Annotated in this window: 57 protein-coding genes, 2 tRNA genes and 1 pseudogene (2 of these 60 cut by a window edge); 35 read left to right on the forward strand and 25 right to left on the reverse strand. The window is 61.5% G+C overall.

The genetic code is table 11. The features are described 5' to 3' along the window. The 3 genes from IEX16_RS13225 to IEX16_RS13235 all read right to left on the reverse strand — a co-directional run. Positions 1–105, reverse strand: the start of a protein-coding gene (locus tag IEX16_RS13225; protein ID WP_188708952.1) for a glycine zipper 2TM domain-containing protein. 528 nt of this gene lie to the left of the window's left edge; 105 of the gene's 633 nt are visible here — the first part of the coding sequence; the start codon lies at positions 103–105; its stop codon lies off the left edge, out of view. A 235-nt stretch (positions 106–340) separates the two neighbouring features. Continuing rightward, on the reverse strand, positions 341–751 hold the full coding sequence (locus IEX16_RS13230) for a type II toxin-antitoxin system VapC family toxin (RefSeq protein WP_188709021.1): 411 nt from the start codon (positions 749–751) through the stop codon (positions 341–343). A 19-nt stretch (positions 752–770) separates the two neighbouring features. Then, positions 771–1028 carry a type II toxin-antitoxin system Phd/YefM family antitoxin gene (locus tag IEX16_RS13235; RefSeq protein ID WP_188708953.1) on the reverse strand — a complete coding sequence of 86 codons (258 nt, stop codon included), beginning with the start codon at positions 1026–1028 and terminating at the stop codon, positions 771–773. A 130-nt stretch (positions 1029–1158) separates the two neighbouring features. Between IEX16_RS13235 and IEX16_RS13240 the strand changes: the two genes are divergently transcribed. The 6 genes and pseudogenes from IEX16_RS13240 to IEX16_RS13265 all read left to right on the forward strand — a co-directional run bounded on the left by IEX16_RS13240 (position 1159) and on the right by IEX16_RS13265 (position 5599). After that, positions 1159–1482: a HigA family addiction module antitoxin gene (locus tag IEX16_RS13240; RefSeq protein ID WP_188708954.1), complete on the forward strand. Its 324-nt coding sequence runs from the start codon at positions 1159–1161 to the stop codon at positions 1480–1482. Next, a pseudogene (locus IEX16_RS13245) lies at positions 1479–1958 on the forward strand (amidohydrolase family protein); the annotation flags it as partial. The gene IEX16_RS13240 and the pseudogene IEX16_RS13245, both read left to right, overlap by 4 nt. A 28-nt stretch (positions 1959–1986) precedes the next feature. Beyond that, a complete protein-coding gene (locus IEX16_RS13250; protein ID WP_188708955.1) occupies positions 1987–2760 on the forward strand; it encodes a hypothetical protein in 774 nt (257 codons plus the stop codon). Between the two features lie 174 nt (positions 2761–2934). Continuing rightward, entirely contained in the window at positions 2935–4410 is a 1476-nt protein-coding gene (locus IEX16_RS13255; protein ID WP_188708956.1) for an RNB domain-containing ribonuclease, read from the forward strand. 214 nt (positions 4411–4624) lie between these two features. Beyond that, complete coding sequence (locus IEX16_RS13260) at positions 4625–4900, forward strand: YkvA family protein (RefSeq protein ID WP_188708957.1); 276 nt, start codon at positions 4625–4627, stop codon at positions 4898–4900. 24 nt (positions 4901–4924) lie between these two features. After that, a complete protein-coding gene (locus IEX16_RS13265; protein WP_188708958.1) occupies positions 4925–5599 on the forward strand; it encodes an alpha/beta hydrolase family protein in 675 nt (224 codons plus the stop codon). Between the two features lie 38 nt (positions 5600–5637). Here IEX16_RS13265 and IEX16_RS13270 read toward each other — a convergent pair whose 3' ends face one another. Then, entirely contained in the window at positions 5638–6651 is a 1014-nt protein-coding gene (locus IEX16_RS13270) for a serine hydrolase domain-containing protein (protein ID WP_188708959.1), read from the reverse strand. Positions 6652–6749: 98 nt separating this feature from the next. On the opposite strand from IEX16_RS13270, the gene IEX16_RS13275 reads away from it, so the two are divergent. The 5 genes from IEX16_RS13275 to IEX16_RS13295 all read left to right on the forward strand — a co-directional run bounded on the left by IEX16_RS13275 (position 6750) and on the right by IEX16_RS13295 (position 10575). Beyond that, entirely contained in the window at positions 6750–7343 is a 594-nt protein-coding gene (locus IEX16_RS13275; RefSeq protein ID WP_188708960.1) for a carboxymuconolactone decarboxylase family protein, read from the forward strand. 24 nt (positions 7344–7367) lie between these two features. Beyond that, positions 7368–8132 (forward strand): TSUP family transporter, encoded by a 765-nt coding sequence (locus tag IEX16_RS13280; RefSeq protein ID WP_188708961.1) that lies wholly within the window; start codon positions 7368–7370, stop codon positions 8130–8132. An 18-nt stretch (positions 8133–8150) separates the two neighbouring features. Further along, positions 8151–8606 carry an EVE domain-containing protein gene (locus tag IEX16_RS13285; protein WP_188708962.1) on the forward strand — a complete coding sequence of 152 codons (456 nt, stop codon included), beginning with the start codon at positions 8151–8153 and terminating at the stop codon, positions 8604–8606. A gap of 191 nt (positions 8607–8797) precedes the next feature. Further along, positions 8798–9844, forward strand: coding sequence for a L,D-transpeptidase family protein (locus IEX16_RS13290; RefSeq protein ID WP_229676334.1), 1047 nt, complete (start codon positions 8798–8800; stop codon positions 9842–9844). Then, entirely contained in the window at positions 9841–10575 is a 735-nt protein-coding gene (locus IEX16_RS13295) for a M23 family metallopeptidase (protein WP_229676335.1), read from the forward strand. Before IEX16_RS13290 ends, IEX16_RS13295 begins: the two co-directional genes overlap by 4 nt. A gap of 110 nt (positions 10576–10685) precedes the next feature. On the opposite strand, the gene IEX16_RS13300 is transcribed toward IEX16_RS13295, so the two are convergent. Genes IEX16_RS13300 through IEX16_RS13310 form a run of 3 tightly spaced genes read right to left on the reverse strand, consistent with a single transcriptional unit; the run spans position 10686 to position 13187 of the window. Beyond that, positions 10686–11084 carry a DUF4440 domain-containing protein gene (locus IEX16_RS13300; protein WP_188708963.1) on the reverse strand — a complete coding sequence of 133 codons (399 nt, stop codon included), beginning with the start codon at positions 11082–11084 and terminating at the stop codon, positions 10686–10688. A 34-nt stretch (positions 11085–11118) separates the two neighbouring features. Then, the gene (locus IEX16_RS13305) at positions 11119–12033 is read right to left on the reverse strand and encodes a ketopantoate reductase family protein (protein WP_188708964.1); all 915 of its coding nucleotides are present in this window, start codon (positions 12031–12033) and stop codon (positions 11119–11121) included. Continuing rightward, positions 12030–13187 carry an extracellular catalytic domain type 1 short-chain-length polyhydroxyalkanoate depolymerase gene (locus tag IEX16_RS13310; protein WP_229676336.1) on the reverse strand — a complete coding sequence of 386 codons (1158 nt, stop codon included), beginning with the start codon at positions 13185–13187 and terminating at the stop codon, positions 12030–12032. Before IEX16_RS13310 ends, IEX16_RS13305 begins: the two co-directional genes overlap by 4 nt. A 244-nt stretch (positions 13188–13431) precedes the next feature. On the opposite strand from IEX16_RS13310, the gene trhO reads away from it, so the two are divergent. Both trhO and IEX16_RS13320 read left to right on the forward strand, forming a co-directional pair. Next, on the forward strand, positions 13432–14412 hold the full coding sequence (trhO, locus tag IEX16_RS13315; protein ID WP_188708966.1) for an oxygen-dependent tRNA uridine(34) hydroxylase TrhO: 981 nt from the start codon (positions 13432–13434) through the stop codon (positions 14410–14412). Beyond that, positions 14412–15080, forward strand: coding sequence for a glutathione S-transferase (locus tag IEX16_RS13320; RefSeq protein ID WP_188708967.1), 669 nt, complete (start codon positions 14412–14414; stop codon positions 15078–15080). The genes trhO and IEX16_RS13320 overlap by 1 nt, the downstream gene beginning before the upstream one ends. Positions 15081–15305: 225 nt before the next feature. Here the strand turns inward: IEX16_RS13320 and sbcB are convergent, their stop codons facing one another. The 4 genes from sbcB to icd all read right to left on the reverse strand — a co-directional run bounded on the left by sbcB (position 15306) and on the right by icd (position 21118). Beyond that, entirely contained in the window at positions 15306–16775 is a 1470-nt protein-coding gene (sbcB, locus tag IEX16_RS13325; protein WP_188708968.1) for an exodeoxyribonuclease I, read from the reverse strand. Positions 16776–16917: 142 nt separating this feature from the next. Beyond that, positions 16918–19254, reverse strand: coding sequence for an ATP-dependent Clp protease ATP-binding subunit ClpA (gene clpA / locus IEX16_RS13330; protein ID WP_188708969.1), 2337 nt, complete (start codon positions 19252–19254; stop codon positions 16918–16920). A gap of 85 nt (positions 19255–19339) precedes the next feature. Further along, positions 19340–19708 (reverse strand): ATP-dependent Clp protease adapter ClpS, encoded by a 369-nt coding sequence (gene clpS / locus IEX16_RS13335; RefSeq protein ID WP_188708970.1) that lies wholly within the window; start codon positions 19706–19708, stop codon positions 19340–19342. Between the two features lie 156 nt (positions 19709–19864). Then, the gene (gene icd, locus IEX16_RS13340; RefSeq protein ID WP_188708971.1) at positions 19865–21118 is read right to left on the reverse strand and encodes an NADP-dependent isocitrate dehydrogenase; all 1254 of its coding nucleotides are present in this window, start codon (positions 21116–21118) and stop codon (positions 19865–19867) included. Between the two features lie 124 nt (positions 21119–21242). On the opposite strand from icd, the gene IEX16_RS13345 reads away from it, so the two are divergent. Both IEX16_RS13345 and IEX16_RS13350 read left to right on the forward strand, forming a co-directional pair. Then, positions 21243–21671 (forward strand): cell envelope biogenesis protein TolA, encoded by a 429-nt coding sequence (locus tag IEX16_RS13345; protein WP_229676337.1) that lies wholly within the window; start codon positions 21243–21245, stop codon positions 21669–21671. Between the two features lie 130 nt (positions 21672–21801). Continuing rightward, on the forward strand, positions 21802–22242 hold the full coding sequence (locus IEX16_RS13350; protein WP_229676338.1) for a DUF192 domain-containing protein: 441 nt from the start codon (positions 21802–21804) through the stop codon (positions 22240–22242). 122 nt (positions 22243–22364) lie between these two features. Here IEX16_RS13350 and IEX16_RS13355 read toward each other — a convergent pair whose 3' ends face one another. From IEX16_RS13355 to xseA, 3 genes are all read right to left on the reverse strand, one after another. Further along, complete coding sequence (locus IEX16_RS13355) at positions 22365–24602, reverse strand: NADP-dependent isocitrate dehydrogenase (RefSeq protein WP_188708973.1); 2238 nt, start codon at positions 24600–24602, stop codon at positions 22365–22367. A gap of 246 nt (positions 24603–24848) precedes the next feature. Further along, entirely contained in the window at positions 24849–25430 is a 582-nt protein-coding gene (locus IEX16_RS13360) for a superoxide dismutase (protein ID WP_188708974.1), read from the reverse strand. Positions 25431–25500: 70 nt separating this feature from the next. After that, positions 25501–26826 (reverse strand): exodeoxyribonuclease VII large subunit, encoded by a 1326-nt coding sequence (gene xseA, locus IEX16_RS13365; RefSeq protein WP_188708975.1) that lies wholly within the window; start codon positions 26824–26826, stop codon positions 25501–25503. Positions 26827–27146: 320 nt separating this feature from the next. On the opposite strand from xseA, the gene IEX16_RS13370 reads away from it, so the two are divergent. The 6 genes from IEX16_RS13370 to adk all read left to right on the forward strand — a co-directional run bounded on the left by IEX16_RS13370 (position 27147) and on the right by adk (position 31061). Further along, the gene (locus IEX16_RS13370) at positions 27147–27785 is read left to right on the forward strand and encodes a MotA/TolQ/ExbB proton channel family protein (RefSeq protein WP_188708976.1); all 639 of its coding nucleotides are present in this window, start codon (positions 27147–27149) and stop codon (positions 27783–27785) included. A 106-nt stretch (positions 27786–27891) separates the two neighbouring features. Further along, positions 27892–28320 carry an ExbD/TolR family protein gene (locus IEX16_RS13375; protein ID WP_188708977.1) on the forward strand — a complete coding sequence of 143 codons (429 nt, stop codon included), beginning with the start codon at positions 27892–27894 and terminating at the stop codon, positions 28318–28320. 2 nt (positions 28321–28322) lie between these two features. Further along, positions 28323–29363 carry a tetraacyldisaccharide 4'-kinase gene (gene lpxK / locus IEX16_RS13380; RefSeq protein ID WP_188708978.1) on the forward strand — a complete coding sequence of 347 codons (1041 nt, stop codon included), beginning with the start codon at positions 28323–28325 and terminating at the stop codon, positions 29361–29363. After that, on the forward strand, positions 29344–29526 hold the full coding sequence (locus IEX16_RS13385) for a Trm112 family protein (protein ID WP_188708979.1): 183 nt from the start codon (positions 29344–29346) through the stop codon (positions 29524–29526). Before lpxK ends, IEX16_RS13385 begins: the two co-directional genes overlap by 20 nt. Before the next feature lie 10 nt (positions 29527–29536). Further along, a complete protein-coding gene (gene kdsB, locus IEX16_RS13390) occupies positions 29537–30295 on the forward strand; it encodes a 3-deoxy-manno-octulosonate cytidylyltransferase (RefSeq protein ID WP_188708980.1) in 759 nt (252 codons plus the stop codon). A 109-nt stretch (positions 30296–30404) separates the two neighbouring features. After that, entirely contained in the window at positions 30405–31061 is a 657-nt protein-coding gene (adk, locus tag IEX16_RS13395; RefSeq protein ID WP_188708981.1) for an adenylate kinase, read from the forward strand. A 68-nt stretch (positions 31062–31129) separates the two neighbouring features. Here adk and IEX16_RS13400 read toward each other — a convergent pair whose 3' ends face one another. From IEX16_RS13400 to IEX16_RS13410, 3 genes are read right to left on the reverse strand one after another with little or no spacing between them, the layout of a single operon-like run. After that, entirely contained in the window at positions 31130–31609 is a 480-nt protein-coding gene (locus tag IEX16_RS13400; protein WP_188708982.1) for a DUF6152 family protein, read from the reverse strand. 24 nt (positions 31610–31633) lie between these two features. After that, on the reverse strand, positions 31634–32053 hold the full coding sequence (locus IEX16_RS13405; protein ID WP_188708983.1) for a hypothetical protein: 420 nt from the start codon (positions 32051–32053) through the stop codon (positions 31634–31636). Position 32054: 1 nt separating this feature from the next. Then, positions 32055–33023 (reverse strand): asparaginase, encoded by a 969-nt coding sequence (locus IEX16_RS13410; RefSeq protein WP_373288342.1) that lies wholly within the window; start codon positions 33021–33023, stop codon positions 32055–32057. A 99-nt stretch (positions 33024–33122) separates the two neighbouring features. Here IEX16_RS13410 and lexA point away from each other — a divergent pair, with 99 nt between their 5' ends. The 3 genes from lexA to IEX16_RS13425 all read left to right on the forward strand — a co-directional run bounded on the left by lexA (position 33123) and on the right by IEX16_RS13425 (position 35560). Continuing rightward, complete coding sequence (lexA, locus tag IEX16_RS13415; protein WP_188708985.1) at positions 33123–33812, forward strand: transcriptional repressor LexA; 690 nt, start codon at positions 33123–33125, stop codon at positions 33810–33812. Between the two features lie 153 nt (positions 33813–33965). Then, complete coding sequence (locus IEX16_RS13420) at positions 33966–34358, forward strand: hypothetical protein (protein WP_188708986.1); 393 nt, start codon at positions 33966–33968, stop codon at positions 34356–34358. Positions 34359–34552: 194 nt separating this feature from the next. Beyond that, positions 34553–35560 carry a D-2-hydroxyacid dehydrogenase family protein gene (locus tag IEX16_RS13425; protein ID WP_188708987.1) on the forward strand — a complete coding sequence of 336 codons (1008 nt, stop codon included), beginning with the start codon at positions 34553–34555 and terminating at the stop codon, positions 35558–35560. 40 nt (positions 35561–35600) lie between these two features. On the opposite strand, the gene IEX16_RS13430 is transcribed toward IEX16_RS13425, so the two are convergent. Both IEX16_RS13430 and IEX16_RS13435 read right to left on the reverse strand, forming a co-directional pair. Continuing rightward, complete coding sequence (locus tag IEX16_RS13430; RefSeq protein WP_188708988.1) at positions 35601–37619, reverse strand: type IV pilus assembly protein FimV; 2019 nt, start codon at positions 37617–37619, stop codon at positions 35601–35603. A 142-nt stretch (positions 37620–37761) separates the two neighbouring features. Next, complete coding sequence (locus IEX16_RS13435; RefSeq protein ID WP_188708989.1) at positions 37762–39357, reverse strand: hypothetical protein; 1596 nt, start codon at positions 39355–39357, stop codon at positions 37762–37764. A 254-nt stretch (positions 39358–39611) separates the two neighbouring features. Between IEX16_RS13435 and IEX16_RS13440 the strand changes: the two genes are divergently transcribed. From IEX16_RS13440 to IEX16_RS13460, 5 genes are all read left to right on the forward strand, one after another. Continuing rightward, positions 39612–41132 carry a 3-hydroxyacyl-CoA dehydrogenase gene (locus tag IEX16_RS13440; protein ID WP_188708990.1) on the forward strand — a complete coding sequence of 507 codons (1521 nt, stop codon included), beginning with the start codon at positions 39612–39614 and terminating at the stop codon, positions 41130–41132. A gap of 162 nt (positions 41133–41294) precedes the next feature. Continuing rightward, positions 41295–42074: an oxepin-CoA hydrolase, alternative type gene (locus IEX16_RS13445; RefSeq protein WP_188708991.1), complete on the forward strand. Its 780-nt coding sequence runs from the start codon at positions 41295–41297 to the stop codon at positions 42072–42074. Between the two features lie 105 nt (positions 42075–42179). Continuing rightward, positions 42180–42905, forward strand: coding sequence for a Crp/Fnr family transcriptional regulator (locus IEX16_RS13450; RefSeq protein ID WP_188708992.1), 726 nt, complete (start codon positions 42180–42182; stop codon positions 42903–42905). 3 nt (positions 42906–42908) lie between these two features. Next, complete coding sequence (locus IEX16_RS13455; RefSeq protein ID WP_188708993.1) at positions 42909–44018, forward strand: phosphotransferase family protein; 1110 nt, start codon at positions 42909–42911, stop codon at positions 44016–44018. A 23-nt stretch (positions 44019–44041) separates the two neighbouring features. After that, a complete protein-coding gene (locus IEX16_RS13460) occupies positions 44042–45301 on the forward strand; it encodes an acyl-CoA dehydrogenase family protein (RefSeq protein ID WP_188708994.1) in 1260 nt (419 codons plus the stop codon). 99 nt (positions 45302–45400) lie between these two features. On the opposite strand, the gene IEX16_RS13465 is transcribed toward IEX16_RS13460, so the two are convergent. Then, positions 45401–46102 (reverse strand): hypothetical protein, encoded by a 702-nt coding sequence (locus IEX16_RS13465; protein WP_188708995.1) that lies wholly within the window; start codon positions 46100–46102, stop codon positions 45401–45403. A 132-nt stretch (positions 46103–46234) separates the two neighbouring features. Between IEX16_RS13465 and IEX16_RS13470 the strand changes: the two genes are divergently transcribed. From IEX16_RS13470 to IEX16_RS20045, 3 genes are read left to right on the forward strand one after another with little or no spacing between them, the layout of a single operon-like run. Continuing rightward, a complete protein-coding gene (locus IEX16_RS13470) occupies positions 46235–46471 on the forward strand; it encodes a hypothetical protein (protein ID WP_188708996.1) in 237 nt (78 codons plus the stop codon). 8 nt (positions 46472–46479) lie between these two features. Then, the gene (locus IEX16_RS13475) at positions 46480–47361 is read left to right on the forward strand and encodes a sensor histidine kinase (protein WP_229676339.1); all 882 of its coding nucleotides are present in this window, start codon (positions 46480–46482) and stop codon (positions 47359–47361) included. 35 nt (positions 47362–47396) lie between these two features. Beyond that, positions 47397–47600, forward strand: a complete 204-nt coding sequence (locus IEX16_RS20045) for an ATP-binding protein (RefSeq protein ID WP_229676344.1) — start codon at positions 47397–47399, stop codon at positions 47598–47600. 23 nt (positions 47601–47623) lie between these two features. Here the strand turns inward: IEX16_RS20045 and IEX16_RS13480 are convergent. The 5 genes from IEX16_RS13480 to IEX16_RS13500 all read right to left on the reverse strand — a co-directional run bounded on the left by IEX16_RS13480 (position 47624) and on the right by IEX16_RS13500 (position 52060). Beyond that, a tRNA-Arg gene (locus IEX16_RS13480) sits at positions 47624–47700 on the reverse strand. 43 nt (positions 47701–47743) lie between these two features. Beyond that, positions 47744–47820 (reverse strand) — tRNA-Pro (locus IEX16_RS13485). A gap of 88 nt (positions 47821–47908) precedes the next feature. Further along, positions 47909–49333, reverse strand: coding sequence for a benzoyl-CoA 2,3-epoxidase subunit BoxB (gene boxB / locus IEX16_RS13490; protein WP_188708997.1), 1425 nt, complete (start codon positions 49331–49333; stop codon positions 47909–47911). Positions 49334–49451: 118 nt separating this feature from the next. Beyond that, positions 49452–51146, reverse strand: a complete 1695-nt coding sequence (boxC, locus tag IEX16_RS13495) for a 2,3-epoxybenzoyl-CoA dihydrolase (protein ID WP_373288344.1) — start codon at positions 51144–51146, stop codon at positions 49452–49454. Between the two features lie 26 nt (positions 51147–51172). Continuing rightward, positions 51173–52060, reverse strand: coding sequence for a helix-turn-helix transcriptional regulator (locus tag IEX16_RS13500; RefSeq protein ID WP_229676340.1), 888 nt, complete (start codon positions 52058–52060; stop codon positions 51173–51175). Positions 52061–52166: 106 nt separating this feature from the next. Here IEX16_RS13500 and IEX16_RS13505 point away from each other — a divergent pair, with 106 nt between their 5' ends. The 3 genes from IEX16_RS13505 to IEX16_RS13515 all read left to right on the forward strand — a co-directional run. Then, positions 52167–52649, forward strand: coding sequence for a flavodoxin domain-containing protein (locus tag IEX16_RS13505; RefSeq protein ID WP_188708999.1), 483 nt, complete (start codon positions 52167–52169; stop codon positions 52647–52649). Positions 52650–52727: 78 nt separating this feature from the next. Then, the gene (locus tag IEX16_RS13510; RefSeq protein ID WP_188709000.1) at positions 52728–54305 is read left to right on the forward strand and encodes a benzoate-CoA ligase family protein; all 1578 of its coding nucleotides are present in this window, start codon (positions 52728–52730) and stop codon (positions 54303–54305) included. 158 nt (positions 54306–54463) lie between these two features. Then, positions 54464–55351 carry the 5' portion of an ABC transporter substrate-binding protein gene (locus IEX16_RS13515; protein WP_188709001.1) on the forward strand. The gene runs 312 nt beyond the window's last position, so the window shows 888 of its 1200 coding nt (coding positions 1–888); it begins with the start codon at positions 54464–54466; its stop codon lies beyond the right edge, outside the window.

Raw genomic sequence — 55351 nt, forward strand, 5'->3', positions numbered from 1 at the left:
GTACTGTGGGGCGACGTTGCGCACGCGAGCCGTGTCGTTAAAGGTTTGGGCCTGGGCGCCCGCTGCCAGCAGCGTGGTCAGGCAAAGAATGGCAGAACGTTTCATGGAGAGCTCCTTGGTTGATGTGAGACAGAGCTTATGAAGGAAGGGGTGAACGAAAGCTGAACGAAATCGATAAAAAGGTTCGCCCCGATCCGTACCCCACGCTCCGCGGGCATGACCCGCGTGCCCGAGTTGATGGCCGCAGGCGTCAACATCGCCTTCACTCACAACTGCGTGTGGACCCTTGGTGCGTTTGCCAAGTCCGATTCAGACTCTACAGAAGTCAGCTACGGCAGATTCAAACGGGCGACTCAAATGGGTTGAGCAGCTGAACGCCAAAAGTAGAAAAATCTGCGACGTTGCGCGTGACCACCGTCAACTGATGTCGAACTGCGGTCGCTGCGATCATTGCGTCCTCATACAAGGTGTCAGAGCGGCGGTGCATGAGCTTTGCCCAGATGCGGAAGGCCTCTGCGTCCATGGGCAATACGTTGTACGACGCCGCCATCAGATCGGCCCATTGCTCGATCTCAAGCGCCTTGGCCTCGTTCTGATCCCGCGTGATCTCAATCCCGGCCTGGATTTCGCCCAGACTCACCGCTGAAACGTGCAAATCAATGTCAGCAACCGACTCGATCCAGGCGATCACCGCCCCATGTGGCCGGGGTCGGCGCAACTCAGAGATGACATTGGTGTCCAAAAGGTACATGGCGCTTTGGTTCAATGCTTTACTTGAAAGCTTCAGTGCGTCGCCGGCGAGCAGCACCGCGCTTTGGCACCAAGAACTCCGTACGCGCGGCTTCAGACAGCAACAGCTCTTTGAGCGAGGGCTTGGCCGCAGACTGCAGCCGCTTCCACTCCGCAGCCGGAACAAGCACCGCCGCCTCAGCCCCTCGCCGCGTCACCATCTGCGGCCCGGTTGTCAGGCACGCATCGAGAAATTCACTAAAACGCGCCTTCGCGTCTTGCACGGGCCAGACTTTCATACAACACTCCTTTTGACCGGTCATCTGACTAGTTTATCAGGTAAAGTAAAGGTGAGTGATTTACCAAGGCTGTTTGAAATCGTTGACTATCACTGAGCGCCTTGCTCATGACTTTTGAAAGGCACTACTTATGATCAAGAACGGAATGCGCCCCATCCACCCCGGAGAAATCCTCCGGGAAGAATACCTGGTGCCCCTGAACATGACCGCCAACGCGCTGTCCAAAAAGCTTGGGGTAACAGCCTCACGCATCAATGAGATCGTGAAAGAAGAACGAGGCATAACGCCTGAGACGGCTTTGCGCTTGGAGCGTTGCTTTGGCGGTGACGCCCAGTCATGGATGAACCTGCAGACGATGTATGACCTCAAGATTGCCGAGAAAGCAAAAGCCAAAGCCATCATGAAAGAAGTGGAAGTGATGCCCAATGCCGAAGGATTTTCACTCGGCGCTTGATTGCAGCCCGCCCTATTAACATTACCCTCAAGGCAGTCCTGACACCTAACCCACACGCACGCGGCATGACCCGCGTACCCGAACTGATGGCCGCCGGCGTGAACGTCGCCTTCGGCCACGACTGCGTGATGGACCCCTGGTACGGCATGGGTAGCGGCGACATGCTCGAAGTGGCACATATGGGCCTGCACGTGGCGCAGATGACCAGCCAGAAAGGCATTCGTGACTGTTTTGACGCGGTGACGGTGAATGCCGCGAAGGTCATGCACCTCGACAACTACGGCATCGCGCCGGGGTGTGACGCGAGTTTTGTGCTGCTGCAGGCGCGGGATGCGGTGGAGGCGATTCGGTTGCGGGCGAATCGGTTGAAAGTTTGGAGGAAGGGTACGCTTGTGGCGGAGACTACGGAGGTGGTGGCTAAGCTACGGATGGCGAGGCGGCCGTCTACGACTGACTACTTTATTAAACTCAAGTGAACCTTCGCTCGCATAGTCAAACATCAATATGGAGTTACTGTTTTTCTTATTCTTCTATTCGGTCGCTACCGGCTACATCTGGCTCGTTGCACTTGTCCCTATTTTTGTATTCAGTCTCTTCGTCGAGAAAGGGGAAGCAAGAGGAATTCTCGGTATCCTTGCATTGGGCTGCGTTCTCACGTCGATACTGACGCAGATTGCTCGTTGGCATTCCGGCAACACGCTGCGCGAAGAACACGCACAACGATCCGCCACATTCGAACAGTTCTGCGCAGACTCACCGGCATTGCCGCTTGTTCATCAGGTGATACCTGTAGAGATTCCGGCAGTGCTTGTTTATGCGAACTCAGTGGAGCAAAACAAAGGAACGTCAAGAATTCATGATGCTCACAGCGTCGCGGCGCTAATGCGTGGCGATTTTCTCCTGTGCAAAACGAGATCCAACCTCAAGATACGCGACGTTGCGATGGCATCCAGCACGCCTTCGCTGGACCTGTGCATCACTACGAACCCCGCACCATTGGTGTTCGGCCACCATGTTGAGTATCAACTGGTGCTCAGCACCATGAGCGAGCAGATTTATCCAGCTACCGGGGGATCATTCGGGCCGACTCATTTCACCAAGGCTTCGCTTCAACTGCGCAAAGGATCGACCATCCTGGGAGAGGACGTCGTTCACTTCTCCGACCAGCAGGCCCTTGGACTGAGAGAACGATGCCCTTACCCAGAGCAGCGCCTTTCACAACTACTAACCAACGTCTTTCAGCTTGTCGAAATCAGCGAACCGCCATCGAATAAATGAAAGGGGCGAGCTGTGCAATCGCTCTTGAGTTTGACGTGCCGACAGCACAAAGAGACTGCACCCCTGTACCAACTTGCTGACAATGAAATTAACCCCCAGATCGTCCGCAGTTAAAAAGGCTCCCATATTTGAAGGAGTCAACAGGTACATGGGATCAAATACAACGCGCTTCATATGAACCCCACCCACCTCCACCAAATCGCCGTAGAAGCCATGCGCTCCCGCGGCCTGCTGCCGGTCTTTTCTCCGCAAGCATTGCACGAAGCCGAAGCCGCACGCCACGCCGACCCCGAGCGCAGCGGAGACATCCGCGACCTGCGGCACCTGACCTGGTTCTCGATTGACAACGACGACACGCGCGACCTGGACCAACTGAGCGTGGCCGAGCCGCTGGCTGCGGGTGCCGCGCGCCTGCTGGTGGCGGTGGCCGATGTCGATTGGCTGGTGCGGCCTGGCGGTGCGGTGGATAAGCATGCGGCCGCCAACACGACCTCGGTGTACACAGCGGCGGGCATTTTCCCCATGCTGCCGGAGGTGCTGTCCACCGACCTCACTTCGCTGCACGAAGGCCAGGAGCGGCTGGCCGTGGTTGTGGACATGCTGGTAGCCGCTGACGGCACAGTGTCCGAGTCAAGCATCTACCGCGCGCTGGTGTTGAACCACGCCAAGCTGACTTATGACGCTGTTTCAGCTTGGCTGGACGGCAACGGGCCAGCACCATCACAAATGGCCAGCGTGCCGGGGCTGGAAGCGCAGGTGCGCCTGCACGATGTGCTGGCCAGTAAGCTGAGGCAGTGGCGTCAGTCGCGCGGTGCGCTCAATGTCAACACCATCGCTGCCCGGCCGGTATTCAAAGACGGCCAGTTGGTGGACTTGCGTCCCGACGAGAAAAACCGCGCCAAGGATTTGATTGCCGACCTGATGATTGCGACCAATGGCGCAACAGCGCGTTTTCTGGTGGATCAGGGCTTTCCGTCCATACGCCGGTTCCTGCAGGCACCGCGCCGCTGGGATCGCATTGTGGCCTTGGCCTTAAACCACGGCGTGCAGTTGCCAGCCTTGCCTGACGCACTGGCGCTTGACCATTTTTTGAGCGCGCGACGTTTGGCCGACCCGACTGGCTTTGCTGACCTGTCGCTGGCGGTGGTGAAGCTGCTGGGCTCGGGCGAGTACGCTGCTGCGCCGGCTCTACCCCCCGGCGCAGCAAAAGCGGGCGCAAATGGACTCGGCCACTTCGGCCTGGCCATCAACGACTATGCCCATTCGACCGCACCGAATCGCCGCTTTCCCGATCTGGTGACGCAGCGCCTGCTAAAGGCGGCGCTGGCCAGTGAGGCGCCGCCCTATTCCGCCGACCAGCTGACTGCGATCGCCCAGCATTGCACGCTGCAGGAAGACAACGCCAGCAAGGTCGAGCGCCAGGTGCTCAAGGCCGCCGCGGCTTATCTGCTGGACGGGCGTTTGGGCGATGTGTTCGACGCCATCGTCACCGGCGCCGCAGCCAAGGGGACGTTTGTGCGCATCAGCAGCCCCTTGCTGGAGGGCCGGATGGTGCGGGGGTTTGAGGGGCTGGACGTGGGCGACACCCTGCAGGTGCGTCTGGTGGCGGTGGATGCCGAGAAAAGTTTTATCGACTTCGAACGGGCTTGAGCAGGGAATGTAACGCCCTGTGAAAGCCTCTTGCAGCGGGGATTAACAGCGCTATCTGGAGTCATGGCTGTTGGTTGAATTGTCATTGCGGGCTTGACCCGCAATCCATGCCTGCGCGTCATGGATGCCGGATCAGGTCCGGCATGACGACAGACGAGCAGTTTTGCGTCCCGAATCGAATCGGCCCTTCCCCGCCCTCTACGAAAGAGCTTTCATGTTCAAACGCCTGACCCTGCTTTGGGTATTGCTGCGCGGCGACGCCCGGCAACTGTGGTTCGCCTTGCGTCACCCGCAAGCGCCAAGCTGGCTCAAGTGGGGCACGGCGGCGATTGCGCTTTACCTGTTCTCGCCCATCGACTTCATCCCCGATATGCTGCCCTTCTTTGGAATCGCCGATGACCTGATCCTGGTGCCGCTGGCGATTCGCTGGCTGCTCAAGCGCCTGCCTCCGGAAATCGCCGCAAGCACGGCAAAACGCGACGCCAGCTAGGCGCTGCCGGGACAGCCGATCAAGATGCCCGCTCGGCCAGAAGCACTGACCATCGCTCTGCCCTCTGGCGGCAACACCTCCGGCCTGCTCCAGGCGCCGGCCAGGGCCGAGGCGTGTTTTGTCTTCGCCCATGGCGCCGGCGCGGGCATGGACCACGCCTTCATGGCAGCGATGGCGCAAGGGCTGGCAGAGCGCGGCATCGCGACCTTGCGCTTCAACTTTCCGTTCATGGAGCAAGGCTCAAAGCGCCCGGACTCGCCGGCCGTGGCGCATGCGGCGATACGGGCTGCGGTGGCTGAAGCGTCGCGGCGCTTGCCTGATGTGCCACTGTTCGCCGGCGGCAAATCGTTCGGCGGGCGCATGACAACGCAGGCGCAGGCGGTCGAGCCGCTGCCGGGCGTTCGCGGCATCGTGCTGGTGGGCTTTCCGCTGCATGCAGTCGGCAAACCTTCCACCGAGCGAGTTGCCCACCTGGCCGGCATCAAGGTACCCCTGCTTTTCCTGCAGGGCACGCGCGATGCGCTGGCAGACCTGGCCCTGATCACGCAGACCACGGCAGGCCTTGGAAAACGCGCAACCCTGCATGTGATCGAAGGTGCCGACCACGCCTTTCACGTGCTGGTGCGCTCGGGCCGCAATGACGAACAGGCACGCGAGGAACTGCTGGACACCCTGGCCGGCTGGATGAAGAAACGCTAACTTGCGCGCAGCCGCTCACGCACACGCACCGGAGCGTGTTATTCGCTCGCAAGACGTCGCTGCGCAGCGGCAAACAGCTGGCCGCGAATCAGTTGCAAAGCCTGCCCGCGCCGAGCCGTGTTGAACGACGCAGTTGACGTGGCAGCAATGACGAGGTCCAGCGGCGGATACACCCAGATGAACTGACCACCAAAGCCGGCGGCCATGAAAGCGTGGCGGGGCGCCCCGGACGGCACCACCCACCACATGTAGCCGTAAGGCAGGGACACAGGCAGGCCGCCGGCATTTTGCAGCCGGCTCGCTGCCATGACATAGGCCTGCGGAACGATCTGCTTGCCGCCCCACATGCCGTTCTGCAGAAACAGCTGGCCGAGTTTGGCCATGTCTAGCGTGCGCAGACCTAGCCCACGGCTGTAGGAGGGCTCTGCAAACATCAAGGGTGTCACCAGTTGCTGGCGTGCGTATTCCGCCAAAGGCATGCCGGTGGCTCGTTCGAGCACGGCCGACAGCACGGGAACCAGGGCGTTGTCATACGCAAATGAGGCACCTGGCGCGCTGCTCAGTGGCCGCGCCCAGGCGTCCTGCGGCTTGCCTGCGGCAGCAGTGCCGGTGGGGTCAGTCACCTCGAAACCTGCGCTCATGGTGAGCAGGTGGCGGACTGTGATGGACGCCGCGCGCGGGTCACTGTTCAACGCCGCCCATTCCGGCATCAGCGCCAGCACGGGCTGGTCCAGGCTGCCAATGCGTCCCTGACCCACGGCGACGCCCACCAGTGCCGACAGCGCACTTTTAGCGACGGAATGCACATCGCGCAGCGCGGCCGGGGCACCATCCCGGTAGAACTCGAACACTGTTCGCCCACGCAACACCACCACCACGCTCTCGACGTCGCCCAGATGCTCGGTGATGGTCGCAGCCACCCCTTTGAACGCAGCGGCATCGAGCACCTGCTCGGCAGGCGACGACCCGCGCCACTCGACGCCAGACTGCGCCTGGGTCAGCGACGCGATGCCAAGCAACAGGCTGAAAAAGCAAGCGCAAAAAAGGCGCATCGGATGCCCCAGAGAGTAAGACGCGCGAAGTGTAGCTGTTGAACTGCACAATGAGGCGGGCTACCATGGCGGTTTTACAGAACAAGAAGGAATACCACGTGGCACACCTCTCCCCAATCCCCCTCGCCGAGGTCAAGGAAGACGACATCCGCGAGCGTTTCGAGCATTACAAAAAAACCCGTGGCTTCACGCCGAACAGCATCATGACCATGGTACGGCGGCCTAACATCGTGCGCGCCTTCATGGCGCTGAACCAGGCCGTGCTGTATGAAGGCACCGTGCCGGAAGAAACCAAGATGCTGGTCAGCCTGGCCAGCAGTTATGCGGCCGGTTGCCTGTATTGCCAGTCGCACATGACCAACCTGTCCAGCATCTACAAGGCGTCGGACGCCAAGATCGCCGCGTTGTGGGACTTTGAAAACAGCGCGCTGTTCAGCCCGGCAGAACGCGCCGCGATCAATCTGGCCCTCAAGGCAGGCGCAGTGCCCAACGAGGCGTCGCACACCGACTTTGACGAACTCAAGAAACATTACAACGACGAGCAGATCGTCGAGATCGTCGCTTCGATTGCGCTTTTTGGTTACCTGAACCGCTGGAACGACACCATGGCCACGGCGCTGGAGCCGCTGGCGGTGGAGGTGGCCGAGCGGGCGATCGGCGGCGTGGGCTGGGAAGTCGGCAAACACCGCTGACCAATTGCCGATACACGCCGCTGAATGACCCTTCTTCAGATCGCCCTCTTCCTGCTCTGCGTGGCGCTCGCCACCTGCGCGCAAAGCCTGACCGGTTTTGCATTTGCGCTGATCCTGCTGGGCCTGGCCGGACTGCTGGAGCTGGCGCCGCTGGCCGATCTGGCCAACGTGGCGACGGTGCTGGGGCTGGCCAATGCGCTGGTGGCCTTGCGTGGCCCAGGCCGGACGCTGGATGTCCCAGCCTTTCGCGACATCACGCTGGGCGGCGTGGTTGGCATTTTTCTCGGGGTGGTATTGCTGAGCTGGCTCAGTAGCAGCGTGACGCTGGTGCTGCATGTGATGCTGGGCCTGACGGTGATCGCCTGCGCCCTTGTGGTGCTGATGGAGACCGCAGCGCTGCGCGAGCGGTCATCGGCACCCATGTTCAGGCTGTGGGGAGCGGTTTCGGGTCTGCTGACTGGCCTGTTTGCCACCGGTGGGCCGCCGCTGGTGTATCACTTTTACCGCCAGCCGATGGCGCTGAAAACCGTGCGCGACACGCTGGTGGCCACGCTGGCCGCCAGTTCGCTGTTGCGGCTGCTGATGGTGCTGCCGACCGGCCAGTTCAGCGGCAACGCGCTCAAGCTAAGCCTGCTGGCGGCGCCGCTGGTATTCGGGCTCAGCTGGTGGCTGGAGCGGCACCCGCCGGGCTGGTCGCGGGCGGCCGTGCTCAGGCTGGTATGCGCCCTGCTGCTGCTCACCGGCGCCGGGCTGATTGTTCCGGCTGTGCTGCAGATCCTCAAACCCTGAGCGTCAAGGAAGTACACGATGAACTACTGGCTGATGAAATCCGAGCCCGAAGAATGTTCGGTTGATGATGTGCTGGCTGCGCCCGACGCCACCGTGCCTTGGGTCGGAGTGCGCAACTACCAGGCGCGCAACTTCATGCGTGACGGCATGCAGGTGGGTGATGGGGTGTTATTCTACCACTCCAGCTGCGCCGAGCCGGGCATCGTCGCTATTGCACGTGTGGCGTCCGGCGCCTACCCGGACCCGACGCAGTTCGACCCGACCTCACCCTACTACGACGCCAAGTCGAAGCGCGAAGAGCCGCGCTGGCTGCTGGTGGACGTACAGGTCCTGAAAAAGATTTCGAACATCACCCTGCCCACACTGCGCGAGCGGCCCGAACTGGCCGACATGCTGGTGCTCAAGAAGGGCAACCGCCTGTCCATCACCCCGGTTGAGGCGCCGCACTGGAAGGCCATTGTTAAAGCCAAATAGTGCTTCAGCCCATAAACAGCGAGCGTTAGCAGCTATTGATTAGATAGCGGATCAGAGGCACTGACGCTGCACGGAGATGCTGCGCTTCACCACACAAACCGCCCGAACCTGACCCGTAGCAAGCGCGGCTTCCTACAGTTTGTATGCGCGTTTTCGGCAAAGCTTAGTCCACAACTGCTGAAAGTTTTTTAATGGTCATGTTTCTCCTTTCTTCTCGCCCCTCGCTTGTCTCCCGCCTGCTGGCCATCAGCCTGTGCTGCACCGCGCTCGGTCTGGCCGGCGGTGCAGCACTGGCACAAACAGCCAAGGCCGGCGCCAAAACATCGGCCACCGCCGGTTTCGACATGGACGCCTTCAACAATGCCAGCGACAGCCCGCTGCTCAAGAGCGGCAGCAAGGGCCCGGCCGTGGCACGTGCACAAATCCTGATGGATCGCGCCTGGTTTTCCTGCGGCGAAATCGACGGCCGTTATGCCGCCAACATGCAGCGCATGGTCAAGGCTTTCCAGACCGCGCGTGGCTTAAAAGTCACCGGCACGGTCACCGCCGAGACCTGGAAATCGCTGCGTGAAGACAGCGCGCCGTTGCTCGCCACTTATACGGTGACCGAAAAAGACACGGCCGGCCCGTTCGAGAAAACACCGGCCGACATGGCCGAACGCGCGAAAATGAAAGCGTTGGTGTTCGAGTCGGCGGACGAAGCGCTGGCCGAAAAATTCCACACCAGCATCGCCTACCTCAAGCAGCTCAACGGCGGTCGCAAGGTCGATGCCGGCAAGGACATCGTGGTGCCCAACGTGGGCAGCGCCACAGCGCCCGTCAAGGCGGCCTCGATTGAGATCGACAAGTCCCAGCGCGTCTTGTATGTGCTGGATGCCGAGAAGCGACCGGTCGCGGCATTCCCGATCAGCATAGGCAACGAGAAAAACGATCCCCTGCCGGTGGGCATGATGGCGATCAAGAACGAAGTCAAAAACCCCGGCTTCACCTACAACCCCAAACTCCTCAAGAACGCACCGAAAGATGCGCAAAAGGTTGACGTGGCACCAGGCCCCAACAACCCGGTCGGCAGCATCTGGCTGGGCCTGACCAAGCCGCACTGGGGCATTCACGGCACCTCGAATCCGTCGAACGTCGGCCACTCCGAAACCAATGGCTGCATTCACCTGACCAACTGGGATGCCGAACGGCTGTCCACCCTGGTCAAGGCTGGGTTCAAGGTTGACGTCAAGCTGTGACCCCAACCTGCCGCCCGCGCCGCTGGCGCAAGGCCTTGATGATGGGCGCGGCGCTGGCCGTGCTCGCGGGTGTGGTGATCGGTACCTGGTTCCGGCCTGCCGCCACCACACAAGCGCCGCCGGCGGCAACCATTCCGGCCGCCGTGGCAGTTGCGCCCACCGGTGTCGCCGCGCCTGCGGCGGTGCTTGAGACCCCGCCCGGTGCGGCAGTCGCCGAACCCGCTCCCAACACCGATGCCACCCCCGCGGTGCTCGCCGGGCCGGCAGATGCCTCCGAGCTGTCCCGCCTGCGCGCGCGCGGCCTGGACATTCCGGTCAAAGGCTTCAGCGCTCCCCAGCTCAGCGACAACTACACCCAGGGGCGCGCCGGCGGTGCGCTGCATGAGGCGCTGGACATCATGGCGCCACGCGGCACGCCGGTGCTGGCAGTCGAGGATGGACCGATCGCCAAGCTGTTTTTGAGCAAGCCCGGCGGCATCACGCTGTACCAGTTCGACCCCAGCGGCGAGTTCGCCTATTACTATGCCCACCTCGACGGCTACGCCGACGGCATCGCCGAAGGCGGCAAGGTGCGCAAGGGCCAGGTCATCGGCTACGTCGGCAGCACCGGGAACGGATCACCGGACGCACCGCACTTGCATTTCGCGATTTACAAACTCGGCCCCGAGAAACAATGGTGGCGCGGCACGCCGATCAACCCCTTCCTGGTCTGGCGCGACGCCAAACCGTGAACTGGGTCGCTGGTTTGTGTTTTTAAGCCAAATCAGCCGCCAGCCCAGACCCGACAAACGCAAGCAGCTATTGATTCAATAGCAAGGCAGCAACGCTTGAGGTGCTGGCCTTATGCCGGGACGAACGACGAGTGGTGATCAACGATCAACCAGTCGCTGCCGATCTTGCAATAAGTGAAGCTGAAACGTGCGGGAAGTGCGCGCTGTTGCCCTTCTGTACGCGTGTGCAGGGTGTAGCTGCCGGTGTTGATGGCCGCGCCTGCATACACCCTGACCCGCTGCGCACCCAGGCGGATGCTGGGCGGCGGTACAGCTGCGCAGTGGCCTTCAAAATACGCGCGCAAGCCTTGCGGCGTGGTGATCAACGAGGGCGCGGTGATTCCCCACAACACGGCCTCAGGGTGATACAGCGCGCAGACGCTGGCCACCTCGCCCGCATTAAAGGCCTGAATCCAGCCTTGTGTGGCCGCCGCTACGTCGTGCAGGTCTTCAAGATCAGGGCTGGGCATGCGTGTCTTTCTGTTCGGGCCAAGGTCCGGCGCTTCAGTCCGAAACCTTGCTCTCCAGCAGCTTGACCATGGCCCACAGCGCCCGGTTGGCCGGCGTCGCAATCCCCAGCGCCTCGCCGCGCCTGACGATCAGGCCGTTGAGATGGTCAATCTCCGTGACTTTGCCGCGCGCCAGGTCTTGCGCGGTCGATGAAAACTGGCTGGGCATGCTGCCGGCAAGCTGGTCTACCGCAGCATGGACATCACCTGCCAGGTGCACACCTTCGGCATGCGCCACGGCCAGGCATTCGGAGACCACGTCGCGCATCAGGTCCCGCACGCCCTCACCCGCCACCGTTTTGCCATAGGGCAACTGGCTGATGGCCGAGACGGCGTTGTAGGCGCAATTGAGGATGAGCTTGGCCCAGAGCGCACCAGTCAAGTTGGGCGAAACTTCCGTGGGCACGCCTGCGGCAACAAAGGCCTGTGCCACGGCGTCACTGTTTCTGGACGGCTCCATCACCAAGTCGCCCCGGCCATGGTGCCTGACGTGGCCGGGACCGGCCATCTCGGTGGCCACGTAAACCACGGCGGCGGCCACCGCATGCTGCGGCAGCACGCCGCGCAGCCGCCCGGTGTTGTCCACGCCGTTTTGCAGGCACAACACCAGCGCATCGGGATGCAGGTGGGGGCGAATCAAGGCGCCAGCGGCCTCGGTATCCAGCGACTTGACACAGAACAGCACCAGCTGCGCGCCCTGCACCGCACTGGCCTGGCTGCTGGCTGCCAGGGGCACGTGTTCATCAAATTGCGTGGTCTGCATGCGCAGTCCGCTGATGTCCATAGCCGCCACATGCTGCGGCCGCGCAATCAGCGTCACCCGGTGGCCATGACGCGCCAGCATGCCGCCGAAATAACATCCAACGGCGCCAGCGCCCATGACGGCCACGGTGAAAGGTGAAAAACTCATGCCTCCATTGTAGAAACGCCGGGAGCGGGAGTCGCCAGCCGCCGGTGCTGCGCAAAAAACGTCCACATCATCAGAGTGGCGTCGGGGCCTTCCGGCGCGCTGAACTCCACACTGCCATCACCGCCGCTCCATGCATGACCCAGGTGGTCAATCTCGCAGGCCACCAGTTGTGGCTTGCGGCCGGCATACCAGGAGGCACTTTCATAGGCGTGGCGCGGGTGGCGGCCGGTGCTTCGCGCCGGGTATCGCCTAACCACGGGCTCCTCCCGCGTAATGAAGCCGGCATTGAGGATGGCGAACTGCTCGGTCAGTTGCGTCATGTTGATGCGCCGAACCACGCTGTCGCGCGCGCCGTGAAGCAGGATGGCCGGCATGCCGGGAAAGGCCTGCTCCGCGCGGCCGAAAGCCTGCACGCTCTCGCGGTGCACTGCGCCCGAGCCATGCTGCATCGCGCGGTAAGCGCTCATCGGCGAATCTGTGGTGCCAAACACCGGCGCAGAATGCAGGCCCACGGCAGCCACCATGGCGGGGTAATGCAGCGCCAGGATGTTGGCCAGCCCGGCGCCCGCCGACAGACCTGCGACATAGGTCCGGGAGCGGTCCAGACCATGTCTGGCCTGCACTTGCGCCACCATGTCGGCAATCAGGCGCACGTCACCCAGGCCCTCCTGGGTCGAGCGCTTGTACCAATGCCAGCAGCGGTGTGCATCGGCTGCGGCCGACTGCTGCGGGTATAACACCGCAAAACCCTTGCGTTCGGCCAGCGCGTTCATGCGGGTGGACAGCGCAAAGTCAGTGGCGGTTTGCTGGCAGCCATGCAACATGACTACCAGCGGCAGCGGCGCAGTGGCTGCCACCGACGGCAGGTAGAGCCAGTACAACATGCGCCGCGCTGAAGCCACCTGCCCAACGGCCGGCACCGAGAACCAGGACTTTTGCCAGTGTCCCGGCAGGCCGGTGAGTGGACGCGCAGGCGAGGCCGCGCTTTTGCGCACGACGGCAGCAGGCCGGGCTTTCGCCACCTTCGAAGGTTTGGCTTTTCGCGCGGCCGGCGCACGCGGCGGCTTCGGCACCAGGCTTTGCAGCAACCGGCGACCTTGCGCCTGCTGGGCCCGGCTCATGCGGCGCACACTTTTGAGCCAGAGGCTGGTCATGCTTTTGGGCATAAGACCTTGGCGTGGCCGAATTGACCTGAATTGGTAAGCATGCGTCCATTTTGCTGCATTGCAGCAAAATCGTCCACGCTTGCCGCCCCGCTTTGTGTGGTCCGGCGCGCCGCGTATCTGTCAGTACGCTGACGCCCATCAAGCCTTGGCAACGAGCCGCTTGTTACGATGGGAAAACCCGCGACACCTGCGGCATTGTTTTTGAACGCTTTTTCGCCATCTGTCCTTTGCCATGCCCAGCTTTCTGACCGCCGCTCTTTATAAATTTGTCACATTGACCGACTTCGCCGCGCTGCAGGCGCCGCTGCAGGCGTTTTGCGAGGCCAACGATGTGCGCGGCACGCTGCTGCTGGCTGAAGAAGGCATCAACGGCACGATTGCCGGACCTGAAGACGGCGTACGCGCCGTGCTGGCGCATCTGCGCAGCGACCCGCGTCTGGCCGAGCTGGCGCACAAGGAGTCGTGGTCGCACAAGTTGCCGTTTTACCGCATGAAGGTGCGGCTCAAGCGCGAGATCGTCACCCTCGGCGTGCCCGGCATCAACCCGAACCAGATGGCCGGCCAGTACATGAAGCCACAGGACTGGAATGCGCTGATCAGCGAAGCCGGTGTGGTGGTGGTAGACACGCGCAACAACTATGAAGTCGGCATCGGTACTTTTGAAGGCGCGGTCGATCCGCACACCCAAAGTTTTTCGGAACTGCCGGCCTGGGTGGCGGCGCAGTCAGCGCCCGGCGGCCTCTTGGCAGAAAAAGACGGCAAGAAACCGAAAGTCGCGATGTTCTGCACCGGCGGTATCCGCTGCGAAAAATCCACCGCCTTCATGCGCACCCAGGGCTTTGACGAGGTCTACCACCTCGAAGGCGGCATCCTCAAGTATCTGGAAACCGTGCCCGAGACCGACAGCCTCTGGCAAGGCGAATGTTTTGTCTTCGACGAGCGTGTCTCCGTCGTGCACGGTCTGGCCACCGGCCACTACGACTTGTGCCGCGCCTGCCGCGACCCGATCAGCGCAGCCGACAAGGCATCAACGCTGTACGTGCCGGGCGTCAGTTGCCCCGGCTGCCATGACAAGAAAACCGATGAACAAAAACGCGGCTTCATCGAACGCCAGCGCCAGGTCGACTATGCGAACCGCCGGCGTCAGCCGCACATTGGTGCGAAGCTGACTTCATCGAGCGCTGGCAGCAACGATGGGGAAGATCAAGCCTGATGGGCGCTCTGCCCGTTCTGTATTCGTTTCGCCGCTGTCCCTATGCGATGCGTGCGCGGCTGGCGCTCAGCGCCGGCGGCCAGGCGCACGAGCTGCGCGAGGTCGTTCTCAGAAACAAGCCTGCCGAGATGCTTGCCGTGTCGCCCAAGGGCACGGTGCCGGTGCTGGTGCTGCCCGGCGGCGAAGTGATTGACGAGAGCCTGAACATCATGCGCTGGGCGCTGATGCGCAACGATCCAGCGCAATGGCTGTCGCCGTCAGGCGCTTCACCCGAAGCGATGGACACGCTGATCGCCGCCAGCGACGGCGAGTTCAAACAGCATCTGGACCGCTACAAATACCCGAACCGCTACGCTGGCGAATCCAGCGGTGACGCGGCTGGCTTTGCGCTGAAGCACCGCAGCGAAGCGGCGCTCTGGCTGGTGCAGCTCAATGCGCGCCTCGGCGACGGCTGGCTCCTCGGCGCGAAGGCCTGCCTGGCCGACATGGCCATCCTGCCTTTCATCCGGCAGTTTGCGCACACCGACGCCGACTGGTTCGCCGCGCAGCCCTGGCCGCGCCTGCGAGCTTGGCTGACGGGTTTCGAGGCAAGCGATTGGTATGGAGGCGTGATGCAGAAACATGCACCGTGGCAACCACCTGCGGGCGGACTGTCATTGCGGACTTGACCCGCAATCCATGCCGCGCTCCCAGTAAACTCTGCGCCGCCAGCGCGCGCCCATGGATCCCGGATCAAGTCCGGGATGACAACCGTAATGACTGCTGCAACGCGTTTTCCGGTTGTCATGGAGTTTTCTGCATAAAATCGACCGTCAGCCCACGCCGCACCTGCGTGAGTAGCTATCAAAAAAATAGCAAATGACGCCCCGCCGGGCCTCTGTTGATCTTCACGGTCACACTTCGGGCGCCACCATCTCCGCATACTCGTAAAGTGCCGACAGCACGGCTTCGCCGCGCTCGTCCGCCGTCTCCGACAACACATCGAGCTCAGCCAGAAACGCATCCACATTGCGCGCCCCACCCTCGCCTTCGAGCAGGCGCGCCGCGCGGTGTACTTCCCAGCGTTCGGCATGGTCCGGTGACAGCGTGGCCTCGAAGTTGCGCGCGCGGTAGCGAAACACCAGTTCTTCCAGCCGCTCGTCGTCGAAGCCGGTGCGGCTGTGCGCGAGTTCGGCCGGCGGCAAGGCGCGCAGCTTGTTGAGCCGGCGCCTGTCGTCGTTGTTGATGAAACCGCCGTACAGGTCTTCGTCCACATCGGGCACACCCCCTTTGGGCCGTGCAAACACCTCGGGCCAGACCGCGCTCATGTCGGGCAGTCCAGCGGCCTTTTCAGCGTGGCGCAGCGCAGCTTCGATGTCCACGCCCCACTTCGCCGCCATCGCATCGCTGAGCGTCGCCAGCTTGCGCACCACCATCGGCGACTTGTTCAGGTGCACCGACTTGATCGGCAGACGTGTCACGCCTTCGGGCAGGTCGGCGCTTTTGCTGAACAGGCGCTGGCGCAAGGTGGTCACATCGAGCAGCGGCAGCTCGGCAGGGTCATGGGCCAGGTCCCACGCCAGCAGTTCGTTCTTGTTCGACGGATGCATGGCCAGCGGCCACATGACGGCCAGACAACCTTTCTCGGGTGCGAACATGCCCGTCACATGCAAAAACGGCTGGGCCGTCTGCGGGCTGGTGGGCAGGCCCAGCTCGGCCACCACGCGGTCTTTCTTGTGCAGCGACAGGCAGAAGTCGAACAGCCTGGGTTGGGCCGTGCGTATCAGCCGCGCCAGTGCAACCGTTGCGCGCACGTCGGACAGTGCGTCGTGCGCCGATTCGTGGATCAGGCCATTGGCGCGCGCCAGGTCTTCGAGCTTGAAGCTGGGGCGCAAGGCCCCTGGCTCATCGGGACGTCGCTCGTCCGGCTTCGTTGGCCATTGCATGCCTTCGGGCCGCAAGGCATAAGCCATGCGCACCACGTCGAGCAGGTCCCAGCGGCCGCAGTCGTTTTGCCACTCGCGCGCATAGGGGTCGATCAGGTTGCGCCAGAACAGGTGGCGCGTGACTTCGTCGTCGAAACGGATGGTGTTGTAGCCCACGCCTATGGTGCCCGGCTGCGCCAGCACGGCTTCGATGCGCGCGGCAAATTCATGCTCGGGCAGGCCGCGCTCCAGACAGAGCTGCGGCGTGATGCCAGTGATCAGGCACGAGGCCGGGTCCGGCAGGTAGTCGCGCGCTGGCTGGCAATAAATCATCAGCGGCTCGCCGATCTCATTGAGCTCCGCGTCGGTGCGAATACCGGCAAACTGGGCCGGCCGGTCGCGCCGGGTGTTAAGGCCGAAGGTTTCGTAGTCGTGCCAGAGAAAGGTGTGTGTCGCCATCGTTCCTCGTTTATCAACCAGATTTATGCATCAAAAAGGCGTCTAGCCCATACCATTCGGGCACAAGCAGCTATGATTTCAGGAGCAAATGAAAAAGGCCAGTAGCGCCATGCTACCGGCCTTTTGATCCTGCGCCAGCAGATTAGCTGGTTTCGGCCTGCTCCGCCTCGGGCTTGGCCTTGCCTTCTTTCTTGGGCAGCGGCTGGATGTCGAGTTCGACTTCGCCGGTCTCGACGCCCTTCTCGTCGGTCGTGACTTTCATGTCCACCGTCAGGCGACCGCCGTCGATCAGGCGTCCGAACAGCAGCTCGTCGGCGAGCGCGCGGCGAATCGTGTCCTGAATCAGGCGCTGCATCGGACGTGCACCCATCAGCGGATCAAAACCCTTCTTGCCAAGGTACTTGCGCAGCGTGTCGGTGAAGGTAACATCGACCTTCTTCTCGGCCAGTTGCGTTTCCAGCTGGAGCAGGAACTTGTCGACCACACGCAGGATCACGGTTTCATCCAGCGCCTTGAAGCTCACAGTCGCGTCCAGGCGGTTGCGGAACTCGGGCGTGAACAGGCGCTTGATGTCGGCCATCTCGTCGCCCGCCTCACGCGGGTTCGTGAAACCGATGGTCGCCTTGTTCATGGTCTCGGCGCCCGCATTGGTCGTCATGACAATGATCACGTTGCGGAAGTCGGCCTTGCGTCCGTTGTTGTCCGTCAGGGTGCCGTGGTCCATGACCTGCAGCAACACGTTGAAGATGTCCGGGTGCGCCTTTTCGATCTCGTCGAGCAAGAGCACGCAATGCGGCTTCTTGGTGACAGCCTCGGTCAGCAGCCCGCCCTGGTCGAAACCGACATAGCCTGGAGGCGCACCGATCAGCCGGCTCACCGCATGGCGCTCCATGTATTCGGACATGTCAAAGCGGATCAGCTCAATGCCCATGATGTAGGCCAGTTGCTTGGCCGCTTCGGTCTTGCCAACGCCGGTGGGGCCGGAGAACAGGAAGGAGCCGATCGGCTTGTCGTCCTTGCCCAAGCCGGAGCGTGCCATCTTGACGGCGGATGCCAGCACGTCGAGCGCCTTGTCCTGGCCGAACACCACGCTTTTCAGATCGCGCTCAAGTGTCTTGAGCTTGCCGCGGTCGTCGTTGGACACATTGGCGGGCGGAATGCGCGCGATCTTGGCGACGATCTCCTCGACCTCGGTCTTGGTGATGATTTTTTTGCGCTTGTTCGCGGGCAGGATACGCTGGGCCGCGCCGGCCTCGTCAATCACGTCGATCGCCTTGTCGGGCAGATGACGGTCGTTGATATATTTGGCGCTGAGCTCGGCCGCAGCCTGCAGGGCGGCCACGGCATATTTGACACTGTGGTGTTCTTCAAAACGCGATTTCAGGCCCTTGAGGATGTCCACCGTCTCCTGCACGGTGGGCTCGACCACATCGACCTTCTGGAAGCGGCGTGACAGGGCCGCATCCTTCTCGAAGATGCCGCGATACTCGGTAAACGTCGTCGCGCCAATGCACTTGAGCTGACCCGAGCTCAGCGCAGGCTTGAGCAGGTTGGATGCGTCCAGCGTGCCGCCCGAGGCCGCACCGGCCCCGATCAGGGTGTGGATCTCGTCGATGAACAAAATGCCGTTGGGCTTGTCTTTCAGCGCCTTGAGCACGCCCTTGAGGCGTTGCTCGAAGTCACCGCGGTACTTGGTGCCTGCCAGCAGTGCGCCCATGTCGAGCGAGTAGACCTGCGCTTCGCCCAGAATCTCAGGCACGTCTTTTTGCGTGATGCGCCAGGCCAGGCCCTCGGCAATGGCCGTCTTGCCCACGCCGGCTTCGCCGACGAGCAACGGATTGTTCTTGCGGCGGCGGCACAGGATCTGGATCACGCGCTCGACTTCGTAATGACGGCCGATCAACGGGTCGATCTTGCCCTCTTTGGCGAGCTGGTTCAGGTTCTGCGTGTACTGCTCAAGTGGCGAAGCTTTTTCGTTCTTCTCACCACCCTCTTCGTTCTCGGCGGCGGTCTCGCCGGCCTTGGTCGGCTCGGGCGGATCACTTTTCTTGATGCCGTGCGCGATAAAATTCACCACATCCAGGCGCGTGACGCCCTGCTGATGCAGGTAGTACACGGCGTGCGAGTCCTTCTCGCCGAAGATGGCCACAAGTACGTTGGCACCAGTGACTTCCTTCTTGCCGTTGCCGGTGGACTGCACATGCATGATGGCGCGCTGGATCACACGCTGAAAGCCGAGCGTGGGTTGCGTGTCCACGTCATCGTTGCCGGCGACCTGCGGCGTGTTGTCCTTGATGAAGTTGGCCAGCGACTTGCGCAGGTCATCAATGTTCGCGGAGCACGCGCGCAGCACCTCGGCGGCGCTCGGGTTGTCGAGCAAAGCGAGCAACAGATGTTCCACGGTGATGAACTCGTGGCGCTGTTGACGGGCCTCGACAAAGGCCATGTGCAAGCTGACTTCTAGTTCCTGGGCAATCATTGCGTTTCCTTTCGGCTTGCTGCTGGGGTATCTGGGACAGGTATCGGGGTGCGGCTGATATCAAAAATATGGGCTGATTCGGCGATTATTCAATGGGCTCGCAAACACACTGCAGCGGATGGCCATTTTTCCGCGCGGCTTCGGTCACCTGGTCGACCTTGGTGGACGCCACATCCTTGGAAAACACACCGCACACGCCTTTGCCATCAAGGTGGATCTTCAGCATGATCTGCGTGGCGGTTTCCCGGTCCTTGTTGAAAAACTCCTGGATCACCTCGACCACAAACTCCATCGGGGTGTAGTCGTCGTTGAGTAGCACGACCTGGAACATCTGCGGCGGCTTGGTCTTCTGCGGACGCCGCTCCAGCACTACAGATTCCCCTCCATTGGCGCCATCAGGCTTGATGGCCGGGGCCTTGGGCGGTGCGGGAGGCTTGGGGGGGTGGGTTGCCATGGAATTCATTCTAGCGAGCGAAATTGCCCGGTGCAGCGCATAGGTCAATTGGTGGCAGGAACGCGACATTCAAGGCTGGGCGATTGACTTTTGTTGGACCCATAAAAAACCGCTTCGGCCTGCGCCAGGAGCGGTTTTGCTGTAGGGCCGAAGTCTTTACATGTGGTCGATCATCACCTGGCCGAAACCGGAACAGCTGACCTGGGTCGCGCCATCCATCAGGCGGGCGAAGTCGTAGGTAACCTTTTTCGACGCGATGGATTTTTCCATCGCGCTGATGATCAGGTCAGCCGCCTCGGTCCAGCCCATGTGCCGCAGCATCATTTCAGCCGACAGGATTTCAGAACCGGGATTCACATAATCCTTGCCAGCGTACTTCGGCGCCGTCCCGTGGGTGGCTTCAAACATGGCGATGGTGTCGCTGAGGTTGGCGCCGGGGGCAATGCCAATGCCGCCGACCTGTGCGGCCAGCGCGTCCGACACGTAGTCGCCGTTGAGGTTCAAGGTCGCAATGACCGAATATTCGGCCGGACGCAGCAGGATTTGCTGCAGGAAGGCGTCGGCAATGCTGTCCTTGACGACGATGTCCTTGCCGGTTTTGGTGTTCTTGAACTTCATCCAGGGACCGCCATCGACTTCCACCGCACCGAACTCCTTTTTCGCCAGGGCATAGGCCCAGTCGCGGAAAGCGCCTTCTGTGAATTTCATGATGTTGCCCTTGTGCACGATGGTCACGCTGGGCTTGTCATTGTCGATGGCGTATTGGAGCGCCTTGCGCACGAGGCGCTCAGTGCCTTCGCTGGACACCGGCTTGATGCCGATGCCGGAGGTGTTGGGAAAGCGGATCTTCTTGACGCCCATCTCGTCCTGCAGGAACTTGATGAGTTTTTTGGCCTTGTCAGACCCGGCTTCAAACTCGATGCCGGCATAGATGTCCTCCGAGTTCTCGCGGAAGATCACCATGTTGGTCTTGTGCGGCTCTTTCACCGGCGAGGGCACGCCGGCAAAGTATTGAATCGGGCGCAGGCAAACGTAGAGGTCCAGCTCCTGGCGCAGCGCCACGTTGAGCGAGCGGATGCCGCCGCCGACAGGCGTGGTCAGCGGGCCCTTGATGGACACCACATAGTCCTTGACCGCCGCCAGGGTTTCTTCCGGCAACCAGACGTCGGGGCCGTAGACCTTGGTCGACTTCTCGCCGGCATACACCTCCATCCAGTGGATCTTTTTCTTGCCGCCATACGCTTTGGCAACCGCCGCATCCACCACCTTGAGCATGACCGGCGTAATGTCGGCGCCCGTGCCGTCGCCTTCAATGAATGCAATGACCGGCTCGTCCGGAACATTCAGCGAGTTGTCAGCATTGACGGTGATTTTTTGACCTTGGGCAGGCACCTTGATGTGCTCGTACATGTACGACAGTCTCCGTTGTGTGCTGGCTCAGCAATGAAATTTGCGCTCCAGCTTAGGTGATAACCCGCAAATTCTAGCCGCAAACGATGGATGGACAGGTTTCCGGAACCGGCGTGTCAACCGTTTGCAAACGGGCCTCGTTACAGTCGGGTCCACGAGCTTTTTTCGGGGGACCTGGTTCAAAAACTTTTTAGGAAAATTCCAAATGAACAAGATTCTTGCTGCCCTGATCGCCAGCCTTTTCGCCGTTGGTGTGTTTGCTCAGACTCCTGCCCAACCAGCTCAGCCGGCCAAGCCAGCGATGCCGGCAATGCCAGCTACGCCTGCAACGCCGGCAACGCCTGCTACCCCCGCCACCCCTGCTATGCCAGCGGCCAAAGTTGAAACCAAAGCGGACAAAGCTGCTGCTGCCAAAGCCGCCAAAGCTGAAAAAGCCGCCGCTGCCAAGAAAGCCAAGGAAGACAAAGCTGCTGCCGCCAAAGCCGCCAAAGCTGAAAAAGCCGCCGCCGCCAAGAAAGCCAAGGAAGACAAAGCTGCTGCTGCCAAGAAGTAATTCTTTAGCCGCAACCCCGGAATGCCCGCGTTGCGGGCATTTTTCATGGCGCTCGTTTATGCTGGGCGCCCGACCAACCGCAGGTGATTTCATGCCTCACACTTCTTCCGTTGCAGCTCGCCTTCGCACCATGGTCTCTGCCGTTTTGCTGGCAGCAAGCGCGCTCACAGCTGCAGCTCAGGACGCGCCACAGATGAACCTGCAGCGCAGCACGCTGTCCGCCGGCATGCACCAGATCGACGCGCAACTGGCAGTGACCCCCGCGCAGCGACAGACCGGCCTGATGTTCCGCAAGGAGATGCCGCAGGGTGAAGGTATGTTGTTCATCTTCGAGGAACCCGTCCAGCAATGCTTCTGGATGAAAAACACCTTGCTGCCGCTGACCGCCGCTTTTGTGGCCGACGATGGAACCATCGTGAATCTGGCCGACATGAAACCGCAGACGACGGACTCGCACTGCTCGAAAAAGCCGGTACGTTATGTACTGGAAATGAATGTGGGCTGGTTTGCCAAAAAAGGCATCAAGGCCGGGAGCCGCTTGCGCGGGCAGGTATTCCAGGCGAGCAAATAAGCTGACACGAAACCAGGGAGCGACCAGCCAAAAGCAATAAAGGCGATCCGCACTGCTGCGGATCGCCTTTGAAGCGCTTTTGAAGCACCTGCCGGCAGGTCGCCTCAGGTGGTGCGCTGGTTTTAAGCGGTGAAAGCCGCCAGTGTCGCGTTCAAGGTCTTGCTCGGACGCATCACGATGTCCAGCTTGGCCAGGTCGGGCTGGTAGTAACCGCCAATGTCCACCGCCTTGCCCTGCACGGCCTGGAGTTCGGCGACGATGGCTTGCTCGTTCGTCGTCAATTGCTTGGCCAGCGGCGCGAACCGCGCAGCCAGGGCGGTGTCCTCGGTCTGTGCGGCCAGTTCCTGAGCCCAGTACATGGCCAGGTAAAACTGGCTGCCACGGTTGTCCAATTGACCGGTCTTCGGCGACGGATTTTTGTTGTTGTCGAGAAGCTTGCCGGTGGCGCCATCCAGCGTTTGGGCCAGAATCTTCGCCTGGGTATTGCCGGTCTTGATGCCGAGGTCTTCCAGCGACACAGCCAGCGCCAGGAATTCGCCCAGTGAGTCCCAGCGCAGGTGGTTCTCCTCAACCAGTTGCTGAACGTGCTTGGGGGCGGAGCCACCGGCACCGGTTTCATACATGCCGCCGCCGGCCATCAGGGGCACGATGGACAACATCTTGGCGCTGGTCCCCAGCTCCATGATGGGGAACAGGTCGGTCAGGTAGTCACGCAAGATGTTTCCGGTGGCGCTGATGGTGTCGAGCCCGCGCACAACGCGCTCCAGCGTGTAACGCATGGCACGCACCTGGCTCATGATCTGTATGTCCAGACCAGCCGTGTCGTGTTCGTGCAGGTACATCTTGACCTTGGTGATCATCTGCGCTTCATGCGGGCGGTAGGCATCCAGCCAGAACACCACCGGCATACCGGAGTTGCGCGCGCGGGTCACAGCCAGCTTGACCCAGTCCCGAATCGCGGCGTCCTTGACCTGGCACATGCGCCAGATGTCGCCAGCTTCTACATTCTGGCTCAGCAGCACCTCGCCGGTGGACAGGTCAGTGATGTTCGCCACGCCGTCTTCTGCGATCTCGAAGGTTTTGTCGTGCGAACCGTATTCCTCGGCCTGCTGGGCCATCAGGCCCACATTGGGCACCGTGCCCATGGTCTTGGGATCGAACGCGCCGTGCCATTTGCAGAAGTTGATGATCTCCTGATAGATGCGGGCAAAGGTCGATTCAGGCATCACGGCCTTGACGTCCTTCAGACGGCCGTCGGCACCCCACATCTTGCCGCCGTTGCGGATGGCTGCGGGCATGGAGGCGTCCACGATGATGTCGTTGGGCGAATGAAAGTTGGTGATGCCCTTGGCCGAGTCCACCATGGCCAGTTCAGGCCGGCCTTCGTGGCAGGCGTGCAGGTCGCGCTTGATCTCGTCCTGCTTGCTTTGGGGCAAGGTGCCGATCTTGTTGTACAGATCGACCATGCCGTTGTTGACGTTGACGCCCAGTTCCTCGAACAGCTTGGCGTGCTTCTCGAACGCTTCCTTGTAGAAAATCTTCACGCAATGGCCGAACACGATGGGGTGCGATACCTTCATCATGGTCGCCTTCACGTGCAGCGAGAACATCACACCGGTGTTGTGCGCGTCCTCGATCTCCTTCTCGTAAAACTCCACCAGTGCCTTTTTACTCATGAACATCGAGTCGATAATCTCGCGGTCCAGCAGCGCGACCTTGGGCTTGAGGACGATGGTCTTGCCGCTCTTGGCGATCAGCTCCATCTTGACTTCACGGGCGCGGTCCAGCGTGATCGACTTTTCGCCGTGGTAGAAGTCGCCGGCGTGCATGTGTGACACGTGCGAGCGCGAGGCCTGGCTCCAGTCGGCCATGCTATGCGGGTTCTTTCGCGCGTACTCCTTGACGGCTTTGGGCGCGCGGCGATCCGAATTGCCTTCCCGCAGGACAGGGTTCACGGCGCTGCCGGTGCACTTGTTGTAGCGCGTGCGTATGTCTTTTTCCTCATCAGTCTTGGGGGCTTCAGGGTAATCGGGGATCTTGTAACCCTTGCCCTGCAGTTCCTTGATCGCGTCCTTGAGCTGGGCTACCGATGCGCTGATGTTAGGCAACTTGATGATGTTGGCTTGCGGCTTGAGTGTCAGTTTTCCCAGTTCCGTCAGAGTGTCGGCAACCCGTTGTTCCTCGCTCAGGCATTCCGGAAATTGCCCCAGAATCCGGCCAGCCACCGAAATATCGGCGGTTTCGACCTTGATGCCCGCAGGTGCTGTAAATGTGCGGACGATGGGCAGGAAAGCGCTCGTCGCCAGCAAGGGGGCTTCGTCGGTCAGCGTGTAAATGATGGTGGGTTGCTCGGTACTCATCGCTTATCTCCAGAACTGTTATGGGAACGTCACCGGCTGGGTCTCAGACCGGCTGACATGATCGGATGGTGCCTGATTCCTTGAGGGAATGGGACCTGCCCTGTCACGCATTTTATGCAACGCAATGCCACGATACGAAATTACCTCGCTTGCGATGAACTTTATTTTTTATTCGGGCAAAAAAAAACCCGAATAAAATTTCGGGCTTTTTTTGAGGCGGCGGCGCAGCGGAAGCGCCGGGCAGACTCAGGCGAAGTTGGCCGCCGCGAAGTCCCAATTCACCAGCTTGTCGAGAAAAGTCTCAACAAACTTCGGACGCATGTTGCGGTAGTCGATGTAGTAGGCGTGTTCCCAGACGTCCACGGTCATCAGCGCCTTGTCGGCAGTGGTCAGCGGTGTGCCAGCCGGGCCGGTGTTGACAATGTCCACGCTGCCGTCAGCCTTTTTCACCAGCCAGGTCCAGCCTGAACCGAAGTTGCCCACGGCCGACTTGATAAAGGCTTCCTTGAACGCGGCATAGGAGCCGAACTTGGCGTTGATGGCCGCAGCCAGCGCGCCAGAGGGTTCGCCACCGCCGGCAGGCTTCATGCAGCTCCAGAAAAAAGTGTGGTTCCAGATCTGGGCGGCATTGTTGTACACGCCGCCGCTGGATTTTTTGACGATCTCTTCGAGCGTCATGGCTTCGAATTCCGTGCCTTTTTGCAGGTTGTTGAGGTTTACCACATAGGCGTTGTGGTGCTTGCCGTGGTGGTACTCAAAGGCTTCCTGGCTGTAATCCGGCGCCAGGGCGTCGTTCGCGTAAGGCAGCGGGGGCAGTTTATGTTCCATTGTTTTTTCCTTGTGGGTGTTGTGATGATGTTTCGATGATAAGGGTGGCGGTCCGAACCATTGTAAAAAACTAAATCAGCCGCGCTGCCGAAACGGTCAAATCGACCTCGCCGTCAGCAAGGGTAGCGCGCAGGGCCTGGCCGGGCGCGGTGTCGGCGGCATGGGTCACCGCCTGGCCCTGCATGTCGGTGAGCCAGGCATAACCGCGTTGCAGCACCAGCGTCGGGTTCAGCGGCGCCAGCCGCAGTTGCGCGCGTTCCAGCCGGTGATGCTGGTGTTGAAGGGCTCGTTCAAGGACCTGGGGAAACGCCAGCCCCAAGACCTGCAAGGCATTTTTTTCGCGCTGGACGCCGGTATGCAGCGCGTGGCGCAGGCCTTGCGCGTGGCCCGCCAGGCGCGCATGCTGGCGCGTGACCAGGTGCGAGGGCCGGCTCAGACGTGCTGCCGCCCGGTCCAGCCGCTGGTTGCTGTCCTGAAGTTGCCGCTCGACACCGAAATGCAGCCGATCCTGCAGATCGTCCAGTTCCCCCAACCAGACCTTTTGCGGCTGGGCACACAGCTCGGCGGCGGCCGTGGGGGTCGGCGCGCGAAGGTCGGCACAAAAATCGGCAATCGTGAAGTCGGTCTCATGGCCGACACCGCAAACCACCGGCATAGGCGCGGCGACGATCAGGCGTGCCAGTTGTTCGTCGTTGAAGGCCAAGAGGTCTTCCATGGCGCCGCCGCCGCGCACCAGCAGCAGCACATCGACTTCGGCCCGTTCATAGGCCTTGCGCAAGGCCTGGCGCAAGGTTTCGGGCGCCTGCGCGCCCTGCACACTGGCCGGGTAAATCACGACAGGGACATGCGGCGCGCGGCGTTGCAGTGCTGTCACCACGTCGTGCAGGGCCGCCGCGCCCAGAGAAGTCACCACGCCGATGGCTTTGGGCAGCAGGGGCAGCTCCCGCTTGCGACCGGCATTGAACAAACCTTCGGCTTCGAGCTTGTTCTTGAGCTGCACAAATCGCTCGAACAGATTGCCTTCTCCGGCCTGCTGCATGGACTCAACCACCAGTTGCAGCTCGCCGCGCGGCTCATAAACACCGAGCCGCCCGCGCACTTCGACCAACTGCCCGTCGCGTGGCAAAAACTCCAGCAAGCCGGCAGCGCGCCGGAACATGGCGCAGCGTATCTGGCCTTTCTTGTCCTTCAGCGAAAAATAGCAATGACCACTGGCCGCACGCGAAAACCCGCTGAGCTCGCCTTGCACGGCAACCGGGTTGAAACGCGCTTCCAGGCTGTCGGCAATGGCGCGCAGCAGCGAACCGACGGGCCAGACACGCACACCAGCACGTCCCCCAACAGGTCTTTCAGCGTCGGAGAAAAACTCAGACACCGGCAAACCCCCTGATTCCATGCGGGTAATACTCCACAGAGGCCCACCGGCAGAAGACAAAACCCGTGGTTTGCTGGGGAGATTCAAATAACTTGGTGTAAGCCATTGATTTTGAACAACTTTATTCTGCTCATTTTTTCATCGTTCTGTCACATGCACCATTTGGCGCGGCCTTGCGGCGTATCGCCGGCCACTTGCTCACAAAGTTATCCACAACTTCTGTGGGTTAGGTCCTACGAGTCGGCGGCAGATCCCCAGCCAACAGAAGCACAACGTCGGGCCGGGCACGTCGAGCGGGGTGGGCCATAATCCACAGCAATTATCAGCTTGGAGATTTGCCCTTGTTTTCGATCATACAAGCCGCAGGCTGGCCGATCTGGCCCCTGATCGCCTGCTCGATTTTGGCGCTGGCGCTGGTTATCGAGCGTTTTAGCAGCCTGAAAACCGCCAGGATCGCACCGCCCAAGTTGCTGGAGGAAGCCATCACCGTGTCACGCGGCGGCGTACCCGCCACCGACGTGGTGGCGCACCTGGAACAAAACTCCCTGCTTGGCGAGGTACTCGCCAGCGGTTTCCGGGCTCTCAACACCAACCCGCGCATCAGCGAAGAGGACTTGCGCTCGACGCTGGAAGGTGCCGGCCGGCGCGCCGCCCACACGCTGGAGCGTTACCTGGCGGCACTCGCCACAATTGCCTCGGCAGCGCCGCTGCTGGGCCTGCTGGGCACCGTGATCGGCATGATCGAGATTTTTGGCTCGCAGGCCGGCGGCGGCGGCGTGGCCAACGCCAGCAGCGGCAACCCGGCGCAACTGGCGCAAGGCATTTCGATTGCGCTGTACAACACGGCCTTTGGACTGATCGTCGCTATTCCTGCGCTGATCTTCTGGCGCTATTTCCGGGCCCGTGTGGATGGCTACCTGCTGACCATGGAAATTGCCTCCGAGCGTTTTGTGCGGCATCTCAACACCCTGCGCAAATAATGGCCCCCACGCTTGTCGCTTCGCGTACATCGCTGCCCCCCGAGGGGGCGCATTTTTTCTTGGGGCGGCCAGGCGATAAAACCCCGTTCCCCACGGGGAGGCCGTCATGAACTTCCGCAGAAGCTCCCGGGATGAGCCGGAGATCAACCTGATTCCCTTCATCGACGTGCTGCTGGTCGTGCTGATTTTCCTGATGCTGTCGACCACCTACAGCAAGTTCACCGAGCTGCAGATCAAGCTGCCGGTGGCCGACGCCGACCAGCAGCGCGATTACCTTAAGGAAGTGATCGTCGCCGTCAGCAGTGACGGCCGTTACATGGTCAGCAAGCTGCCGGTGGATGGCCGCAGCATCGAGGCATTGAGCGCTGCCCTGACCGCGGCGGCAAAAGCAGGCAAAGACAGCGTGATCATCATCAGCGCCGATGCCAGCGCCAGCCACCAGTCGGTGATCACGGTGATGGAAGCGGCCCGGCGCAGTGGTCTGACCCAGATCACCTTTGCAACCCAGAGCGCGGCCCAGGCCGGCGCGAAATAAACGTGGAAACGCTGCTGCAGCGGACCTGGCTGCGGCGCGGTCCCGCGGCCCGCCTGCTGTGGCCGGTGGCGCTGCTGTTCGGCGTGCTGGTGCGCCTGCGCCGCGCCCTGTACCAGGCAAACCTTTTGCACTCCGACAAAATGCCTGTTCCCGTCGTGGTGGTCGGCAATGTGGTGGCCGGCGGCGCTGGCAAGACGCCCACGGTGATCGCGTTGGTACAGCATTTGCAGGCGGCCGGCCTGCGTGCCGGCGTGGTCTCGCGCGGCTATGGGCGCAGCAGCGATGACTGCCTGGAGGTGTTGCCGGAGACCTCGCCGCAACACTCGGGCGATGAACCCGCGCTGATCCGGCGCGCCACGCAGGCCCCGGTGTTCGTGGCTGCGCGCCGCGTTGATGCCGCTCGCGCCCTGCTGGCCGCCCATCCGTCCACACAGGTGATCGTCTGCGACGACGGCTTGCAACATTACGCGCTGCAGCGCGACATCGAGATTGCCGTCTTTGACGAACGCGGCGCCGGCAACGGCTGGCTGCTGCCGGCTGGCCCGCTGCGCGAACCCTGGCCGGAACGCCTGCAGCGGGGTGTTGGCCCGGACGGGCACGGCATCGACCTGGTGCTGCACACCGGCGCCGTGCCTGCCTTCGGCGGCTTCCGCTCCACCCGGCGGCTGGCCGACCATGCACTGCGCGCCGACGGCAGCCGTGTAGCCTTGGACAGCCTGGCCGGAACCGCACTGATTGCGCTGGCCGGCATTGCCAGACCCCAGGCCTTTTTTGGCATGCTCCAGGCCCAAGGCTTGAACTTGGCGGAGACGCGGTCGCTTCCCGATCACTATGATTTTGATAGCTATCCACGACCGTCCGACATGGGCTACACGCTTATTTGTACCGAAAAAGACGGCGTCAAGCTGTTTTCCCGGCAAACCGACGCCTTGGCTGTGCCGCTGGTGTTTGAACCTGAGCCGGCTTTTTTTGCAGCCTTCGACGCCTTGCTGGCGCACCGGCTTTCTCCATTACCATCGTCCCATGGACACCAAACTGCTTGAACTGCTGGTCTGCCCTGTGACCAAGGGCCCGCTTGATTACAACCGTGAAAAACAGGAACTCGTCTCGCGCAGTGCGCGCCTGGCTTACCCGATACGCGACGGCCTGCCGGTGATGCTGGAAAACCAGGCCCGCGTGCTGACTGACGAGGAACTCGGGCTTTGATCGTCGCGGTATGAGTTTTACCGTCCTCATCCCCGCCCGCCTTGCCTCCACCCGACTGCCCGACAAGCCACTGGCCGACATCGCCGGCATTCCGATGGTTGTGCGCGTAGCGCAGCGTGCCCTCCTGAGCGCGGCCGCCCGTGTCGTGGTGGCCACGGACAGCCCGCGCATTGCCGAAGCCTGCGCGGCCTTCCAGGTGCCCGCGGTTTTGACCCGCGCCGACCACCCCAGCGGCAGCGACCGCCTGGCCGAAGCCTGCGATCTGCTGCAACTCGGCGATGACGAGGTTGTCGTCAATGTGCAGGGTGACGAACCGCTGATTGATCCCGACCTGATTGATGCGGTGGCTGGCCTGCTCGCCGACCGGCCCGACTGCGCCATGAGTACGGCCGCACACGCGATCAACACGCTGGCGGACCTGCACAACCCGAATGTGGTCAAGGTAGTGCTCGACGCACGCAACACCGCGCTCTACTTCAGCCGCTCGCCGATTCCCGCCGCCCGCGATGCCAACGGCCAGACTTGGTGGGACGCAGGCGGCGCGCTACCGCCACCGCTGCGCCATGTCGGCATTTACGCCTACCGCACTGGCTTCCTGCGCCAGTTTCCGAAACTGCCGCAAGCGCCGCTGGAGCAGCTTGAGGCGCTGGAACAGTTGCGCGCGCTTTGGCACGGCCACCGCATCGCGGTGCACATCAGCGCCCAAATGCCCGGCCCCGGCGTGGACACGCCCGAGGATCTGGAGCGCGTGCGTCGGCTGTTTATGTAAGCCTGTGGCACGGCACGCATGCTATCCTTGAGAACAAGAAAAACGTGACGCCGGCGCCCTTCACAGGGCCTGCGCTCACAGACAGATTCATAAAAATCCGAGGACATCCATGAGACTGATTTTGTTGGGCGCACCGGGCGCGGGCAAAGGGACACAGGCGACCTTCATCTGCCAGAAATACGGCATCCCCCAGATTTCCACCGGCGACATGTTGCGCGCAGCGGTCAAGGCCGGCACACCGCTGGGCATCGAGGCCAAAAAAGTGATGGACGCGGGCGGTCTGGTCAGCGACGACCTGATCATCAACCTGGTCAAGGACCGGATCGCCCAGGCCGATTGCGCCAAGGGGTTTCTTTTCGACGGATTTCCGCGTACGCTTCCGCAGGCCGACGCGATGAAGGCCGCCGGCGTCAAGCTCGACTACGTACTGGAAATCGACGTTCCTTTCGATGCCATCATCGAACGCATGAGCGGACGCCGCTCGCACCCGGTATCCGGCCGCACCTACCACGTGAAGTTCAACCCGCCAAAAACCGATGGCAAGGACGACCTCACCGGCGAACCGCTGATCCAGCGCGACGACGACAAGGAAGAAACCGTGCGCAAGCGTCTTGAGGTTTACAGCGCGCAAACGCGCCCGCTGGTGGACTACTACTCAAACTGGGCCCAGGTTGAGCCCGCCGCTGCGCCGCAGTACCGCGCCATCAGCGGCATGGGCGGCGTTGATGAAATCACCGCCCGCGCGTTCAAGGCGCTGTCCACCTGAGCGTTCACTTCTGCAAAAAAAAGGCCGTCAACTGACGGCCTTTTTTAATGCTAGCTGCTGCCGCGCCTTCAGGCCGGACTGGAGCGCAACCCGTAGACCTTGCCGTCGGCAAACAGGTATTCAACGCGCAGGATGGCTTCACCCTTCTCGCCGGTAAAGGTAAAACCCAAAAGCGCAACCTGCGCGCCAGCCTTGATCTCGGCCACATTCCAGGCCTGCATGCGTGTCAACGGCGCCAGCTCGATCTCCCAGCGTTTGTCCTTACGCATGGGCACCACGGCTTTGGCCAGCAGAGCCTTGCCGTCCACCGGCGCGCTCTGCGCGGGCAGGACCCGCTGCGCCAGATCTGCGGGCAGTTTGAGATTGGGCGAGACCTCGAGCTCGAGTTCGGCATGCGGATTGCGCCACATCGACTTGATCACCCTGCCTTCGAGATAAATTGGTCGGTCCTGGTCAAAACTGCTCCAGCCGTGGTGAGCTTGGGCCCAGGAGGCGGTGCCCGCCACGGGTAGGGCCAGGGAGACTTTCAGCAGATCACGTCGCTTCATCTTTATCTCCTTCGTCGGTTCAATTTACACATACGCAATCCATCGGCCACAGGCAACCACCGCCAGCCAGATCAGCGTGGACACCGCCATCTGTGCCCGCGCCAAGCCATCGAGTTTGTCCAGCGAGCCGCGACCATGAAACCAGGCTGCATTACAACCCGCCGCCAATAACAGCAGCATCTTCAGGGTGAAAGCCCGGTTGGCCAGCAACTCGGCCGGCTGCGAGGCAAACATCAGAAGGCCGGACGCGGCCACCACCGAAAAGCCGGCCAGGGCGATGCCCAGGCTCAGCCGCGACAAGGCCTTCACCGGCAAGTCGGCGCCGAGACCGAACACCCGCAGCTCCAGCAGCACCAGATTGCCCAGCAGCAGCGCGATGCCGATGATGTGCACCACCTCCAGCGCCGGATAGGCCCAGACATGGGAACGCAGCGACTCGAACATCTCAGGCGGGGACCATGAACGCCAGCATCAACGCCACGCGCGCCTTGACCGGGGTAAGGCCCAGCGAGTCGGCGATCCGATCATGCGGTTTTGGAATCACCCGCCCTTCGAGGCAGCGCGTCGCCCGGACCACGCGCACGCCGCACGCCTGCGCCTCCAGCAAGGCAGCCTCCAGCGCATGGTGCAGCGTGCCGTTGCCGGTGCCCGCCACCACCAGTCCCTGCGCCCCATCGGCCACAAGCGCGCGCACGGCGCGGCCGTCGGCGCCGGCGTAGTTCATGACGATCTCCACACGCGGCCAAGTCAGATCGCTGTTCTCATTCGTGATTTTTGTAGCTGCCTGCGCCCACTTTGTAGATGCTGCAGGCCAATTTCTCAATAAACGCAAGCGGCCCTCCTCGACGTAGCCGAGAGGGCCGGCATCGCCGGAACTGAAGGCATCCAGTCGGTAGGTATGGACCTTTTGCACATCGAAAGCGCTGTGGATGGCACCGGCGCAGACCGCCACCACACCGCGCGCCCCAGCGTGCGACGCGACAGCCACGGCGTCCAGCATGTTTTGCGGCCCATCGGGCGCCAGCGACGTGGCCGGACGCATCGCGCAGGTCAGGACCACCGGTTTTTGGGGATCCAGCACCGTCTGCAGAAAAAACGCGGTTTCCTCCAGCGTATCAGTGCCGTGCGTGATAACCATGCCTTGCACCTCGTCCTGCGCCAGCCAGTACGCCACCCGCTGCGCCAGCGCACGCCAGATACCAAAGTCCATGTCTTTACTGTCAACCTGCGCCACCTGCTCGCTGAGAAGTTCAAAGGGGCTGTTCACCAGCGCAGACAGTGCAGCAACAAGCTGGCCAATACCGACCTGCGCCGCGGTGTAGCCAAGGTTGTCGCTGGCCTGGGCCGCAGTGCCGGCAATCGTTCCGCCAGTGCCGAGAATCACGATCTTTTTTTTGTTCGTTTCGCCTGACACTTGCATTCCTTAAAAAACTGGATGAAAATACAGCTACTGGATATTAAAACAGCTTTGGCCAATTCCCCCGTGGTCACTGTTTACCAAGGAGCCTACGCCATGAGCCTCACTGATTTTTCGGAAATGCCCAAACTCACTGCACGCCAGCAACAGATTCTGGAACTGATCCAGAGTGCCATTGCACGCTCTGGCGCGCCGCCGACACGCGCCGAGATCGCCAATGAACTCGGCTTCAAGTCCGCCAACGCCGCCGAGGAGCACTTGCAGGCGCTGGCCCGCAAGGGCGTGATTGAGCTGGTCAGCGGCACCTCGCGCGGTATCCGCCTGCGCAGTGACGCCTTGCGCTCCATCAACGAATCCCGCATCAAACAGTTTTCCCTGCCCTTGCAAAGCCTGGCCCAACTCGCCCTGCCTCTGGTGGGGCGGGTTGCTGCTGGCAGCCCCATTCTCGCGCAGGAGCATGTGGACCACACCTACTATTTCGAAAGCAGCCTGTTCCAGCGCAAACCCGATTACCTGCTCAAGGTGCGCGGCATGAGCATGCGTGATGCCGGCATCATGGACGGCGACCTGCTGGCCGTGCAGCAGACCAAGGAGGCGAAGAACGGGCAGATCGTCGTAGCCCGCTTGGGCGACGAAGTCACGGTCAAACGCTTTCGCCGCAACAAGCACCTGATCGAGTTGCTGCCTGAAAATCCCGATTTCAAAACCATTGTGATCGAGCCCGGCGAGCCTTTCGAGCTGGAGGGCCTGGCGGTCGGCCTGATCCGCAACACCATGCTGATGTAGCCAGCGGGTGTGGCGGACGGCCCGGCTTTATGGCCATTCGCACTTTCTTTCCGTGCAGCAGGTGGCGGGCGTTTGGCCAGATGGTTGGCCAACACCCTGCTGCAGCGGATGTGTCTTGAATCCTGTCTGTGTTTACCTCTCTCAGGAGTTCTCATGGGAATCGCCAGTTTTTCACGTTCACCACTGCTGTCTGTCCTGCTCGCGCCGCTGCAGGCGCTGGCCTCCTTGTGGGTGCCGGCTCAGCCATCGGCTGCCGCAGCGGCCTGCAGCCCGGTCCCGGCCTTCAAGCGCTTTGCCGCCAATGATTCTTCTGCTACAAAACTCATAGCTGGCGGCGCCCGAAATACATGGGCTGCAGGTCCAAAACCTTGCCAGACGATGGCAAAGGCCACGGCCCCGCGTCGCCTCAAAGTTATTCGCGAGTTTGAAGCCGGCATCAGCCCGTCCTGCGCCGGCCGCATGGTGATTTCAGGCCGCATGGCCGATGTGTGCGCCGAGCTGGACCGCATGTCCCAGCGGGAAACCGCGCAAGCCCAGGCCGCCTGAGGCCCGGTGCCGGATCGTTTCCGCAAGGCACCGCGTTGGCGATGCGCCGCGCAGGACCCCGGCGAAGAGCAATCAGACAAGCGCGTAAAGCGGCTCATGCCTTTGCGCAAGCGCACCTACTAAACGATTGCGTTCTGCTACACGTTTTGGGGCCGCCTCCTGGTGGCGACAGAACTTGCAGGCACAATATCGGCATGAATATTGTGATCCTCGACGACTATCAGGATGCCGTGCGCAAACTCGCCTGCGCAACCAAACTCGACGCCTACCAGGCCAAGGTCTACACCAACACTGTGAAAGGCATAGGCCAGCTTTCTGTGCGTCTCAAAGATGCCGATGTGGTCGTGTTAATCCGGGAGCGCACCCATCTGCACCGCCAGTTGATCGAAAAACTTCCCAAACTCAAGATGATTGCGCAGACCGGCCGCGTGGGTAGCCACGTCGATGTCGGTGCCTGCACCGAGCGCGGCATCGTGGTTGCCGAAGGCGTCGGTTCACCGACGGCGCCAGCCGAGCTGACCTGGGCCCTCATCATGGCCGCAATGCGTCGCATTCCCCATTACGTGTCCCACCTCAAACACGGTGCCTGGCAGCAGGCCGGCTTGAAAAACGCCTTCATGCCGGCCAATTTCGGCGTCGGCTCGGTGCTCAAGGGCAAGGTGCTCGGCATCTGGAGCTACGGCAAGGTCGGCCAGATCGTCGCCGGGTACGGCCGCGCCTTCGGCATGCGGGTGCTGGTCTGGGGCAGCCAGGCCTCGCGCGCACGCGCCCAAGCCGACGGCTTTGAAGTCGCCTCGTCCAAAGCCGAGTTTTTCCAGGAAAGCGACGTGCTCACCTTGCACCTGCGCCTGGCCGACGACACCCGCGGCGCGGTCACGCTCGAAGACCTGACGCGCATGAAACCCTCGTCCGTGCTGGTCAACACCTCGCGCGCCGAGCTGATCGAGCCGGAGGCGCTAATCGCTGGACTCAATCGCGGTCGCCCCGGGCTGGCGGCCGTGGACGTGTTCGAATCTGAGCCTATTTTGCAGGGGCATGCGCTGCTGCGCCTGGAAAACTGCATCTGCACACCGCACATCGGTTATGTAGAACAGGAAAGCTACGAGATGTATTTCGGTTCAGCGTTTGACAACGTGGTGAACTTCATCAAGGGCACGCCGACCAATATCGTCAATCCCGGCGCCCTGCAGGTCCGACGCTAGCCAGGGGCGCGGCCTGCCAGCCCACTGTCAGCGACCGCCGTCAATACCGAAAAGCGGCGTCGCCCTTGATGATCGCGGCGGGCGGCGAACCCGGCGTCAATGCCTCGAAATCGATGAGATTGCCCCCGGCTAACGGCGGGAGCTCACTGGACTGCTCAGCCACAGGCGCGGTCAAAGGGGATCCTGCGGTCGTCGGCCTCCCCTTGTCACCAAGCCTGTTCAGGTCAATGTCCAACCCCGCTCTGGACTCGCTTGGCACAACAACCGGATCCTCGATCACCGGCAGCGCATCCACCGCCGTCAGGGGCAGACCGGCCGTGGGGGCAGCGTCGCCTGCGGCAACGGGTAGGTCGAAGTCCAGCAGGTTGTCGGACAGAGGGATTTGCGCTTCGACGATTTCACGCGCGATGCCGTAAAGAATCAGCAACTCGCGGAAAGCCTCGGGATCGAAAGGCTCGCGCTGCTCTCCTGGCCGCAGGAAAATCAGCGATTCCATGAATGACACCACGGCAGGCCGTGGCCAGGCGGTGCGGATCTGCGCAAGTGTCGAGGTGTAGGACTCCAGCCCCCGGCCGGTGCTGGTGTAGGCATCAAAGGCAGGAATCCGGGCATTGAACATGCGGTTGAACGACTCGGCCAGTTCCTCGTAATCCTCTTTGCGCTTGGCCTTGTGGTACAGATGGAACAGGTCCAGGTAAATCAGCGCGCTGACCTGGACATCATCGCCCATATGGTCGAGCAGGACCGAGATGGCCTGATCTTCCTTGCCAATGGAGACAAAAAACTCGGCCTGGTGTTGGACATCAAACAGTTCTTCGGCTTTTGCGGCCCGCGGAGTGTGCGGCATGCTCAATCCGAAATCCGTCTGGTCTCGCCGCGACAGAGGCATGGCACGCGAGGGCGCGACGCGAGGCGGGTCGACGCTGCGCGCGCCCGTATCCGCGCTCACCTGTACCGGCTTGTCGCCTGAAGCTGCGGGAAGGGACAGGTCGAGACCGTCATGCAAGTTGTAACCGGAGGGGAGCGGACCGAGTTCGCTGTGCCAGCCCGTGTCCACTGGCGTCCGGCGGCGCCACCAGGGCTTGTTAACCGCTGCAGATGGGTTGCGCCAACGCTGCCAGGCATAAACCAGACCGGCCAGGGCGAGGGCCAGCGCTGCGAGCAGGCCGTAGACCAGTCCGTTGGCATATCGCTCTTGTCTGGCGGTTTGCAAGGCGGCGCTGAATTCGGTCAGCGCCGCCTGGTTTTTCCGGGTTTCGACCTGCAAAGCACGCACGGCCGATTCAATGGCTGCAACCTTGGCCGCCGCTTCCAGCACATCTTCGGGCTCGGTCGACAGCGCTTTCCACAGGGCCGCCGCCTGGGTCCGCTGCTCCGGGTTGGTCGCCGGAAGGCTCAGCATTTCGGTCGACGCCCGAAGCTGGGGAAATGTTTCGACGCTCAGGTCGATGGGTTCAAGCCTGAGTCTGGGTGAGGCCCGGGCGGGTGCCTGAGGCGGCACTGAACGACGGGCACGCGGTACCTGTTCCACCGATCGATCCAGATTGCCGCTTGCCGCGGCTTGGGGTCGAACGGGAGCAGACGGGCGCCGGGATGCAGCCGCGCCAGACGACGTATCGGCGAGCGAACGCGCCTCTGCAGCCGGCCTGGCCGCAGGATCCGGCGCCCTGGACGCCGAAGCCTGCTCTGTGACCAAATCAGCGAGCAACACATAACGCTTTTCAGTCCGCTGTATACAGCCGGCCCGCACATACAGGGTCACCATTGGCTCATCGACCGGCCTGGCAACACGGATGCGAATCCGCGCATCCTGCGCCGAAGCCGCTTTTTCCAGGCTGACCTGCACGCGGGATGCGGCGATGCGTTCGTCGGCATAAAACACATCGGCCTCGACACAGGACGAGGCACCAGCGTCTGCAGGGCCCGGCTCAACCTGCACGGTGGTATCCAGCGGCCGCCCCAACAGGACCGCACCACTGCTGCGCCCAAGCGATACGGCCATGCTGCCCGATACCGCGCCAAACAGCACCGATGCAAGGATAAAAAGCCGGATTTTCAAGCGCTACAACTGGTAAAAAACAAGTTTACATTTTGACACGCCAGCCGCGTGTCCCGCCGTCAAAGGGTCAAACGATGCACAAATGCGTGAAGTTTTACGCTGCGGTGTCGCGCCGAAGCGCCTCCCGCGAGATGCCGATGGCCTAGGATTTCTCCATGCCATCCGGACGAAAGCCGGTGTCGTAGTCGTCGAAATCAACGAGGGAGTCGAACACCGTGGGTTCATCGTCCGGACGGGCTGAAGTGGATGCCACCGGTGCGCGGGTTCGCGAAGAGGAAACGCTGACAGCGTGATCTCCGGGTGCGAATGTGCTCAGGTCGATGTCCAGACCCAAACGCGGCGAAGACCTCGGCTGCATGACGACATCGGGCCAGTGCGTGTCCATCGTGCTATCGGTGGGGTCTGCCTGGAGGTCGATAATTTCGCGAGCCACCGCATGCAACAGCAGCAGCTCACGGTAGGCCTCCAGGTCCAACACTTCAAGTGGGTTGCCGGGCTCACGGAAAAGCGCGTTGTCGATGATGTCAAACACTTGCCGCTTCGGCCAGGCCGCTTCAATCCGGCCAATGACCGCTGTGTAAGCAGCAGCATTGGGGCCGATGGCGGTGTAGCTGTCAAAAGGCGCTATCCGCGTATTGAACACCCGGTTGAAGTCGATGCGAAGGACTTCGTAGTCCTCCCGGTTGCCTGTCTGATGGTACAAGTCCAGCAGATCCAGATAAACAAGGGCGCTGGTCTTGACATTGTTGACAAGGTGCTTGCGAAGCAGGGCAATGGCTTTGTCCTGCTGCCCCAGCGAGCTGAAAAATTCCACCTGTTGCTGCAAGTCAAAAATTTCCGGCACCTTGACGGTGCGCGGCACAAATGGCACGCTGACCGAGAATTTGGCACGATCTCGCCGCGCCAAAGGCGGTATAGAGTCTTGCGGGGGGCGGGGGGAAGGCGCCGGACGACGCTTCAAGTCGTCAAACAATGATTCATCAATGTCAAGGTCCACACCGCCGGTCACGGGCGTGTCAGGCAAGCTGCCCGACAGCGAGCCTTGCAGCGGCTGGCGAGGGGGGCGGCGCAAAAAGAGAAAAAGCAAGCCAGCCAGGGTCAATAACAGCAGGCCACCCAGGCCATACACCCATGGCCTGTCGTGACGCTGGCTCTGGACCTGTTGAAGCTGCTCAGTGCTTGCGCCCAACGCCGACTGGGTTTTCTGCAGCTCGCCACGCAACTGGCGCAATTCGCCCTCCAGGGTTTGGATCTTTTCAATGCCTTGCGGGTTTTCCAGAGTTGCCCCCAACAGGGGGGTGCCAGCCGCCTGCGTTGAGGCGTCACTGCCCTGAGCCACGGAACGCGGTTTCGCAGCTGCAAGCACCACATAGCGACGCATGGTTTTTTGCGCGCATCCGGCGCGCAGATGAACCGTAACCACCGGCCCCTCAACAGGTGAGGCGGCACGAATACGTATCAATGTCTGCTGGGCATTGGCGGATTTTTCCAGCGACACCTGAACCTGTGATTTGTCCAGTTGCCTGTCCACATAAAAAACACTCGCCTCCAGACACAAGGCCTGTTGGTCATCGCCTGATTCGAGCATCATCTGCACGGAGATATCCAGTGGCTGACCCAGCACCGCCGAGCGGGTATTCGGCCCCAGCGTGATGGCCAAGGCTCCCGCCGCTGCGCAGATGCCCAAGCCAGCAGCAAGAAGACCGCGCTTTTTGAGCAAATGTAAAAAAATAATCACTTGGCTGATTCTGGCATAGCCCACTTGACGAAAGAACGCGCATGCAAGGTGCGCAGATTCAAAAACAGACATGCCTGAAAAAAATGGACCGGGCGTTTCATGAAATACCATGGAACACCTCCAGCTGTAAGGAGCCGTAACGCTTCGAACAAGTTTACCCCTTGCGGGGTTGCGGCAAAACTATATCTCAGGGCAAAAATGCACTGCGATTCGGTCCACAAGTTCCCTCAAGGGCTGCGTGATAATACTTTTCCATGAACCCACTTTATAAAACGGTCGGCATTGTTGGCACGGGTGCCATGGGCCGAGGCATCGCCCAACTGGCAGCGCAGGCCGGCAGCCTGGTCAGGTTGTTTGATGCACAAACCGAGGCCGCCGGCAAGGCGCGCGACGCATTGTTCGTCCAGTGGGACAAGCTGGTCGACAAAGGCCGGCTGGACCAAGCATTGGCGACCACCTACAAGGCCCGTCTGCTGCCGGCCGCCGGACTGGAAATCCTGTCCGATTGCGATCTGGTTGTCGAAGCCGTGGTAGAACATTTGGATGTGAAGAAATCACTGTTTTTAGCTTTGGAAAATGTTGTTTCTCCGCACGCTGTTCTCGCCACCAACACATCTTCGCTGTCCGTCACGGCCATCGCCGCAGGACTGAAGCATCCTGAACGCTTTGCTGGCTACCACTTTTTCAACCCCGTTCCACTGATGAAGGTGGTGGAGGTGATTGCCGGGCTGAAGACGAGCGCAGTCACCTGTGAGGGCCTTGCCGCCTACGCGCGCCAGATGGGCCACACGCCGGTGCAGGCCCAGGACACGCCAGGCTTCATCGTCAACCATGCCGGGCGCGGCTATGGCACAGAGGCCTTGCGCGTGGTCAGCGAAGGCATTGCCGATTTCGCCACCATTGACCGCATCCTGAAGGACCAGGTCGGCTTCAAGCTCGGCCCGTTCGAGCTGATGGATCTGACCGCGCTGGATGTGTCACACCCGGTCATGGAGTCGGTCTACCAGCAGTATTACGACGAGCCGCGTTACCGCCCCAGCGTGATCACCGCGCAACGCCTGGCCGGGGGCATGCTGGGCCGTAAGACGGGCGAAGGTTTTTACCGTTATGTGGACGGTGCCGCCCAGGTCACTCCTGAAGCACCGGCTCCGACTGTCGCCGAGATGCCGCCAGTCTGGGTCTCGCCGCGCGCAGCGCGCCGTTCGGAGTTGCTGCAGTTGCTGAAGAACCTCGGCGCCAGCATAGAAACCGGCGCCTCGCCGTCAATGAACGCGCTGGTGCTGGTGGCGCCACTCGGCTTTGACATCACCACCGTGGCGGTGGTCGAGCGGCTGGACCCGGCCCGAACCATAGGCATCGACATGCTGATCTACGATGCAGCAACCAAACGCCGCGTGCTGGCCACCAACCCCGCCACCCGCAGCGACATGCGCGATGCCGCGCACGCCCTGTTTGCGCGCGATGGCAAGGCCGTCAGCGTGATCCGCGACAGCGGCGGCTTCGTGACGCAGCGCGTGGTGGCCACCATCGTCAACATCGCCAGTGACATCTGCCAGCAGGGCATCTGCACCCCGAAAGACCTGGAAACCGCCGTCACGCTCGGCCTCGGTTATCCGCTGGGTCCACTGGCCATGGGCGACCGCTACGGTCCGACCAATATCCTGGAAGTGCTGTTCAACATGCAGACCGTGTACGGCGATCCGCGTTACCGCCCTTCCCCGTGGCTGCGCCGGCGCGGCGCCATCGGCCTGAGCCTGATGCACCAGGAATCATGACACCCCCCCTTCGGATGCTCACTTCGTGTAGCACCTTTCCCCCTCTAGGGGGCGGCGCCTGCGGCCTGGCGAAGCCAGTTCCGCGGCCCCCGCTTGAAGGGTGCCGTGTATGGGGCCGAGTTCCGCATCTCCTCCTCATCTCGCTGGATTGGAACAACTGATATGGCAGGCGCACTCAAAAGCACCAGCGACGGCGCCACCCTGGTGCTGACTTTGAGCAACCCCGAGTTCAGGAACGCCCTGAGCCCGGAGATTTATGCCGCCGGTGTCGAGGCACTCAACGCTGCCGAAAACAACCCGGAGATCCGCAGCGTGGTGATCACCGGCGAAGGCAGCACCTTCTGCGCGGGCGGCAACCTGCAGCGCCTGCTGGCCAACCGTGAACAGCCGCAGGAGGTGCAGGCGCAAAGCATCAACGGCCTGCACAGCTGGATCGATTCGATACGCACCTTTCCCAAACCCGTTATTGCAGCGGTAGAGGGCGCGGCGGCCGGTGCGGGCTTTTCGCTCGCGCTGGCCTGTGACTTGGTGGTCGCCGCGGACAATGCCGTGTTTGTCATGGCGTACAGCAGCGTCGCGCTGTCGCCAGATGGTGGCGGCAGTTGGGCATTGAGCCGCGCCCTGCCGCGCCAGGTGGTGACCGAATTGCTGATGTGTGGGGACCGTATCGGTGCGCCGCGGCTACAAGCGCTCGGGCTGGTCAATCGTTGTGTGACCCCCGGCGATGCACTGAGTGAAGCCCTCAAGCTGGCCGACACACTTAATACCCGCGCGCCCAATGTACTTGCGAGCATCAAGGAACTGATCAACGACGCCCCGGGCAGCACCCTGGGCCAGCAGCTGGATGCCGAGCGGGCGCATTTTGTGCGCAACCTGCACCACCCCAACGGCGGCGAAGGCATCTCGGCCTTCCTGGAAAAACGCAGGCCCCTTTACGACTGAGCCAGCAGCGCGTGGCTGGGCGGACACCGAGGCGACAGCTGGGCACCAGCAACGCCGTCTCTGGCGCGACAATAGGCCGCTTGTGAGTCACCCAAAAGACAGGCCATGGACGATCCCATTCTTACGATAGATGAACGAGAAGCCATCAACGGCGGCCGCTGGTTTTCATCCCTCTCCCCCTCACTCAGGCACGACATACTTCGATGCGCTTACGTCCAACGATTCAAGGATGGCGAACTGATCGCCGCCCGCGGCGACCCGCCAGAGCAGTGGATTGCCTGCGCCAAAGGTGCGGTGCGTGTCAGTTCGACCTCGATCTCGGGCAAACAAATCACGCTGACCTATGTGGAGCCGGGCATCTGGTTCGGCGATGTGGCGATCTTCGACGGCGACCGGCGCACCCACGACGCCTATGCTCATGGCGAAACCACCATCCTGTGCGTGGCCAAAGCGGATTTCAAAAAAATCCTGGCCATGCATGTGGAGCTATACGAGGCGATGTTGCGCCTGCATGCGCGCCGGATTCGCCAGCTTTACGGCCTGGTCGAGGATCTCAACACCCTGCCCTTGCGCGCACGGCTGGCCAAACAGTTGCTGCACCTGGTGCGCAGCTACGGCGTCAGCAGCCTCAGCGACGGACGCGAGGTGCGCATCGGCCTGCAGCTGGCGCAGGAAGAGCTGGCACAACTGCTGGGCGCCTCACGCCAGCGCGTGAACCAGGAACTCAAGGCCATGGAACGCGAGGATGCGATCCGTATCGAGCCGGGCGGTTTGGTGGTGCGCAACCGCGAAGCCTTGCTGCGTATTTCTGAAGCCGATCTGGAAAGATAAAGCATGAGCAACTTCGACCATTTCCTGGGTACGCGCGAGGTCTCGGGCCAGCATGCCTTTGATATCGCCGCGCTCGGCGCTTACCTTGATAAAAACCTCGACGGCTTTGAAGGCCCGCTGAGTGTCGAGATGTTCAAGGGCGGCCAGTCCAACCCGACTTACAAGCTGATCACACCGTCCCGCGCCTACGTGATGCGCGCCAAGCCGGGCCCGGTGGCCAAGTTGCTGCCGTCAGCGCATGCCGTCGAGCGCGAGTTCAAGGTCATGAGCGGCCTGCAGGGCACCGATGTGCCGGTGGCGAAGATGTATTGCCTGTGTGAGGACGAGGCCGTGATCGGGCGTGCCTTCTATGTGATGGAGTTTGTCGAGGGCCGCGTACTCTGGGACCAGTCGCTGCCTGGTATGACCAATGCCCAGCGCGCCGAAATTTATACCGAGATGAACCGCGTGATCGCCGCGCTGCACAAGGTGAAGTTTGCCGAGCGCGGGCTGGCCGACTACGGCAAACCCGGCAATTATTTCGAGCGCCAGATCGGCCGCTGGAGCAAGCAATACGCCGCCTCCATCACGCAGCCCATCCCCGAAATGGACCAGTTGATGGCCTGGTTGCCGGCCAACATCCCGGCCAGTGCGCGCGATGAGGCCATGGTGAGCATCGTGCACGGCGACTTCCGGCTCGACAACTTGATGTTCCACCCGACCGAGCCGCGCGTGCTCGCGGTGCTTGATTGGGAGTTGTCCACGCTGGGGCACCCGCTGGCCGACTTCAGCTACCACTGCATGGCCTGGCACATCCCGCCCGGCGCTTTCCGTGGCATCGGCGGGCTGGATGTCGCCAGCCTGGGCATTCCGACGGAAGCCGAATACATCCGCCTGTATTGCGAGCGCACCGGTTTTGCCAGCCCCAGGTTGATCAAGGCCGACTGGAATTTTTACCTCGCCTACAACCTGTTCCGCCTCGCCGCAATTTTGCAGGGCATTGCCAAACGGGTCGAAGCCGGTACCGCCGCCAGCGCCCAGGCCGTCGCCTCGGCCAAAGGCGCGCCGGCACTGGCGCGCATGGCGTGGGATTTTGCGCAAAAAAGCCAGGCCGGCCAGACCTCTCAAACCTAACGATCACTCCAGGAGATAAAAGTATGGATTTCAACTTCACCCCCAAGGTTCAGGACATGCAGGCCCGCTTGCTGGCCTTCATGGACCAGCATGTGTATCCCAATGAGGCACGATTTTTCCAAGAAATTGCCGAAAACCGCGCCAAGGGCAACGCCTGGATTCCGACGGCCATTATTGAAGAGCTCAAACCCAAGGCCCGTGCCGCCGGCCTCTGGAATCTGTTTTTGCCGCACTCGCCGCGCGCGCCTGAGGGTCTGTCCAACCTCGAATATGCCCCGCTGTGCGAAATCATGGGTCGCGTGCCCTTTGCGCCGGAAATTTTCAACTGCTCGGCGCCCGACACCGGCAACATGGAGACCATTGCGCGTTACGGCTCCGAGGCCAACAAGGACCGCTGGCTGGAGCCGCTGCTCAAGGGCGAGATCCGCTCGGCCTTCCTGATGACCGAGCCCGAAGTGGCTTCGTCCGACGCAACCAATATCCAATGCCGTATCGAGCGCGATGGCGACGACTACGTGCTCAACGGCTTGAAATGGTGGTCATCCGGCGCCGGTGACCCGCGCTGCGCGATTTACATCGTCATGGGCAAGACCAACCCCGATGCGGGTCGCCACGAGCAGCAGTCCATGATTCTGGTGCCGGCCAACACGCCGGGCATCGAAGTGATACGCCCGCTGAGTGTGTTTGGCTACGACGACGCGCCGCACGGCCACATGGAAGTGCGCTTGACCAATGTGCGTGTGCCCGTGGGCAACATGCTGCTGGGCGAAGGCCGCGGTTTTGAAATCGCCCAGGGCCGCCTTGGCCCCGGACGCATTCACCACTGCATGCGCAGCATCGGCATTGCCGAACGTGCGCTGGAGCTGATGTGCAAGCGCCTGAACACGCGCGTGGCTTTTGGCAAACCAGTGGCGCGCCAGTCGGTCTGGCACGAACGTATTGCAGATGCACGCTGCATGATTGACCAGGCCCGTCTGCTGACGCTGAAGGCCGCTTACATGATGGACACGGTCGGCAACAAGGTCGCCAAGGCGGAAATCGCCATGATCAAGGTGGTGGCGCCCAACATGGCCTGCCAGATCATCGACTGGGCGATCCAGGCGCACGGCGGCGGCGGGGTGTCTGACGACTTCCCGCTGGCCTACGCCTATGCACACCAGCGCACGCTGCGCCTGGCCGATGGCCCGGACGAGGTGCACCGTGCCTCACTGGCCAAGCTGGAGCTGGCCAAACACCTGACCATGCCCGGCGAGGTCGAGATGCCGATCACACGCGGTAGCTGATCCGGCCGCGCCTCTACGCGCTATCAGAATGCGAGCTTACGGTGCCCACCCGACATGGGTTGGCACCATTTTTTTCTTGTAAAAAGCAGTGGACGGCCACTACAACAGAATATCGGTGCCCAAGCCTGCCAGCGCCACATCGCAGGCACTGGTGAAAGTGACGGCGGCGTGCTGCAAAGTCGCAATGTCTCCGGGTACGTACTGCATGCGCAAATAGGCCTTGCCGCGCAGCAACATCAGGATGAAGGGATTCTGGGCATCGGGGCCAGGTTGCGGCCAGGACAGCAGTAGCTCAGCCAGGTTGTTGTCTATCGAGGCCAGCGCGTGTTCGCGCTGGTCGGCCAGCACGGTGTAGCGTTCCCAGAACTCCGGCACCAGGCTGCTCCAGCCAAACTCTTCATACATGGCCAACCAGCGCATCTCTTCGGGCAGACTGGGGTCGGCCATGGTTTGCAGCGAGTCGGTGTAGATCGCGTAAGCGCGTTTTTCAAGGGATTCCTTGAGCGGGCGGTTCATGATCAGCACAGCCGCATCACCGTTGACACCCAGCTCCGCACGCGCACGCAATTCGTCGCCAAGGATGTAGTCGCGGGAGGACGACCCGCATTCAAGCTTCCAGGGCTTGCCGCGCACCTGGCCAGTCAACAAGAAACCCAGTCCCTTGTCCTGGGGAAAATAATTGAAACCCTGGGTGCCCGCCCATTCCGAGACGGACGACAATTCCGACGTGCCCTCGGGCGACTGAGCGTCCTGCGAGCCCGACTCGCCTCTCGCGAAGACCTTTTTCAGGCGATCAAACATGGTTGCGGCTTTTCTTGAAGTGCAGCAAACATCATATGTTGAAAAGGAAATACGGAAGATCAAGGTTTAGTCATGGCTCACACCCAAAGGCCACCCTGATGGCCCGAACGGGCCGGACGGATAGCCAGCGCTTTGTCCGAATCCAGCGCCCTCCTCCTGTATCTGCCGGCCAAAACCAGTAAACTCCCGCCAGAAACCGACTACCTCAAGGCGCCCGGCATCAATGACAGGCAGGCAGGGTGCTGCATGGAAGGACGCGCGACAAAAAGCGCTGATTTTGCGGAAAACTATGAAATTTTTCCCTTTCTCAGGGAGCGCAGGAAGCCTTTAGTGCGCTACCGCACCGTCGTTTTTTGGGGATGGGTATAGGCTAAATAATGCTCCATGAATTTCTGACCCTGCATCGCACCGCACTGATTGCCAGCTGCAAGACAAAGACTGCCAGAAGGTCCAGCCCGCTGCCCGGTCACGAAGACATGGAATTCGGAATACCCCTCTTTCTGGACCAGGTGATCAAAACCCTGCAACTGGAGCAGAACTCTTCCGGAAGAGAAGGCATGCAGGTCTCAGGCGCGGCCGGCGGACCCTCCCATGCGTCCGAACTCGGCGAAGCAGCAACGCAGCATGGGCGGGAACTGTCGCTGAACGGCTTCACCGTCGAGCAGGTGGTTCATGACTATGGCGATTTGTGCCAGGCCATCACCGACCTGGCCTTCGAACTCGATGCCCCGATTGAGACCGAAGAGTTTCGAACGCTCAATCGCTGCCTGGACAATGGCATTGCCGATGCTGTCACGGAGTTCTCGCACCAGCGAAAACTGATCAGCGACGACCGGGAAAGCCAGGCCTTGAACCAGCGCCTGGGCTTTGTCGCTCACGAGTTACGCAACCACATCAACACCGCCATGCTGGCCGTCAGCTATATCAAGCTGGGGGCGGTGGGCTTCGCTGGGGCGACCGGCGGTGTACTGGACCGCAGCCTGTTGAGCCTGAAAAGTATTGTTGATCACTCGCTCGCTGACGTGCGAATGGCCGCGGGTTTGCCCTCGCGCTCCAGGCGCATCAATCTGGGCGACTTCATTGCCGGCATTCAGGCAACCGCATCGCTAGAGGCAAAATCCCGCGGTTGCGAACTCTCCGTGGTGAAAGTGGACCCCCAACTATTTGTCGAAGTGGACGAGGAATTGCTGTCTTCGGCCGTCGGTAACCTGCTGCAAAACGCCTTCAAATTCACGGCGCGCGGCACACGTGTGTATTGAGCGTCCAGGTGGTGGGTGATCGCATCCGCCTGGATGTGCAGGATCACTGTGGGGGCCTGCCGCCGGGCAACCCGGAAGACCTGTTCTTGCCGTTCAAGCAGAATGGCGCAGACAAATCCGGTGTGGGTCTTGGCTTGTCCATTTGCCGGCGCAGCGTTGAAGCCAACAAAGGGGTTCTGACAGTTCGTGACCTGCCAGGCTCAGGTTGCGTTTTCTCCATCGACCTTCCCAGGCAGTAGAGACCCAGAAAAAACAGCCCCGCTGGTCTGCCCGGAGGGGATCGAACCCCCGACCCTCAGCTTAGAAGGCTGATGCTCTATCCAACTGAGCTACGGGCAGATATGAAAAAAGCCCACAGAGTGAGCTTTTTTCATTGAATTCTTGGTCGGAGTACAAGGATTCGAACCTTGGACCCCCTGGTCCCAAACCAGGTGCGCTACCAGACTGCGCCACACTCCGACAAGACCAAGATTATAGCCCGAACTGTTGTCCCGGCTCGCGACAAGGCCCATTTATTTGCTCAGCGGCCACCGTGGAGGCCATGTCCTCAGAGTTTGACGTATTCGTATTCCACCGCATTGGCATTGATACCGCGGTCAGGCGGAGCAATCCAGCCGGCCATCTTGCCCGGCTCGGTCACGCGGTGCATCAGGCTGTGGATGTAGGTTTTGTCGCTATCGTTGGGCAGCCAGTCGTCTTTTTTGGCATCGAACTCGGCGTCGCTGATCGGCTTGCCCTGCGGGTCGGTTTGCACGCCAGCCCAGGCACCGACGCTGCGGCGAAAACGGGTGTTAGGCAGGCTCAGTTCAAAATCCACGCCGGCGCGTTTGATGCCCATGTTCCAGCGTGTCACGCCGACATCGCAGTCCTTGACGTATTCCAGGCGCGTGATCTCGTTCATGCCGTTGCGGGTGGAAATGGTCTCGTTTTTCAAACCGCCCTTGCCGTCCGGCACCTGGATGGTCATCTCGCTTTCGAGTTCAACATGGTCGGCGAACTTGGCTTCGTCGGGCCGACCCTTGATGCCGTTGCTGAAGTAGTTGGCGGCGTTGGACGAGGCCTCCGAACCGAACAGGTCAAGCGAGGAGGTGAACCAGAAGTTCATGAATTTCTGAATCGTCGGCAGGTCGATCACGCCGGCCTTGCGCAGGCTGTCGACGTTGTCGGTGTCCAGCTCCTTCATCACTTCGAGCGTGCGCTTAATGACGCGGCCAATGCCGGTCTCACCGACAAACATGTGGTGCGCTTCCTCGGTCAGCATGAAGCGCGTGGTGCGCGCCAGCGGATCAAACGCGCTTTCGGCAAAACTCTTGAGCTGGAACTTGCCGTCGCGATCCGTGAAATAGGTGAACATGAAGAAACTGAGCCAGTTGTCCATGGGTTCATTGAAAGTGCCCAGGATGCGCGGCTTGTCGGCGTCACCGCTGTGGCGGGTCAGCAGCTCTTCGGCTTCTTCGCGGCCGTCGCGGCCAAAGTGCGCATGCAGCAGGTAAACCATGGCCCACAGATGCCGGCCCTCTTCAACATTGACCTGGAACAGGTTGCGCAGGTCGTACAGCGAAGGCGCGGTATGGCCCAGCAGGCGCTGCTGCTCGACCGAGGCCGGCTCGGTGTCGCCCTGCGTGACGATCAGGCGGCGGAAGGCGCTCCGGTACTCGCCCGGCACTTCCTGCCAGACGTCCTGGCCCATGTGGTCGCCAAAGCCGATCTTGCGGTTTTCTTCCTTGTCGGCCAGGAAGATGCCCCAGCGATAGTCGGGCATGGGAGTGTAGCCATAGCTGGCCCAACCGGAAGCGTCCACGCCAACGGCTGTGCGCAGGTAAACCTCTTTGGCGTTAAAGTCGCTCGGGCCCATCTCGTCCCACCAGCTCATGAAGGCCGGCTGCCAGTGCTCGAGCGCACGCTGCAACTGGCGGTTTTCGCCGAGGTTGACGTTGTTGGGGATCAGGGCTTGCAAGTCAATGGAGCTCATGGTGTTTCCTTGGGTAGATTTGTCATTGCGAACTTGATCCGTAATCCATGTCACGCTGCTCACTTGCTGGCGAAGCATGGATGCCGGATCGAGTCCGGCATGACAGAGAAAGTGGGTTTTAGATCCGTTTCCAGTCGAATTTGGCCTTCTTGCCAGTGCCGAAAAGTTTCAGGGCGCCGTCTTCACCGACCGCATTCGGACGGATGAAAATCCAGTTCTGCCAGGCCGAGAGGCGGCCAAACACACGTGTTTCCATGGTTTCCTTGCCAGGAAAACGCAGCGACGCTTCCATGCCGGTCATGGCGTCGGGCGACATTGATGCACGTTCTTCCAGCATGATGCGGATTTCGTCATCCCAGTCAATGTCGTCCGGGCTCAAGGTCACCAGGCCCAATTCGAGCGCTTGGTCGGCACGCAGCTTGCTGTCGCCGAGACTTTCAAGTTGTTTGATGGTCACGCTGTCTTCATAAAAACGCGTCTGCAGGCGCGTCAGGCCGTTGACGGCCGGGAACCAGCCAAAGTTGGCCGGACTCAGTTGCAGCGCGGGGGCGGCGTCGGGCGAATCCGGCAGGTCCAGCATGTAGATACGGTCGCAGGCCAGCGCCAGCTCGTAAAACGTACCGGCATAACAGGAGCCGGCATCGACCAGCGCGATCAACGAACGGCTGGTCACGTCGATGCGGGCCAGCGTGCGGCGCAACGCACCCGTGGTTTCCTTCACCAGCCAGTGATCCTTGAGTTTGGCCAACACCTCGTCCATACGAATCACCTGCCCGGCGTCGCCCGTGGTCTTGATGACCCAGGTGCCAACTTCGAGCTCATTGGTACGCAGGTTCAGGATGGCGTCGTCGAGTTCGCGCTGCAGCTTGAGCGGGTACCAGTTGGCGCCTGCGGCTTCAATCGTTTCTGGTGTGGATTCGATCGCAGCGGTTGGCGCCTTGACGGTGAGGGTGGCGATACGTGCGGCGCGGTCCACCTGCGCATCCACCAAGCTGTAGTGGTAACCGGCGTCGTCGATCAACGCCTTCAGTGGCGTCAATTCAATACCTTTTGAGGCTGCAGCCCTTGTGGACTGGGCACGCAGTGCTTCAATTTCAGTAGCAAGCAAGGCGCCGAACTGCTGCGGCTTGGCAAACGCGTCGATCAATTTCCAGTCTTTCGCGCGGTCGGCGCGCACGCCTTCGCTGGTGGTGCAGAAGATGTCGGCCAGGTCGCGGCGCACCTTGCGCTTATCGGTCACGCGGGTAAGGCCGCCGGTGCCGGGCAAGACACCGAGCAATGGCACCTCGGGCAGGCTCACGGTGCTGGAGCGGTCGTCAACCATCACGATGCGGTCGCAGGCCAGGGCCAGCTCGTAACCGCCGCCGGCGCAGGCGCCGGTGACGGAGGCGATGGCTTTGAGCCCGTCGTGGCGCGAGGAGTCTTCCAGGCCGTTGCGGGTTTCATTGGTGAACTTGCAGAAGTTGACCTTCCAGCCGTGGGTGGACAGGCCCAGCATGTAGATGTTGGCGCCCGAGCACCAGATCTTTTCCTTGCCGGATTCAAACACCACCACCTTGACGGCAGGATGTTCGAAACGGATGCGATTGATCGCATCGTGCAGCTCGATGTCCACCCCCAGGTCGTAACTGTTGAGCTTGAGCTTGTAGCCAGGCTTGATGCCGCCGTCCTCATTGATGTCGAGCTTGAGGCGGGCCACATCGCCATCCACGCTCAGGGTCCAGTGCTGGTACTTGGTGGGGTGTGTGGCAAAACTCACGAGCTCGCGCTCCTGGCCTTCAATCACTTGCTTGAACAACAGCGGTTCGGTCATGGCATTCATCGGGGTCTCCTGTGTTTTCAGTTACTGGCAACCTGCGGAACGGCGCGTTCCAGGTCTTTCAGGCTTTGCTTGAGCGTGCGGGCCGCGGTGTCCACCACCGCATCCGCGCGGGCGTACAGTGCCTCGCGACTGGCCAGGATGCGGCGCAGGTCTTCCATGGCCTCGCTGGTCGCGCCGCGGGTGCTGTCGAAGGGCCGCATGTCGCCCTGCGCCACCACACGTGCCATGTGTTCTTCCGGGCTGGCCTTGAGCCAGACGCAGTAAAAGCGGCTTTGCAGCAAGTCGAAGGTTTCGCGCTCGCTGACGATGCTGCCGCCAGTGGTCATGACAACGCCGGCGGCATGGTCCTCGGCGATGCGGAACAACGCACGGCGCTCGTAACGGCGGTAGCCGGCCTGCCCGTGCAGCAACAAAATTTCATTCATGCTGGTGCCAGCCTCGCGCTCGATCTCGCGGTCCAGCTCGACAAAAGGCACGCCGCGTTCAGTGGCCAGTTGCAGGCCCAGCGTCGATTTGCCCGCACCGCGCAGGCCGATCAGCGCAATGCGCGCCTCGCGCCCGGAAGATTCGCTGAGGCCAAAGGTGCTACCCAGCAGCGCGTAGGCCTGATCCAGTTGCGTGTCGTCGAGTCGCCCCAGCAGGCCCTGCACACGTGCCAGCGCCGGGCGCAACGCGTCCTGCATCAAATCAAGAATCGAGATGTTCAGCGCGCGGGCGGCAGCTTCGAGTGAGTTGATGGAGACATTGCCCTTTCCGCTTTCGACGTCAGCCAGAAAGCGCTCGCTCAGACCGGAATCAGTGGCCAGCGCCTTGCGTGTCATGCCGCGACGGGCCCGCCAGGCGCGCACCCGTGCGCCCAGCTCGGCGAGGGTGGCTTTCACTTCAATTTCGGACATGACTTGCATGGAACACCACTTTTTGTGAAAAGTATTTGCGCTAGATCAAGATTGCAGTATACTTCACGTAAATTCATCGTCAAGCAGTTTATTGCATCTTTTTTCGGGGACTTGAATGAAACTCAAAATTCTGGTGGGCACCATGACCAGCACAGCCGACTACGTCGCGCAGGCAATCCAGATGGATTGCGCCGACTTGGTTCCCGACATCGAGGTGCAGTTGATGGACGGCTTAGAGATCAGCGTGTTTGACAGCGCAGCTGAAGAAGATGCGGTATATCTCATTTGCACCTCCACTTATGGCCAGGGCGACATTCCCGACAATGCCCGCGTTCTGTACGACTCACTGGACAGCCAGCCCAAGTTTCTCGGTCATGTGCGCTACGGCGTGATCGCGCTCGGCGACCGCACCTATCAGCAAACCTTTGCCTTCGGCGGAAAGAAGTTTGACGAACGCCTGCAGGGCTTGGGCGCCCAGCGCATCGGTGAGCTCTGGATCCATGACGCCAGCAGCGGCACGCTGCCCGAAACCGAAGGCGCCGAGTGGTGCCGGCAATGGCTGGCGCAGGTGCTGGCGAGCACCGAAGCCGCGACCTGAGCTTCAAGTAAAAAAAGGCTCCAGCTCATGCTCAGCAGGTGCAGGTAGCTATAAAAAAGAGAGCATCCGGAGACCATGATGAACCTGAGCCGCGCCGACCACAGCGTCAGTCCACCCCGGCTGGACATTCCCCGTGACTACAACGCTGCCCATGACTTGCTGGCGCGCAATGCCGGCCGCCCCGACAAGCTGGCCTTCATCGATGCTTCCAGCGGTGCCACGCTCAGTTACGGTGAACTGGACCATCAGGCGCACCGCTTTGCCAACGCCCTGCGGGCCCAGGGGTTTGCGCCAGAAAGCCGCGTCCTGCTGGCGATGCTGGACACGCCCGAGTGGCCGGTGGCTTTTCTGGGCTGCATTCTGGCCGGTGTGGTGCCTGTGGCGGCCAACACCCTGCTGACCACCAAAGACTTCGACTTCATGCTGCGCGACTCGCGCGCTCAGGGCCTGATCGTCTCCAAGGCCCTGCTGCCAGTTTTTGAGTCGTTGATCGGCCAGATCCCCACGCTGCGCACAGTCATCACCGCCGGCGACGATTCATCATCCAATATGGCCCTAGCCCATATGATACGGGCGCAAACAGCTACAAAAACGATAGCAACTACTTGCGCCGACGACGCCTGTTTCTGGCTCTATTCGAGCGGCTCCACCGGTACGCCCAAAGGCACGGTGCATCTTCACAGCCACCTGATGCAGACTGCCGAACTGTATGGCCGCGGCGTGCTGGGCATCCAGGCGTCCGATGTGGTTTATTCGGCCGCCAAGCTGTTTTTTGCCTACGGCCTGGGCAACGGCCTGACCTTTCCAATGAGTGTGGGCGCCACTGCCGTGTTGCTGCCGGCACGACCAACACCCACCGAGGTCTTCGGCATCCTCAAAAAACATCAACCGACCATCTTTTATGGCGTGCCCACGCTGTATGCGGCCATGCTGGCTGACCCGGCGCGCCCGCAGAAGTCGGAACTGAAGCTGCGCGTCTGTACCAGTGCCGGCGAGGCCTTGCCGGCCGAGATCGGTAAAAAGTGGACGGCCCAGTATGGCTGCGACATTCTCGACGGCATCGGCTCGACCGAAATGCTGCATATCTTCCTGAGCAACCGCCCCGGCGAAGTGCGTTACGGCAGCACCGGCAAGGCAGTGCCCGGTTATGCACTGCGCATCGTTGGCGACGACGGCCGCGACTGCGGTACCGGCGAGATCGGCGAGCTGCAGATCAGCGGCCCGAGTTCGGCGCTGATGTACTGGAACAGCCGTGCAAAAACCAAGGCCACCTTTTCCGGCGAGTGGACCCGCAGCGGCGACAAATACACGGTCGATGCCGATGGCTACTACACCTACAGCGGCCGCAGCGACGACATGCTCAAGGTCGGCGGCATTTATGTTTCGCCTTTTGAGGTGGAGGCCTGTTTGATGACACATCCGGCCGTGCTCGAAGTCGCGGTGATCGGCATGGCGGACAGTGACGAGTTGATCAAGCCCAAGGCCTGCGTGGTCCTCAAGAGCGGTCAGGCCGCCACGGCCGAAGAACTGAAGGCCCATGTGAAGCAGCAGCTTGCCCCATACAAATATCCGCGCTGGATTGAGTTTGTATCCGAACTGCCCAAAACAGCGACCGGAAAGATCCAGCGCTTCAAGCTGCGCCAGGCGCAAAGCTGACAGTCCGGGTTGCGCTTCCGGGTTGGCAGAGAAATTGCTTCATATATAAACAATTCAATCTTCAATCTCGGGTTTTTCACTAGGGTTTTTCAACCGCTGCACCGTTAACATCCAGTCAGTTCAGCGCTTTCTATTCCGCCTCAACCAGGAGTTTTTCCATGACCTCACGTCTTTCTTCACGCCGTTTGATCTTGAGCCAGAGTGCTGCCGTCATCGGCGCGGCATCGACCGGCCTGCTGCTCCCGCAAATCGTGCGTGCGCAGTCCAACAAGGTGCGCGTGGGCTTCATGCTGCCCTATACCGGCACATTTGCGCAGCTGGGCGTGGCGATTGAAAACGGCTTTCGCCTGGCGATTGACCAGCAAGGCGGCAAACTCGGCGGGCGCGAGATCGAATACTTCAAGGTCGATGACGAATCCGAGCCTTCCAAGGGCATCGAAAATGCCAGCAAGCTGGTGCAGCGCGACAAGGTCGATGTGCTGGTCGGCACTGTGCACTCGGGCGTGCAGATGGGCATCCAGAAAGTCGCGCGCGACTCCGGCGTGCTGAGCCTTATCCCGAACGCCGGCGTGCACGCCGCCACGCGCGGCCTGTGCGCGCCCAATGTGTTCCGGACCTCATTCACCAATTCGCAACCGACGCGTGCTCTGGGCCAGGCCATGGTCGCCAAGGGCCACAAAAAGGCCGTCTGGATCACCTGGAAATACGCAGCCGGCGATGAGGCCTTCGAAGGCTTCAAGGAAAGCTACACCGCAGCCGGCGGCACCATCGTCAAGGAACTCGGTTTGCCCTTCCCCAACGTCGAGTTCCAGGCGCTGCTCACTGAAATCGCTGCGCTCAAGCCCGACGCCGTGGCCTGCTTCTTCGCCGGTGGCGGCGCCGCCAAGTTCATCCGCGACTACGCCGCAGCCGGCCTCAAGGGCAAGATCCCGCTGTATGGTTCCGGCTTCCTGACCGAAGGCGTACTTGATGCCGCCGGTCCCGCTGCCGACGGCATCATCACCACCATGCATTACAGCGACTCGCTGGACACGCCGCGCAACAAG

The organism is Polaromonas eurypsychrophila (genome assembly GCF_014641715.1).
Lineage (GTDB): Bacteria > Pseudomonadota > Gammaproteobacteria > Burkholderiales > Burkholderiaceae_C > Polaromonas > Polaromonas eurypsychrophila.

Bases quoted from the DNA above. Each gene is read 5' to 3' on its own strand.
- IEX16_RS13230 (WP_188709021.1), bottom strand. From the start codon at position 751: ATGTACCTTTTGGACACCAATGTCATCTCTGAGTTGCGCCGACCCCGG.
- IEX16_RS13235 (WP_188708953.1), bottom strand. From the start codon at position 1,028: ATGAAAGTCTGGCCCGTGCAAGACGCGAAGGCGCGTTTTAGTGAATTT.
- IEX16_RS13240 (WP_188708954.1), top strand. From the start codon at position 1,159: ATGATCAAGAACGGAATGCGCCCCATCCACCCCGGAGAAATCCTCCGG.
- IEX16_RS13250 (WP_188708955.1), top strand. From the start codon at position 1,987: ATGGAGTTACTGTTTTTCTTATTCTTCTATTCGGTCGCTACCGGCTAC.
- IEX16_RS13255 (WP_188708956.1), top strand. From the start codon at position 2,935: ATGAACCCCACCCACCTCCACCAAATCGCCGTAGAAGCCATGCGCTCC.
- IEX16_RS13260 (WP_188708957.1), top strand. From the start codon at position 4,625: ATGTTCAAACGCCTGACCCTGCTTTGGGTATTGCTGCGCGGCGACGCC.
- IEX16_RS13265 (WP_188708958.1), top strand. From the start codon at position 4,925: ATGCCCGCTCGGCCAGAAGCACTGACCATCGCTCTGCCCTCTGGCGGC.
- IEX16_RS13270 (WP_188708959.1), bottom strand. From the start codon at position 6,651: ATGCGCCTTTTTTGCGCTTGCTTTTTCAGCCTGTTGCTTGGCATCGCG.
- IEX16_RS13280 (WP_188708961.1), top strand. From the start codon at position 7,368: ATGACCCTTCTTCAGATCGCCCTCTTCCTGCTCTGCGTGGCGCTCGCC.
- IEX16_RS13285 (WP_188708962.1), top strand. From the start codon at position 8,151: ATGAACTACTGGCTGATGAAATCCGAGCCCGAAGAATGTTCGGTTGAT.
- IEX16_RS13290 (WP_229676334.1), top strand. From the start codon at position 8,798: ATGGTCATGTTTCTCCTTTCTTCTCGCCCCTCGCTTGTCTCCCGCCTG.
- IEX16_RS13300 (WP_188708963.1), bottom strand. From the start codon at position 11,084: ATGCCCAGCCCTGATCTTGAAGACCTGCACGACGTAGCGGCGGCCACA.
- IEX16_RS13305 (WP_188708964.1), bottom strand. From the start codon at position 12,033: ATGAGTTTTTCACCTTTCACCGTGGCCGTCATGGGCGCTGGCGCCGTT.
- IEX16_RS13310 (WP_229676336.1), bottom strand. From the start codon at position 13,187: ATGACCAGCCTCTGGCTCAAAAGTGTGCGCCGCATGAGCCGGGCCCAG.
- trhO (WP_188708966.1), top strand. From the start codon at position 13,432: ATGCCCAGCTTTCTGACCGCCGCTCTTTATAAATTTGTCACATTGACC.
- IEX16_RS13320 (WP_188708967.1), top strand. From the start codon at position 14,412: ATGGGCGCTCTGCCCGTTCTGTATTCGTTTCGCCGCTGTCCCTATGCG.
- sbcB (WP_188708968.1), bottom strand. From the start codon at position 16,775: ATGGCGACACACACCTTTCTCTGGCACGACTACGAAACCTTCGGCCTT.
- clpA (WP_188708969.1), bottom strand. From the start codon at position 19,254: ATGATTGCCCAGGAACTAGAAGTCAGCTTGCACATGGCCTTTGTCGAG.
- clpS (WP_188708970.1), bottom strand. From the start codon at position 19,708: ATGGCAACCCACCCCCCCAAGCCTCCCGCACCGCCCAAGGCCCCGGCC.
- icd (WP_188708971.1), bottom strand. From the start codon at position 21,118: ATGTACGAGCACATCAAGGTGCCTGCCCAAGGTCAAAAAATCACCGTC.
- IEX16_RS13350 (WP_229676338.1), top strand. From the start codon at position 21,802: ATGGTCTCTGCCGTTTTGCTGGCAGCAAGCGCGCTCACAGCTGCAGCT.
- IEX16_RS13355 (WP_188708973.1), bottom strand. From the start codon at position 24,602: ATGAGTACCGAGCAACCCACCATCATTTACACGCTGACCGACGAAGCC.
- IEX16_RS13360 (WP_188708974.1), bottom strand. From the start codon at position 25,430: ATGGAACATAAACTGCCCCCGCTGCCTTACGCGAACGACGCCCTGGCG.
- xseA (WP_188708975.1), bottom strand. From the start codon at position 26,826: ATGGAATCAGGGGGTTTGCCGGTGTCTGAGTTTTTCTCCGACGCTGAA.
- IEX16_RS13375 (WP_188708977.1), top strand. From the start codon at position 27,892: ATGAACTTCCGCAGAAGCTCCCGGGATGAGCCGGAGATCAACCTGATT.
- IEX16_RS13385 (WP_188708979.1), top strand. From the start codon at position 29,344: ATGGACACCAAACTGCTTGAACTGCTGGTCTGCCCTGTGACCAAGGGC.
- kdsB (WP_188708980.1), top strand. From the start codon at position 29,537: ATGAGTTTTACCGTCCTCATCCCCGCCCGCCTTGCCTCCACCCGACTG.
- adk (WP_188708981.1), top strand. From the start codon at position 30,405: ATGAGACTGATTTTGTTGGGCGCACCGGGCGCGGGCAAAGGGACACAG.
- IEX16_RS13400 (WP_188708982.1), bottom strand. From the start codon at position 31,609: ATGAAGCGACGTGATCTGCTGAAAGTCTCCCTGGCCCTACCCGTGGCG.
- IEX16_RS13405 (WP_188708983.1), bottom strand. From the start codon at position 32,053: ATGTTCGAGTCGCTGCGTTCCCATGTCTGGGCCTATCCGGCGCTGGAG.
- lexA (WP_188708985.1), top strand. From the start codon at position 33,123: ATGAGCCTCACTGATTTTTCGGAAATGCCCAAACTCACTGCACGCCAG.
- IEX16_RS13420 (WP_188708986.1), top strand. From the start codon at position 33,966: ATGGGAATCGCCAGTTTTTCACGTTCACCACTGCTGTCTGTCCTGCTC.
- IEX16_RS13425 (WP_188708987.1), top strand. From the start codon at position 34,553: ATGAATATTGTGATCCTCGACGACTATCAGGATGCCGTGCGCAAACTC.
- IEX16_RS13440 (WP_188708990.1), top strand. From the start codon at position 39,612: ATGAACCCACTTTATAAAACGGTCGGCATTGTTGGCACGGGTGCCATG.
- IEX16_RS13445 (WP_188708991.1), top strand. From the start codon at position 41,295: ATGGCAGGCGCACTCAAAAGCACCAGCGACGGCGCCACCCTGGTGCTG.
- IEX16_RS13450 (WP_188708992.1), top strand. From the start codon at position 42,180: ATGGACGATCCCATTCTTACGATAGATGAACGAGAAGCCATCAACGGC.
- IEX16_RS13455 (WP_188708993.1), top strand. From the start codon at position 42,909: ATGAGCAACTTCGACCATTTCCTGGGTACGCGCGAGGTCTCGGGCCAG.
- IEX16_RS13460 (WP_188708994.1), top strand. From the start codon at position 44,042: ATGGATTTCAACTTCACCCCCAAGGTTCAGGACATGCAGGCCCGCTTG.
- IEX16_RS13465 (WP_188708995.1), bottom strand. From the start codon at position 46,102: ATGTTTGATCGCCTGAAAAAGGTCTTCGCGAGAGGCGAGTCGGGCTCG.
- IEX16_RS13475 (WP_229676339.1), top strand. From the start codon at position 46,480: ATGCTCCATGAATTTCTGACCCTGCATCGCACCGCACTGATTGCCAGC.
- boxB (WP_188708997.1), bottom strand. From the start codon at position 49,333: ATGAGCTCCATTGACTTGCAAGCCCTGATCCCCAACAACGTCAACCTC.
- boxC (WP_373288344.1), bottom strand. From the start codon at position 51,146: ATGACCGAACCGCTGTTGTTCAAGCAAGTGATTGAAGGCCAGGAGCGC.
- IEX16_RS13500 (WP_229676340.1), bottom strand. From the start codon at position 52,060: ATGCAAGTCATGTCCGAAATTGAAGTGAAAGCCACCCTCGCCGAGCTG.
- IEX16_RS13505 (WP_188708999.1), top strand. From the start codon at position 52,167: ATGAAACTCAAAATTCTGGTGGGCACCATGACCAGCACAGCCGACTAC.
- IEX16_RS13510 (WP_188709000.1), top strand. From the start codon at position 52,728: ATGAACCTGAGCCGCGCCGACCACAGCGTCAGTCCACCCCGGCTGGAC.